General features: G+C 71.5%; 49 protein-coding genes (1 of these 49 only partly in view). 30 read left to right on the forward strand and 19 right to left on the reverse strand.

Going from position 1 to position 56,898, the window contains the following annotated elements; genetic code table 11:
* The coding region (locus ACHBTE_RS23800) for a cbb3-type cytochrome c oxidase subunit I (protein WP_394726082.1) at positions 1-302 on the reverse strand (302 nt) is incomplete at its 3' end.
* The gene (gene coxB / locus ACHBTE_RS23805) at positions 299-1,264 is read right to left on the reverse strand and encodes a cytochrome c oxidase subunit II (RefSeq protein WP_394726083.1); all 966 of its coding nucleotides are present in this window, start codon (positions 1,262-1,264) and stop codon (positions 299-301) included. The genes ACHBTE_RS23800 and coxB, both read right to left, overlap by 4 nt.
* A gap of 288 nt (positions 1,265-1,552) precedes the next feature.
* On the opposite strand from coxB, the gene ACHBTE_RS23810 reads away from it, so the two are divergent.
* Positions 1,553-2,932: a cysteine desulfurase/sulfurtransferase TusA family protein gene (locus tag ACHBTE_RS23810; protein WP_394726084.1), complete on the forward strand. Its 1,380-nt coding sequence runs from the start codon at positions 1,553-1,555 to the stop codon at positions 2,930-2,932.
* Positions 2,933-3,038: 106 nt separating this feature from the next.
* Here the strand turns inward: ACHBTE_RS23810 and ACHBTE_RS23815 are convergent, their stop codons facing one another.
* On the reverse strand, positions 3,039-4,013 hold the full coding sequence (locus ACHBTE_RS23815; protein WP_394726085.1) for a carbohydrate kinase family protein: 975 nt from the start codon (positions 4,011-4,013) through the stop codon (positions 3,039-3,041).
* A 130-nt stretch (positions 4,014-4,143) separates the two neighbouring features.
* On the opposite strand from ACHBTE_RS23815, the gene ACHBTE_RS23820 reads away from it, so the two are divergent.
* Together ACHBTE_RS23820 and ACHBTE_RS23825 are read left to right on the forward strand one after the other, a co-directional pair.
* Positions 4,144-4,353, forward strand: a complete 210-nt coding sequence (locus tag ACHBTE_RS23820; RefSeq protein WP_394726086.1) for a hypothetical protein — start codon at positions 4,144-4,146, stop codon at positions 4,351-4,353.
* A 198-nt stretch (positions 4,354-4,551) separates the two neighbouring features.
* Complete coding sequence (locus ACHBTE_RS23825; RefSeq protein ID WP_394726087.1) at positions 4,552-6,429, forward strand: hypothetical protein; 1,878 nt, start codon at positions 4,552-4,554, stop codon at positions 6,427-6,429.
* A gap of 92 nt (positions 6,430-6,521) precedes the next feature.
* Here ACHBTE_RS23825 and ACHBTE_RS23830 read toward each other — a convergent pair whose 3' ends face one another.
* Complete coding sequence (locus ACHBTE_RS23830; RefSeq protein ID WP_351201280.1) at positions 6,522-6,878, reverse strand: iron-sulfur cluster assembly accessory protein; 357 nt, start codon at positions 6,876-6,878, stop codon at positions 6,522-6,524.
* Between the two features lie 351 nt (positions 6,879-7,229).
* Here ACHBTE_RS23830 and nadA point away from each other — a divergent pair, with 351 nt between their 5' ends.
* Positions 7,230-8,414 carry a quinolinate synthase NadA gene (gene nadA, locus ACHBTE_RS23835; RefSeq protein ID WP_394726088.1) on the forward strand — a complete coding sequence of 395 codons (1,185 nt, stop codon included), beginning with the start codon at positions 7,230-7,232 and terminating at the stop codon, positions 8,412-8,414.
* Between the two features lie 111 nt (positions 8,415-8,525).
* Here the strand turns inward: nadA and ACHBTE_RS23840 are convergent, their stop codons facing one another.
* The 5 genes from ACHBTE_RS23840 to ACHBTE_RS23860 all read right to left on the reverse strand — a co-directional run bounded on the left by ACHBTE_RS23840 (position 8,526) and on the right by ACHBTE_RS23860 (position 15,139).
* Complete coding sequence (locus tag ACHBTE_RS23840) at positions 8,526-11,654, reverse strand: efflux RND transporter permease subunit (protein WP_394726089.1); 3,129 nt, start codon at positions 11,652-11,654, stop codon at positions 8,526-8,528.
* Between the two features lie 166 nt (positions 11,655-11,820).
* Entirely contained in the window at positions 11,821-12,504 is a 684-nt protein-coding gene (locus ACHBTE_RS23845; protein WP_394726090.1) for a response regulator, read from the reverse strand.
* An 82-nt stretch (positions 12,505-12,586) separates the two neighbouring features.
* Positions 12,587-13,759: a sensor histidine kinase gene (locus ACHBTE_RS23850; protein WP_394726091.1), complete on the reverse strand. Its 1,173-nt coding sequence runs from the start codon at positions 13,757-13,759 to the stop codon at positions 12,587-12,589.
* Between the two features lie 253 nt (positions 13,760-14,012).
* The gene (locus ACHBTE_RS23855; RefSeq protein WP_388800485.1) at positions 14,013-14,291 is read right to left on the reverse strand and encodes a hypothetical protein; all 279 of its coding nucleotides are present in this window, start codon (positions 14,289-14,291) and stop codon (positions 14,013-14,015) included.
* A 41-nt stretch (positions 14,292-14,332) separates the two neighbouring features.
* Complete coding sequence (locus ACHBTE_RS23860) at positions 14,333-15,139, reverse strand: PspA/IM30 family protein (protein ID WP_394726208.1); 807 nt, start codon at positions 15,137-15,139, stop codon at positions 14,333-14,335.
* A 249-nt stretch (positions 15,140-15,388) separates the two neighbouring features.
* Between ACHBTE_RS23860 and ACHBTE_RS23865 the strand changes: the two genes are divergently transcribed.
* From ACHBTE_RS23865 to ACHBTE_RS23875, 3 genes are all read left to right on the forward strand, one after another.
* Positions 15,389-16,018 (forward strand): DUF3043 domain-containing protein, encoded by a 630-nt coding sequence (locus tag ACHBTE_RS23865; protein ID WP_394726092.1) that lies wholly within the window; start codon positions 15,389-15,391, stop codon positions 16,016-16,018.
* Between the two features lie 83 nt (positions 16,019-16,101).
* Positions 16,102-16,854, forward strand: a complete 753-nt coding sequence (locus ACHBTE_RS23870; protein ID WP_394726093.1) for a class I SAM-dependent methyltransferase — start codon at positions 16,102-16,104, stop codon at positions 16,852-16,854.
* 56 nt (positions 16,855-16,910) lie between these two features.
* The gene (locus ACHBTE_RS23875) at positions 16,911-17,999 is read left to right on the forward strand and encodes a S1C family serine protease (RefSeq protein WP_394726094.1); all 1,089 of its coding nucleotides are present in this window, start codon (positions 16,911-16,913) and stop codon (positions 17,997-17,999) included.
* A gap of 70 nt (positions 18,000-18,069) precedes the next feature.
* Here the strand turns inward: ACHBTE_RS23875 and ACHBTE_RS23880 are convergent, their stop codons facing one another.
* The gene (locus ACHBTE_RS23880) at positions 18,070-18,282 is read right to left on the reverse strand and encodes a hypothetical protein (RefSeq protein WP_394726095.1); all 213 of its coding nucleotides are present in this window, start codon (positions 18,280-18,282) and stop codon (positions 18,070-18,072) included.
* Positions 18,283-18,494: 212 nt separating this feature from the next.
* Between ACHBTE_RS23880 and ACHBTE_RS23885 the strand changes: the two genes are divergently transcribed.
* Entirely contained in the window at positions 18,495-19,697 is a 1,203-nt protein-coding gene (locus tag ACHBTE_RS23885) for a bifunctional adenosylcobinamide kinase/adenosylcobinamide-phosphate guanylyltransferase (RefSeq protein WP_394726096.1), read from the forward strand.
* Between the two features lie 730 nt (positions 19,698-20,427).
* On the opposite strand, the gene ACHBTE_RS23890 is transcribed toward ACHBTE_RS23885, so the two are convergent.
* Positions 20,428-21,243 carry a class I SAM-dependent methyltransferase gene (locus ACHBTE_RS23890; RefSeq protein WP_394726097.1) on the reverse strand — a complete coding sequence of 272 codons (816 nt, stop codon included), beginning with the start codon at positions 21,241-21,243 and terminating at the stop codon, positions 20,428-20,430.
* Positions 21,244-21,457: 214 nt separating this feature from the next.
* Between ACHBTE_RS23890 and cobT the strand changes: the two genes are divergently transcribed.
* Together cobT and ACHBTE_RS23900 are read left to right on the forward strand one after the other, a co-directional pair.
* A complete protein-coding gene (gene cobT, locus ACHBTE_RS23895; protein ID WP_394726098.1) occupies positions 21,458-22,615 on the forward strand; it encodes a nicotinate-nucleotide--dimethylbenzimidazole phosphoribosyltransferase in 1,158 nt (385 codons plus the stop codon).
* A gap of 105 nt (positions 22,616-22,720) precedes the next feature.
* Positions 22,721-23,425, forward strand: coding sequence for a hypothetical protein (locus ACHBTE_RS23900; RefSeq protein WP_394726099.1), 705 nt, complete (start codon positions 22,721-22,723; stop codon positions 23,423-23,425).
* Here the strand turns inward: ACHBTE_RS23900 and ACHBTE_RS23905 are convergent.
* On the reverse strand, positions 23,365-24,129 hold the full coding sequence (locus ACHBTE_RS23905; RefSeq protein ID WP_394726100.1) for a hypothetical protein: 765 nt from the start codon (positions 24,127-24,129) through the stop codon (positions 23,365-23,367). The genes ACHBTE_RS23900 and ACHBTE_RS23905 overlap by 61 nt on opposite strands.
* A gap of 73 nt (positions 24,130-24,202) precedes the next feature.
* Here ACHBTE_RS23905 and ACHBTE_RS23910 point away from each other — a divergent pair, with 73 nt between their 5' ends.
* A complete protein-coding gene (locus ACHBTE_RS23910) occupies positions 24,203-24,982 on the forward strand; it encodes an adenosylcobinamide-GDP ribazoletransferase (protein WP_394726209.1) in 780 nt (259 codons plus the stop codon).
* Positions 24,983-25,113: 131 nt separating this feature from the next.
* Here ACHBTE_RS23910 and ACHBTE_RS23915 read toward each other — a convergent pair whose 3' ends face one another.
* Positions 25,114-27,156, reverse strand: coding sequence for a hypothetical protein (locus tag ACHBTE_RS23915; RefSeq protein WP_394726101.1), 2,043 nt, complete (start codon positions 27,154-27,156; stop codon positions 25,114-25,116).
* A 361-nt stretch (positions 27,157-27,517) separates the two neighbouring features.
* Here ACHBTE_RS23915 and ACHBTE_RS23920 point away from each other — a divergent pair, with 361 nt between their 5' ends.
* The 5 genes from ACHBTE_RS23920 (at position 27,518) to aceE (ending at position 36,392) form a co-directional block, all read left to right on the forward strand.
* Positions 27,518-29,053 (forward strand): leucyl aminopeptidase, encoded by a 1,536-nt coding sequence (locus ACHBTE_RS23920; RefSeq protein WP_394726102.1) that lies wholly within the window; start codon positions 27,518-27,520, stop codon positions 29,051-29,053.
* A gap of 255 nt (positions 29,054-29,308) precedes the next feature.
* Positions 29,309-30,697 carry a dihydrolipoyl dehydrogenase gene (gene lpdA, locus ACHBTE_RS23925; protein WP_394726103.1) on the forward strand — a complete coding sequence of 463 codons (1,389 nt, stop codon included), beginning with the start codon at positions 29,309-29,311 and terminating at the stop codon, positions 30,695-30,697.
* A 63-nt stretch (positions 30,698-30,760) separates the two neighbouring features.
* Entirely contained in the window at positions 30,761-32,542 is a 1,782-nt protein-coding gene (sucB, locus tag ACHBTE_RS23930) for a 2-oxoglutarate dehydrogenase, E2 component, dihydrolipoamide succinyltransferase (RefSeq protein WP_394726104.1), read from the forward strand.
* A gap of 195 nt (positions 32,543-32,737) precedes the next feature.
* Positions 32,738-33,370 (forward strand): GntR family transcriptional regulator, encoded by a 633-nt coding sequence (locus ACHBTE_RS23935; protein WP_394726105.1) that lies wholly within the window; start codon positions 32,738-32,740, stop codon positions 33,368-33,370.
* 319 nt (positions 33,371-33,689) lie between these two features.
* Positions 33,690-36,392: a pyruvate dehydrogenase (acetyl-transferring), homodimeric type gene (gene aceE / locus ACHBTE_RS23940; protein ID WP_394726106.1), complete on the forward strand. Its 2,703-nt coding sequence runs from the start codon at positions 33,690-33,692 to the stop codon at positions 36,390-36,392.
* Positions 36,393-36,496: 104 nt separating this feature from the next.
* On the opposite strand, the gene ACHBTE_RS23945 is transcribed toward aceE, so the two are convergent.
* Positions 36,497-36,637, reverse strand: coding sequence for a methionine/alanine import family NSS transporter small subunit (locus tag ACHBTE_RS23945; RefSeq protein WP_394726107.1), 141 nt, complete (start codon positions 36,635-36,637; stop codon positions 36,497-36,499).
* On the reverse strand, positions 36,637-38,208 hold the full coding sequence (locus tag ACHBTE_RS23950) for a sodium-dependent transporter (RefSeq protein ID WP_394726108.1): 1,572 nt from the start codon (positions 38,206-38,208) through the stop codon (positions 36,637-36,639). Before ACHBTE_RS23950 ends, ACHBTE_RS23945 begins: the two co-directional genes overlap by 1 nt.
* Before the next feature lie 135 nt (positions 38,209-38,343).
* Here ACHBTE_RS23950 and ACHBTE_RS23955 point away from each other — a divergent pair, with 135 nt between their 5' ends.
* The 3 genes from ACHBTE_RS23955 to ACHBTE_RS23965 all read left to right on the forward strand — a co-directional run bounded on the left by ACHBTE_RS23955 (position 38,344) and on the right by ACHBTE_RS23965 (position 41,145).
* A complete protein-coding gene (locus ACHBTE_RS23955) occupies positions 38,344-39,318 on the forward strand; it encodes a helix-turn-helix transcriptional regulator (RefSeq protein ID WP_394726109.1) in 975 nt (324 codons plus the stop codon).
* A 56-nt stretch (positions 39,319-39,374) separates the two neighbouring features.
* A complete protein-coding gene (locus ACHBTE_RS23960) occupies positions 39,375-39,893 on the forward strand; it encodes a DUF4240 domain-containing protein (protein ID WP_394726210.1) in 519 nt (172 codons plus the stop codon).
* A 124-nt stretch (positions 39,894-40,017) separates the two neighbouring features.
* Positions 40,018-41,145 (forward strand): lipid II:glycine glycyltransferase FemX, encoded by a 1,128-nt coding sequence (locus ACHBTE_RS23965; RefSeq protein WP_394726110.1) that lies wholly within the window; start codon positions 40,018-40,020, stop codon positions 41,143-41,145.
* Between the two features lie 38 nt (positions 41,146-41,183).
* On the opposite strand, the gene ACHBTE_RS23970 is transcribed toward ACHBTE_RS23965, so the two are convergent.
* Complete coding sequence (locus tag ACHBTE_RS23970; protein ID WP_394726111.1) at positions 41,184-41,933, reverse strand: peptidoglycan recognition protein; 750 nt, start codon at positions 41,931-41,933, stop codon at positions 41,184-41,186.
* Between the two features lie 1,451 nt (positions 41,934-43,384).
* Between ACHBTE_RS23970 and ACHBTE_RS23975 the strand changes: the two genes are divergently transcribed.
* Positions 43,385-44,569: a MarP family serine protease gene (locus ACHBTE_RS23975; RefSeq protein ID WP_394726112.1), complete on the forward strand. Its 1,185-nt coding sequence runs from the start codon at positions 43,385-43,387 to the stop codon at positions 44,567-44,569.
* Between the two features lie 78 nt (positions 44,570-44,647).
* On the opposite strand, the gene ACHBTE_RS23980 is transcribed toward ACHBTE_RS23975, so the two are convergent.
* Positions 44,648-45,148 (reverse strand): GNAT family N-acetyltransferase, encoded by a 501-nt coding sequence (locus ACHBTE_RS23980; RefSeq protein ID WP_394726113.1) that lies wholly within the window; start codon positions 45,146-45,148, stop codon positions 44,648-44,650.
* Positions 45,149-45,218: 70 nt separating this feature from the next.
* Here ACHBTE_RS23980 and ACHBTE_RS23985 point away from each other — a divergent pair, with 70 nt between their 5' ends.
* Together ACHBTE_RS23985 and ACHBTE_RS23990 are read left to right on the forward strand one after the other, a co-directional pair.
* A complete protein-coding gene (locus ACHBTE_RS23985; protein WP_394726114.1) occupies positions 45,219-46,115 on the forward strand; it encodes a TIGR01777 family oxidoreductase in 897 nt (298 codons plus the stop codon).
* 224 nt (positions 46,116-46,339) lie between these two features.
* Complete coding sequence (locus tag ACHBTE_RS23990) at positions 46,340-47,722, forward strand: NAD(P)/FAD-dependent oxidoreductase (protein WP_394726115.1); 1,383 nt, start codon at positions 46,340-46,342, stop codon at positions 47,720-47,722.
* A gap of 131 nt (positions 47,723-47,853) precedes the next feature.
* On the opposite strand, the gene ACHBTE_RS23995 is transcribed toward ACHBTE_RS23990, so the two are convergent.
* Entirely contained in the window at positions 47,854-49,329 is a 1,476-nt protein-coding gene (locus tag ACHBTE_RS23995; RefSeq protein ID WP_394726116.1) for a regulator, read from the reverse strand.
* 280 nt (positions 49,330-49,609) lie between these two features.
* Here ACHBTE_RS23995 and lipB point away from each other — a divergent pair, with 280 nt between their 5' ends.
* The 4 genes from lipB to ACHBTE_RS24015 all read left to right on the forward strand — a co-directional run bounded on the left by lipB (position 49,610) and on the right by ACHBTE_RS24015 (position 52,715).
* Entirely contained in the window at positions 49,610-50,410 is an 801-nt protein-coding gene (gene lipB / locus ACHBTE_RS24000; RefSeq protein WP_394726117.1) for a lipoyl(octanoyl) transferase LipB, read from the forward strand.
* Between the two features lie 94 nt (positions 50,411-50,504).
* Positions 50,505-51,491 carry a lipoyl synthase gene (lipA, locus tag ACHBTE_RS24005; protein ID WP_394726118.1) on the forward strand — a complete coding sequence of 329 codons (987 nt, stop codon included), beginning with the start codon at positions 50,505-50,507 and terminating at the stop codon, positions 51,489-51,491.
* Positions 51,492-51,747: 256 nt separating this feature from the next.
* Positions 51,748-51,948, forward strand: a complete 201-nt coding sequence (locus tag ACHBTE_RS24010) for a hypothetical protein (protein ID WP_394726119.1) — start codon at positions 51,748-51,750, stop codon at positions 51,946-51,948.
* Positions 51,949-52,013: 65 nt separating this feature from the next.
* Positions 52,014-52,715 carry a DUF4191 domain-containing protein gene (locus ACHBTE_RS24015; RefSeq protein WP_394726120.1) on the forward strand — a complete coding sequence of 234 codons (702 nt, stop codon included), beginning with the start codon at positions 52,014-52,016 and terminating at the stop codon, positions 52,713-52,715.
* 109 nt (positions 52,716-52,824) lie between these two features.
* Here ACHBTE_RS24015 and ACHBTE_RS24020 read toward each other — a convergent pair whose 3' ends face one another.
* Entirely contained in the window at positions 52,825-53,292 is a 468-nt protein-coding gene (locus ACHBTE_RS24020) for an RDD family protein (RefSeq protein ID WP_394726121.1), read from the reverse strand.
* Between the two features lie 200 nt (positions 53,293-53,492).
* On the opposite strand from ACHBTE_RS24020, the gene glnA reads away from it, so the two are divergent.
* From glnA to ACHBTE_RS24040, 4 genes are all read left to right on the forward strand, one after another.
* Positions 53,493-54,902, forward strand: coding sequence for a type I glutamate--ammonia ligase (glnA, locus tag ACHBTE_RS24025; protein WP_394726122.1), 1,410 nt, complete (start codon positions 53,493-53,495; stop codon positions 54,900-54,902).
* Positions 54,903-55,084: 182 nt separating this feature from the next.
* The gene (locus ACHBTE_RS24030) at positions 55,085-55,354 is read left to right on the forward strand and encodes a hypothetical protein (protein WP_394726123.1); all 270 of its coding nucleotides are present in this window, start codon (positions 55,085-55,087) and stop codon (positions 55,352-55,354) included.
* Positions 55,355-55,458: 104 nt separating this feature from the next.
* On the forward strand, positions 55,459-56,376 hold the full coding sequence (gene htpX / locus ACHBTE_RS24035) for a zinc metalloprotease HtpX (RefSeq protein ID WP_394726124.1): 918 nt from the start codon (positions 55,459-55,461) through the stop codon (positions 56,374-56,376).
* Positions 56,377-56,378: 2 nt separating this feature from the next.
* A protein-coding gene (locus ACHBTE_RS24040; protein ID WP_394726125.1) for a hypothetical protein crosses the window boundary here: on the forward strand, positions 56,379-56,898 show its 5' portion. It continues 65 nt past the right edge of the window; only the first 520 of its 585 coding nucleotides appear in the window; the start codon lies at positions 56,379-56,381; its stop codon lies off the right edge, out of view.

Below are 56,898 nucleotides of genomic sequence, written 5' to 3' on the forward strand. Positions count from 1 at the left end.
GGCGTCGCGAACATCAGCAGCATGATCGTGCCGTGCATCGTGAACGCCTGGTTGAACTGCTCGTTCGACATGATCTGCATGCCGGGACGGGCCAGCTCGGCGCGCATGAGCAGCGCCATCACGCCACCGATCACGAAGAACGCGAACGACGTGACGAGGTACAGCGTTCCGATCGTCTTGTGGTCGGTGGTGGTGAGCCACTTGACCACGACGTTGCCGGGTTGCCGGCGCCTGACCGGCAGCTCGTTCTCGTACGAGTCCTCAGCTGCCGCGGCACCCTGGGGTTCGTTGAGGATGCTCACAGGTTGTTCGTCTCCCGGTTCTTCTCGTGGCTCGTCTGCGCGATGCCGGCGGGAACGTAACCGGTCTGCCCCTTCTTGGCGAGGTCCTTGAGGTGCTGCTCGTAGCGCTCGGGGGAGACGACCTTCACGTTGAACAGCATCCGGGAGTGGTCGACGCCGCACAGCTCGGCGCACTTGCCCATGAAGGTGCCCTCACGGTTGGGGGTCACCTCGAAGGCGTTGGTGTGGCCCGGAATGACGTCCTGCTTCATCAGGAACGGCACCACCCAGAAGGAGTGGATGACGTCCCGCGAGGTGAGGACGAAGCGGACCGTCTTGCCCTTGGGCAGCCACAGGGTGGGGCCCGGGTTGCCCGTCTGCGGGTTCTTGGTGCCGGGGGTGCCGCAGTCGTACACACCGCCGGCGTTCGCCGGGAAGTCCTCCTTGAAGCGGTCCGGGATCGCGTCCAGGTCCTTGGAGGTCTTGGCGTCGCCGGTGGAGCCCTCGACGCTCTCGACCATGTTGAAGCACCAGCTCCACTGGAAGCCGACGACGTTGACGGTGACGTCGGGCTTGTCCTTGAGGCTGAGAAGCTTCGACTCGTCGCGGGCCGTGAAGTAGAACAGGACCGAGACGATGATGAGCGGGACCACCGTGTACAGCGCCTCGATGGGCATGTTGTACCGGGTCTGCGGAGGGACCTCGACCTTGGTGCGGCTGCGCCGGTGGAACATGGCGCTCCACAGGATCAGACCCCACACCAGCACGCCGACGGCGAGCGCAGCCGCCCAGGAACCCTGCCACAGCGAGAGGATCCGCGGAGCCTCTTCTGTGGTCGGGGTGGGCATACCAAGGCGGGGGAAGTCTTCCCAGTTGTACGAGCAACCGGTGGCTGTCGCCAGGACCAGGCCCGCGGTCATTGCCTGCAGCAGCTTCCGCCGCATCGGGCGCCGCGGCGAGCGGTCGGAGCCGTTGGGACTCACGTAGCGCCTTCCCGAGAGTCTCGCCCGCGCGCATCGGCTGCGGCCTGGCCTTCTCGCTGGTCGGTCGCCGCCCTGCGTCGGGCAGGGGTTTGGATGTTTATGCGGACCAAACCCTAGCCGACGCCTTCCAGGGGTTCGCGGGGAGGGGGGCCTAGTGGGGTGGGGTGTTCGCTTGATTGGCGGCTGAGGGCCCGTCGCGGCCTGTCGCGCCCCGCGGCGGAGCCGCTGATGTCGCAGGCCCGCGCCGCTTTGGGGCGCCTCGGTCGAAGGACCATTTAGCGTTGATGTGTGGGCTACTTCGACGCTGCTTCCAGTGCTCCTCTTCACCCTGTTGCCAGGCAGGCTCTTCAGGCTTCCCTCGATGAGGGGTGGGCTGATCCGGCACGCCTCTACCGGGAAGGGCGGCGGGCGCGGTTGCTGCTGGACGCGGCCCGGGAGGCGGCTGCCGAGGCGGTGGGCTGCCGGCCGGACGAGCTGACGTTCACGCCCTCCGGCACCCGGGCCGTCCACACGGGTGTCGCGGGGGTGTTGGCGGGACGCCGGCGGATCGGGCGTCACCTGATCGTGTCCGCCGTCGAACACTCCTCTGTGCTCCATGCGGCTGACGCGCACGAGGCCGATGGGGGGTCGGTCACCCAGGTGGCTGTGGACCGGGGCGGGGCGGTGGGCGCGGGGGCGTATGCGCGGGCCCTTCGGGCGGACACCGCGCTGGCGTGCCTTCAGTCGGCCAACCATGAGGTGGGCACCGAGCAGCCGGTGGCGGAGGTGGCCGCCGCGTGCCAGGAGGCGGGGGTGCCCTTGCTGGTGGACGCGGCGCAGTCGTTGGGGTGGGGACCGGTGGAGGGCGCCTGGTCGGTGCTGGCGGGGAGCGCGCACAAGTGGGGCGGTCCGTCGGGGGTCGGGCTGCTCGTCGTGCGCAAGGGGGTGCGGTTCGCGGCGCAAGGGCCTGCCGACGAGCGGGAGTCGGGGCGGGCGGCCGGGTTCGAGAACATCCCGGCGATCGTCGCCGCGGCGGCCTCACTGCGGGCCGTGCGGGCGGAGGCGGCCCAAGAGGCGGTACGGCTGCGGGAGCTGACGGAGCGGATCCGGGCGCGGGTGCCGGAGCTGGTGCCGGATGTGGAGGTGGTCGGCGATCCGGAGCGACGGCTGCCCGGCATCGTCACCTTCTCCTGTCTCTATGTCGACGGAGAGGCCCTGCTGCACGAACTGGACCGTGCCGGGTTCTCGGTCTCCTCCGGCTCGTCCTGCACCAGCAGCACGCTGACGCCCAGCCATGTGCTGAGGGCGATGGGCGTGCTGAGCGAGGGGAACGTACGGGTGTCCCTGCCGTTCGGGACCGCCGCGGAGGACGTCGAGCGGTTCCTGGAGGTGCTGCCCGTTGCGGTGACCGCGGTGCGGGAGAAGCTGGGGGCGCCGGTGCCGGAGCGGGCCGTACGGGGCGAGGACGTCCTGGTCGTGGACTCCCTCGGCAAGCGCTGCCCGATCCCCGTCATCGAGCTGGCGAAGGTCATCGGGGACGTGCCGGTGGGCGGGCTGGTGCGGGTCCTGTCGGACGACGAGGCGGCCCGCCTGGACATCCCGGCGTGGTGCGAGATGCGGGGGCAGGAGTACGTGGGCGAGGAGCCGGCGGAGAAGGGAACGGTGTATTCGGTCCGCCGGATTGTCTGACCCACCCCGGGTGCGCGGAGGGGGCTGAGCGACCGGCCCAGCCCCCTCGCACCCGCACCCGACAACGAACCCGCCGAGCCAGACGCGTGGTCGCACGCACCCGGCCTCAGCCGAGGTGCTTGCGGACCTCCTCGGCGGCGGTGTCCCCGTACGCCTTGGTGAAGCGGTCCATGAAGTGCGCCCGGCGCAGCTGGTACTCCTGGGTGCCGACGGTCTCGATGACGAGCGTCGCCAGCATGCAGCCGACCTGCGCCGCACGCTCCAGGGACACCCCCCACGCCAGTCCGGACAGGAACCCGGCGCGGAACGCGTCGCCGACGCCCGTGGGGTCGGCCTTGCGCTCCTCCTCGGGGCAGCCGACCTCGATCGGGTCCTGGCCCGCCCGCTCGATGCGCACGCCCCGCGCGCCCAGGGTGGTGACGCGGTGGCCGACCCGGCCGAGGATCTCCTCGTCCGTCCAGCCGGTCTTGGTCTCGATGAGGCCCTTCTCGTACTCGTTCGAGAAGAGGTACGTCGCTCCGTCGAGCAGTATCCGGATCTCGTCGCCGTCCATGCGGGCGATCTGCTGCGAGAAGTCGGCGGCGAAGGGGATCTCGCGGGAGCGGCACTCCTCCGTGTGGCGGAGCATGCCCTCGGGGTCGTCGGCGCCGATGAGGACCAGATCGAGGCCGCCGACGCGGTCCGCGACGGTCTTCAGCTCGATCAGGCGGGCCTCGCTCATGGCACCCGTGTAGAAGGAGCCGATCTGGTTGTGGTCGGCGTCGGTGGTGCAGACGAAGCGGGCGGTGTGCAGGGTCTCGGAGATACGGACCGAGCCGGTGTCGACGCCGTGCCGGTCCAGCCAGGCACGGTATTCGTCGAAATCGGAGCCGGCGGCGCCGACGAGGATCGGCTGTGTGCCCAGCTGGCCCATACCGAAGGCGATGTTCGCGCCTACGCCACCCCGGCGTACGTCCAGATTGTCGACCAGGAAGGAGAGCGAGACCGTGTGCAGCTGGTCCGCGACGAGTTGGTCGGCAAAGCGGCCGGGGAAGGTCATGAGGTGGTCGGTGGCGATGGAGCCGGTGACTGCGATGCGCACGGCGTGGAGTCTCCTGCGGGGAGGTTGGGTTGACAGTCCACGCTACCGTTCGTGACGGGGTCGCTGAAGTGGCCAAAACTACCCGATAGTAGATCTTTCTTCGCAGGCTCTGGCGTGTCTACGGTGCCCTATGACGAAATTCGAGGTCCACGCCCCCGCCCCGGCCGACCCCGAGACCGGCCTGGCGTCACTGCTCGGCGACTGCGCGCGGATGGCACCCCACTGGGCCGCCCCCGACCGCGTCCTTCCCCGCCCGGTCCCCCTGTCACTCATCCATGGGGTCACCGTGCCACCGAGGTCGGCGCGGCTGCTGGACGCCATGTCGGACTACGGCGACTGACCGGGGGCCGATCGAAGCACGGCGGCTCGTCCGGCTCCGGCGGCCGGATCGGCGCCTTTCAGGGAACCGCGCGCTCCCCCGCTGCGTCCCATCGCTGTCCCCCGTAAAGGGGATGCGGGATACGACCCGACGGACCGACCTTTTTGACAGGGTCTGGTCAGGGTCATGGGACATGTGCGCAGCCGAAGGAGCGATGCGGTGAACACCGAGCGACCCGAGAACGACGACACGGGCGCCGACGGCTCCGCCGAGGAGCGGGACGCCCGGCAGGAGAAGGGCGCCGCTGGTACCGAGGCTCTTGGCGCGGCGGCCGAGGGTGAGCGGGACGGCGGGGAGAGCGGGGCCGACGGCGGGGAGACCGGGGCCGAGGCCGAGCGGAGCGGCTCCGCCGCCGCCGACGCAGGTGAGCGGGCGGGTGCCGGCGAGGGGGAAGGCGCCGGCGAAGGGGCCGGTGAGCAGGAAGGCCCCGGCGAGGAGGCCGGTGACGTCGCGCAGGCCCATGACGTCACGCCGGGTGGTGACTACGGAGCGGAGGGAGCCGCTGCTTCCGCTTCCCCTTCCGCCTCCGCCTCCGCCTCCGGCGAGGGTGAACTCGCCCGTTCCGGCCGGCGCCGCTCCCCCGCCGTCATCGCCTCCGTCGCCGCCGCCGTGCTGCTCGTCGGCGGGGGCGGGGCGTATCTCGCCGCGAACGCGTCCGGGGGCTCGGACGGCGGTACGGCCTCCTCCGCGCCCGGCGCCGACACTCCCCCGCCGCTCCGCCTGGACGGCTACACCGGGGGCGACTCCGGAGGCACGGGCGGCATCGCGCCGGGGGAGCCCAACCCCTACGGCGTGACCTACGAGGCCGACGGCGAGCTCCCGGACGGGCCCGGCTCGGCGCCGGTGTACCGAGCGGGGGGCGAGGTCGGCAAGGCCGAGGTGGCGCGGCTGGCCGAGGCGCTCGGGGTGGACGGGACGCCGGTGGCACAGGGGCAGACCTGGCGTGTCGGCACGAAGGACGGGGCCGGTCCCAGTCTCCAGGTGAACAAGCAGGCGCCGGGAACCTGGTCGTTCCACCGCTACGCCCCTGGCGGCGACAACTGCCGGAGCACCACCGTCTGCAACAAGACACCCGGCACGGCCGCCGCCGACCCCGTCGGCGAGGAGGCCGCGCTGAAGGCCGCCGCACCGGTGCTCGAGGCGGTGGGTCAGGGTGACGCGAAGCGCGACGCGAGCCAGCTGATGGGCTCCCAGCGGGTGGTCAACGCCAACCCCGTGATCGACGGTCTGCCCACCTACGGCTGGACGACCGGCGTGACGGTGGGTGCCGACGGGACGGTGGTCGGCGGGAGCGGCCAGTTGAAGGCGCCGGTGAAGGGGAACACGTACCCCGTGCTGGATGCCGAGAAGACGCTCGGGCTGATGAACGCGGCGCCGGGAGCCGGCCACCGCACGGACATCGGGGGCTGCGCCAGCACCGCCCCGCTGAAGGACCGGCCCGAGGCGCCGTGCGGGGCCGAGGCGTCGACCGGCGCGCCGGCGAAGGACACCGTCACGGTCGAGAAGGCGGTGTTCGGGCTGGCCGCGCACCAGGTGGACGCCCGGCAGGCGCTGGTGCCGTCCTGGCTGTTCGAGGTGCGTACGCCGGGCGCGCAGGACAGTTTCACGGTGACGCATCCGGCGATCGACCCGGAGTACCTGACCTCGGCCACGCCGTCGCAGGAGCCGACGGGGCAGCCGACCCCGCGGCCGAGCGGGCCGAAGGACGACCCGACGTCGGAGCCCGTCACCCGGAATGTGACGGTCGACGGCTACACGGTGGACGGCCGCGAGCTGACCGTGACCTTCACGGGCGGGGTCTGCGCCGACTACAAGGTGACGGTCGACGAGAGCGGCGACGAGGTGACGGTCCGGGTGACCGAGACCTCGCAGCCGGAGAAGGTCTGCATCATGATCGCGAAGGTGTTCCACAAGACCGTGCAGCTCGACGAGCCGCTCGGTGACCGCAAGGTCGTGGGCACGGACGGCCAGGCGGTCCCATTGGAGAAGCCGGGGAGCAAGCTGCCGGACGCGCCGCAGACGTCCGGGGCCCGGTAAGGGCTCGCGGACACAGGAAGGCGGCGGCCCCGTCGGAGGGGGTCGCCGCCTTTCCTTGCGTCAGCCGGACTCGGCCGGGCGCTCAGCCGCGCTCAGCTGAAGGAGTCGCCGCAGGCGCAGGAGCCCGTCGCGTTCGGGTTGTCGATCGTGAAGCCCTGCTTCTCGATCGTGTCCACGAAGTCGATGGACGCGCCGCCCAGGTACGGGGCGCTCATACGGTCGGTGACGACCTTGACTCCGTCGAAGTCCTTGACGACGTCGCCGTCGAGCGAGCGCTCGTCGAAGAAGAGCTGGTAGCGCAGGCCGGAGCAGCCGCCGGGCTGAACGGCGACACGCAGCGCGAGGTCTTCGCGGCCTTCCTGGTCGAGCAGGGCCTTGACCTTGGCCGCGGCGGCGTCACTCAGGATGATGCCGTCGGTGGCGGTGCTGGTCTCGTCCGATACGGACATCTACATCTCTCCCGGGTTGTACGGAGACTGCTTGCCGACGAGTGCAACCGGCGGGGCCGCGGATTCATTCCGGGGCCGGGCGCTTGTCTTTCCGTCTTTCTTCATGCTCGCACACGGCGTGCGAAGCGGAAAACGTCGCGTGGCGGAAGGCACCGACGCGGTGTCGGGGAATACGCGGGCCCGTCACCGGGATTCACGTCACATCGACATGATGGCCATCGTCAAACTGACGTGAACCGGTTATGATAGATAGCGTCAAATCGACGAGAAGTCGATGAAGGTGTCCCGCTTGACCCGCCGGGCCCGGTCCTACCGGTCCCGGCGAGCCGCAGAACAGAAAGGGTGCGTGTCGTGACCACCGCCCAGACCCAGGAGCTCGACGTACAGCCGACGCCCCTCGCCCTGCTGCTGCTCGGCCGTGAGGCCGACCCCAGGAGTGAGCGCGGTGTCGAGTGTCCCGGTGACCTGCCGTCGCCGTCCGACCCGGACCTGGTCGAGCGCGCCCGCGCCGCCAAGGAGAAGCTCGGCAACAAGGTCTTCGTGCTCGGCCACCACTACCAGCGCGACGAGGTCATCCAGTTCGCGGATGTCACCGGCGACTCCTTCAAGCTGGCCCGCGACGCCGCCGCCCGCCCGGAGGCCGAGTACATCGTCTTCTGCGGCGTGCACTTCATGGCGGAATCCGCGGACATCCTGACCTCCGAGGACCAGAAGGTCGTCCTGCCCGACCTCGCCGCCGGCTGCTCGATGGCCGACATGGCGACGGCCGAGCAGGTCGCCGAGTGCTGGGACGTGCTGACCGAGGCCGGCATAGCCGAGCAGGTCGTGCCCGTCTCGTACATGAACTCGTCCGCGGACATCAAGGCGTTCACGGGCAAGCACGGCGGCACGATCTGCACCTCCTCGAACGCCGAGCGGGCCCTGGACTGGGCCTTCGAGCAGGGCGAGAAGGTCCTCTTCCTGCCGGATCAGCACCTCGGCCGCAACACCGCCGTCCGCGACATGGGCATGTCGCTGGAGGACTGCGTCGTCTACAACCCGCACAAGCCGAACGGCGGGCTGACGGCCGACGAGCTGCGCGCCGCGAAGATGATCCTGTGGCGCGGCCACTGCTCGGTGCACGGCCGCTTCAGCCTCGACTCGGTCAACGACGTGCGCGAACGCATCCCGGGCGTCAATGTCCTGGTCCACCCCGAGTGCAAGCACGAGGTGGTGGCCGCCGCCGACTACGTCGGTTCGACGGAGTACATCATCAAGGCCCTGGAGGCGGCCCCGGCCGGCTCCAAGTGGGCCATCGGCACCGAGCTGAACCTGGTCCGCCGCCTGGCGAACCGTTTCGCGCCCGAGGGCAAGGAGATCGTCTTCCTCGACAAGACGGTCTGCTTCTGCTCGACCATGAACCGCATCGACCTCCCCCACCTGGTGTGGGCCCTGGAGTCGCTGGCCGAGGGCAATCTCGTCAACCGGATCGAGGTCGACAAGGAGACCGAGGCGTTCGCGAAGCTGGCGCTGGAGCGGATGCTGGCGCTGCCTTAAGCGCCCGCGCGGGGGGCGTGGAGCGCTCGGGACACATCACGGCACAACGGCGGAGGCCGGGTACCGAACCCTCGACGGTTCGGTACCCGGCCTCCTTCGGGATGGGGCCGGTCACACGGACGCGGTCTCCGGCTCGTCCGAAGCCGACGTCGGCTCGGCGGGGGTCCCCGCCTTCTTCGCCCGCTTCGCCGCACGCTTCTTCGCCCGGCGCTCCTTGCGGAGTTCCAGGATCGTGTAGAGCGTCGGGACGAGGAGCAGGGTCAGCATGGTCGACGTGATCAGACCGCCGATCACCACCACCGCCAGCGGCTGGGCGATGAAGCCGCCCTCGCCGGTGACGCCCAGCGCCATCGGCAGCAGGGCGAAGATCGTCGCCAGGGCCGTCATCAGGATGGGGCGCAGGCGGTGGCGACCGCCCTCGATGACCGCCTCGACGACGCCGTAGCCCTGGCTGCGGTACTGGTTGATCAGGTCGATCAGCACGATCGCGTTCGTCACCACGATGCCGATCAGCATCAGCATGCCGATCATCGCGGGGACGCCCATCGGGGTGCCGGTCGCCACCAGGAGGCCGATCGCGCCCGTCGCCGCGAACGGGATGGACACGAGCAGGATCAGGGGCTGGACGAGGGAGCGGAACGTCGCCACGAGGAGCATGAAGACGATCGCGATCGCCGCCAGCATCGCCAGGCCCAGGTTGGCGAACGCCTCGTCCTGGTCCTCGGAGACACCGCCGATCGAGGCCGTCGCGCCCGCCGGGAGCGTCAGGCCGTTGATCTCGGACTGGAGGGCCGCGCTCACCGCGCCCGTGTTGTCGCCGGTCGGCTTGGCCGTGATCGTGGCGGCGCGCTGGCCGTCGATACGGGTCATCGAGACCGGGCCGTCCACCAGCTTCACCTCGGCGATGTCACCCAGCTTCACCGGGCCGAGGCGCAGCGCCTGAAGCTCCTTCAGGGTCTTCGCCGGCTTGGCCGACTTGATGACGATGTCCCGCTCGGTGTCGTCGATCGTCGCCTGGGCGGCCGTGTTGCCGCGCACCGCCTGGGCGACGGCGAGACCGAGGGTCTGCTGGTCGAAGCCCGCGGCAGCCGCCTTGTCGTTGGCCTTCACGGAAACGCGCGGCACGCTCTGCGCCAGGTCGCTGGTCACGTCGGTGACGTCGTCCAGGCCGGCCACCGCCTTGCGGACCTCCTCGGACGCCTTGCGCAGCACCGTCGGGTCGGCCGCCTTGACGACCACGCTGAGGTCCTGGGCGCCGAAGCCGTCACCGGCGGCGATGGTGGTCGTGCCGATGCCGTCGAGCTTCTTCAGACCCGACTCGATGCGGTCCTGCACGTCCTCGTACGACGCCGACTCCTCCAGCATCACCTGGTAGGACGCCTGGTTGGTGTCGGTGCCGCCGCCGAAGGCCGCCATGAAGCCGGACGAGCCGACCGTGACCTGGTAGTCCTTGACGCCCTTGGTGTCGGCGAGCAGCCGCTCGACGCGCCGGGCCTGTTCATCGGTCGCCGCCAGGCTCGTGCCCGGCTTCAACTCCTGCTTGACGGTGAGGACTTCCTGCTCGCCCTGGTCGAAGAAGTTCGTCTTCAGCAGCGGCGCCATGCCGAACGTGCCGACGAGGACGACGATCGCGAGCAGCACGCTGGTGAGCCGGCGGCGGGTCGCGAACCGCAGGACGGGGACGTAGAGACGCTGGAGCCTGCTCTTCGCCTCCTTCTCCTCCGCCACCCGGCGCGCTTCCTCGGCGTCCTCGGGTGTGCCCTTGGGCGGGCGCAGGAACCAGTACGACAGGACGGGTACGACCGTCAGCGAGACCAGCAGCGACGCCAGCAGCGCGGCCGTCACGGTCAGGCTGAACGAGCCGAACAGCTCGCCCACCATGCCGCCGACCAGGCCGATCGGCAGGAAGACGGCGACCGTGGTGAGGGTGGAGGAGGTGACGGCGCCGGCGACCTCACGGACCGCCTTGAGGATGGCCTCCTCGCGCTCCTCGCCGTAGCCGAGGTGCCGCTTGATGTTCTCCAGGACCACGATCGAGTCGTCGACCACCCGGCCGATGGCGATCGTGAGCGCGCCGAGCGTCAGCATGTTCAGGGACAGGTCCCTGGTCCACAGCACGATCAGCGCGAGGACCACCGACAGCGGGATGGAGACGGCCGTCACCAGCGTCGAGCGGATCGACGCGAGGAAGACCAGGATGACGAGGACCGCGAAGAGCAGGCCGAGCGCGCCCTCGGTCGTCAGACCGTCGATGGACTTCGCGACCGCCGGGCCCTGGTCGCTGACCACGGTGAGCGTGGCGTCGGCGCCGAGGTCCTTGCGCAGCTCGGGGAGCTTGTCCTCGACCGCGTCCGAGATGGCGACCGCGCTGCCGTCGCGGTCCATGGTGACCGCGACCGCGAGGGACGGCTTGCCGTCCGTGCGGGTGATGGAGTCGGCCGGGGCCGGCTGCTGCTCGACGGTGGCCACCGCACCGAGGCGGACGGGCTTGTCGGCGTCCTCGCCCTTGACCATCAGGTCCTTGATCTGCTCCAGCGAGGTGAAGCCGCCGCCCACCTGGACGGTGCGATTGCCGCCGTCCTCGTCGAAGGAGCCGGCCGGGACGGTGGCGCCGCCGGCCTTGAGGGCTTCGGCGAGGGCCGCCGAAGTCAGGCCCGCCTTCGCCAGCTTCGCGTCGTCGGGGGTCACGGTGACCTGGAGGTCGCGTACGCCGTCGATGGTGACCTGGCCGACGCCGTCGATGTCCTTCAGGTCGGGCACGAGCGTGCGCTCGATCCGGTCGGCCAGGGCCTGCTGGTCCCGGTCGGAGGTGACGGCGAGGACGACGGTCGGGATGTCGTCCGTGGAACCGGCGATGACCTGCGGGTCCACATCGTCGGGCAGCTGGACGCGGGCCCGGTTGACGGCCTGCTGGACGTCCGCGACGAGCTGCTTGTTGTCGGGGCCGTAATCGAAGGACGCCATGATCACGGCGTTGCCCTCGCTGGCCGTGGCGGTGACGCCGGTGATGCCGTCGACGGCTTCGAGGCTGTCCTCGATGGGCTGGACGACCTGCTTCTCGACCACGTCCGGCGACGCTCCCTGGTAGGGGGCGAGCACGGACACCATGGGCAGTTCGATGGAGGGCAGCAACTGCTGCTTGAGTTGGGGTATCGCGATCGCCCCGAAGGCCAGCGCGATGATCGAGATCAGGCCGACGAGGGCGCGTTGGGCGAGGCTGAACCTGGACAGCCAGGACATGGGTCAGGGTCTCTCTTCTGTGAGCGGCAGAAGTGGCAGGGGCGTCCGTGACACACATGTGAGCGCCCGTCCCTACACCCTGAGCCATCCGGGAGCCCGGTTTCCTAGGCCCCAGGTCCATTTCCTTATGCGGCGCATACTCCGGGTGCAGTACACCGCTTCGGCTTCACTCCACCCTTGGACGGACCAGCCCCGATTCGTACGCGATCACCACCAGCTGCGCCCGGTCGCGGGCGCCGAGCTTGGACATGGCCCGGTTGACGTGCGTCTTCACGGTCAGCGGGCTGACCTCGAGGCGCTCGGCGATCTCGTCGTTGGAGTGCCCGCCGGCCACCTGGACCAGCACCTCGCGCTCCCGCCCGGTGAGGGCGTCGAGCCGCTCGGCGCCCGCGGTGTCGCGCTCACCGTCCGCGGTGTCGCCCTGGGCGAGGAAGCGGGCGATCAGACCCTTGGTGGCGGCCGGGGAGAGCAGGGCCTCGCCGCCTGCCGCGATGCGGATGGCGTTGAGCAGCTCGTCCGGTTCCGAGCCCTTGCCGAGGAAGCCGGAGGCGCCGGCGCGCAGCGACTGCACGACGTAGTCGTCGACCTCGAAGGTGGTCAGGATGACCACGCGGACCTGGGCGAGGGCGGGGTCGGCGCTGATCATGCGGGTGGCGGCGAGGCCGTCGGTGCCGGGCATCCGGATGTCCATCAGAACGACGTCCGCCCGTTGCTCCTTGGCCAGCCGCACCGCCTCCGAGCCGTCGGACGCCTCACCGACGACCTCCATGTCGGGCTCGGAGTCCACGAGCACACGGAAGGCGCTGCGCAGCAGGGCCTGGTCGTCGGCGAGCAGGACGCGGATGGTCATGCGGGATCCTCGGCGGGGCGTGGGGCGGACGGCTTGGCTTCATATGAACTTCCGCGGGGTGCCCGGGAGTTCCGCCGCCCACTCATCCGGTGTCTTCCGTCGTGCCCGCGCGGCCCTTGACCGGCAGGATCGCGTGGACGCGGAAGCCGCCGCCGTAGCGCGGGCCGGTGGTGAGGGTGCCGCCCAGGGCAGTGACGCGTTCGCGCATGCCGAGCAGGCCGTGGCCGCCGCCGGCAGGGGGTTCGTCGTCGCCGGCCCCGTCGTCCAGGACGGTGATCTCGACGTTCGGGCCCACCCGGACGACGCTCACCTCGGCCTTGGCGCCGGGGCCCGCGTGCTTCTGCACATTGGTGAGGGCCTCCTGGATGACCCGGTAGGCGGCCAGATCCACGGCGGCGGGGAGCGTGGTGCCCTGGTCGGCGCGGGCGACCTCGACCTGGAGGCCCGCGCTGCGGAAGGTGCCGGCGAGTTCGTCGAGGCGTTCGAGACCGGGGGCGGGTTCGGTGGGGGCCTCGGGGTCGCCGGACTGTCTCAGCAGGCCGACGGTGGCGCGGAGTTCGTTGAGCGCGGAGCGGCTGGCCTCGCGTACGTGGGCGAGGGCCTCCTTGGCCTGGTCGGGGCGTTTGTCCATGACGTGGGTGGCGACTCCGGCCTGCACATTGACCAGGGCGATGTGGTGGGCGACGACGTCGTGCAGGTCACGGGCGATGCGCAGGCGTTCCTCGGCGACCCGGCGGCGGGCCTCCTCCTCGCGGGTGCGCTCGGCTCGTTCAGCACGTTCGCGGATGGCGGCGACGACGGCACGGCGGCTGCGGACCGCGTCGCCGGCGGTGGCGCCGATGCCGGTCCAGGCGAGGATGGCGAGGTTCTCCTGGGCGTACCAGGGCAGCGGGCCGGCGAGCATGGCGGAGCCGGTCAGCACGGTCATGGTGAGCAGGCCGACGCGCCAGGTGGTGGACCGGTCGGTGGTGGAGGCGACGGTGTAGAGGGCGATGACCGCGGACATGGCCACGGGGGCGCGGGGGTCGCCGGTGACGGACTCGACGAGGGAGACGCCGCCGGTGAGGGCGAGCACCGTGATGGGGGCGCGGCGGCGGAAGACCAGGGCCGCGGAGGCGAGGGTGATCAGTACGAGGCTCAGGGCGTCGGGGGTGCGCAGGCCCCAGCTGACGCCGCTGTCTCCGTGCGGGTCCACGAACGAGCCGGCCACCATGCAGGCCAGTACGGCGACCGCGAGCGCCGCGTCCAGCGCCATGGGGTGCGCCTTGAGGTGACGCCTGGCGCGTTCCCATGCGGGGCTCGGAGCGGGGGCCAACTGGACGTCCTCGTGTCGTGCGCGGCGTAACGGTGGGCGGGCGCCCGGGCCCGGCGCGCCCCCGGACCCTCGCTCCTGCCCTCAAGGGTCTTGTCCGCGAACGCGGGACGGGTCGGACGGGTTGGAGAACCCGCCGGTCCGGACGGGTCGGACGGGTCGGACGGGTTCGCCGGTCCGGACGGGCCGGACGGTCTCACCCCGGGATCAGGCCGTCGTCGCTCAGCAGCTCCCGGACCTCCTCCAGGGTCGCGTCCGGCGACGGCAGGATGAGTTCCGAGGGCTCCAGGGAGTCGTCGGGCAGCGGGTCGCCCAGTTCGCGGACCTTGGCGAGGAGGGCGGCGAGGGTGCGGCGGAAGCCCGGACCGTCGCCGTTCTCCATTTCGCGCAGGAGCTCGTCGTCGAGTTTGTTCAGCTCGGGCAGGTGGCTGTCGGACAGCTTCACCTGCCCCTCACCCATGATCCGGACGATCATGTCGCCCATCGCGCCCTCCTCGGCGTGGGCCCCGCCGTCGGCTACTGCTTGTCGAAGCGCGGGGTGTCCTGCGGCTGCTGCTGGGACTGCGGCTGGGACTGCGCCTGGCCGGTGCCGCCCTCGATCGCCTGCTGCGACGACGAGCCTCCCGCGAGCTCGGCCTTCATGCGCTGGAGTTCCAGCTCTACATCCGTACCACCGGAGAGCCGGTCCAGCTCGGCCTGGAGGTCGTCCTTGTGCATGCCGGACTGGTCGTCCAGGGCGCCCGAGGCCAGCAGCTCGTCGATCGCTCCGGCGCGGGCCTGGAGCTGGGCCGTCTTGTCCTCGGCGCGCTGGATGGCCAGGCCGACGTCGCCCATCTCCTCCGAGATGCCCGAGAATGCCTCGCCGATGCGGGTCTGGGCCTGGGCCGCGGTGTAGGTGGCCTTGATCGTCTCCTTCTTGGTGCGAAAGGCGTCGACCTTCGCCTGAAGGCGCTGCGCCGCGAGGGTGAGCTTCTCCTCCTCGCCCTGGAGCGTGGCGTGCTGGGTCTCCAGGTCCGTCACCTGCTGCTGGAGGGCGGCGCGGCGGGACAGCGCCTCACGGGCCAGGTCCTCACGGCCCAGCGCGAGCGCCTTGCGGCCCTGGTCCTCCAGCTTCGACGACTGCTGCTGGAGTTGGTTGAGCTGGAGTTCCAGGCGCTTGCGGGACGTGGCCACGTCGGCTACGCCACGGCGGACCTTCTGGAGCAGCTCCAGCTGCTTCTGGTACGAATAATCGAGGGTTTCGCGCGGGTCCTCGGCCCGGTCAAGGGCCTTGTTCGCCTTCGCGCGGAAGATCATCCCCATACGCTTCATGACACCGCTCATGGGCTTCGCGCGCCCCCTTCTGACGGACTCCAGCTCCAGCTGCTGCGACAGAACCCACAGTACGGGCCCTGCATCCATTGACGCACTGTTCGGGGACGGATGCGCTCATCCCCAAGGACGACTGCCTGCGCTCCTGCTCCGGCGTGAGGAGTAGGTGACTCCCGGGTGCCGGACGGACCGTCTGCGCCGTCCCTCTGTCCCCCTACGACGACTGGCGTTGCCGGATCGTTCCCCGCCGGGCTGACGTCCATGCCCCGCCACCCCGTACCCTTGGGTTTTGTGTTCCGTAGCCGTGCCAAGGAAGAGAAGGCCCAGGACGCCGACAAGGCGCTGGTGACCGACTCCACTCAGACCCGTCACCCCGAAGCCCCGAAGGGCCGCCCCACGCCCAAGCGCAGTGCGGCCCAGTCGCAGCGTCGCAGCGTGGCCAACACGTCGATGACGCGCAAGGAGGCCGCCAAGCGCCAGCGCGAGGAGCGCCGGGCCGCCCTGGAGAAGCAGCGCCAGGCGCTGGCCGGGGGCGACGAGCGGTATCTGCCGGCCCGTGACAAGGGTCCGGTCCGCAAGTTCGCGCGTGACTTCATCGACTCGCGCTTCAACATCGCGGAGTTCTTCCTGCCGATGGCCGTGGTCATCCTCGTGCTGAGCATGGTCCGGGTGGCGTCGCTCCAGAACATCGCGCTGCTGCTGTGGCTCATCGTGATCGTGCTGATCGTGCTCGACTCGGTCGTCACCGGCGTCCGGATCAAGAAGCAGCTCGCGCAGCGCTTCCCCGACGACAACAAGCGCGGCGCGGTGGCCTACGCGCTGATGCGCTCCCTGCAGATGCGTCGGCTCCGGCTGCCGAAGCCGCAGGTCAAGCGCGGAGAGCGGCCCTGAGCACAACCGCTTTTCCCGGGGGTGCGGCCGATGCCCGGCTGAACGAGCCAGGTGGGCTGCGTGATGTCGTACGACAGGAGCTGGTGGCCCGGCAGCTCGACGAGCAGATAGCCGGACGGTTCCCGGTGGGGCGGCGGCTGCGGGTGCTCGACGTCGGGATGGGCCGGGGCACCCAGGCGCTGCGGCTGGCCAGGGCCGGGCACCAGGTGACCGGTGTCGAGCAGGACGCGCAGCTGATCGCGACGGCCCGGGGGGAGCTCGCGGGCGAGCCGGAGGGGATCCGGGAACGGGTCCGTATCGTCCAGGGGGACGGCCGGGACACCGGTGTGCACTTTTTGCCGGGCAGCTTCGACGTCGTGCTGTGCCATGGCGTGCTGATGTATGTCGAGGAGCCCGATCCGCTGCTGGCCGGCCTGGCCCGGATGCTCGCGCCGGGCGGGCTGCTGTCGCTGCTCGTGCGCAACGGCGACGCGCCGGCCATGCGACCGGGGCTCGGCGGCGACTGGGCCGCGGCGCTGGCCGCCTTCGACACGACCGCGCATCTCCCCCACGCCCGGACGGAGGCGAACGGGGCGACCCACGCCCGGCCGGGGCTGGAGGGGCGGGCCGACCGGCTCGCCGAGCTGACGGCGACGCTCGCCGGGATCGGGGCGCCGCTGCACGCCTGGTACGGGGTGCGGGTGTTCACCGACACCGCGTTCACCGACACCGCGGCCGACGAGGAGCGGGCCCAGGCGGACCTGACGACGCTGCTGGCCGTCGAGGAGCGGGCCGGGAAGACGGATCCGTACCGGAGTGTCGCGGCGTTGCTGCATCTGTGCGGAGTGCGCGGCTGAGCTCGTTCGGGTGAGCAGCACAAGCCGACGCCGGTGCGCGCGGCGAGACTCGGGGCATGGATGCTCGCCGTTCGCCTGCCCGGCGCCAGGTCGTCGCGGTCGCCGCGCTGCTGTGCTGTCTCTGTCCGCTGGCGGGGTGCACGGACGCGTCGTCCGCGCGCTCCCGGGAGGAGGACGCCTCGACCACACGGGCCGCGCAGGCCGCCGCGCCGCGCAGGGCGGCCGACGATCTCGAGAACGGCTACCTGAAGGTGATCAGGGACGTGCTGCCGTCGGTCGTGCAGATCCAGGCCCAGAGCGATCTGGGCTCGGGGGTGGTCTACGACGACCAGGGGCACATCGTCACCAACGCGCATGTCGTCGGCAACGAGACCACGTTCCGGGTGACGACGGCGGGCAGCGAGGACGCGCTCACCGCGCGTCTCGTCTACTCGTACCCGCAGCAGGACCTCGCCGTCATCAAGCTGGACCGGGTGCCGCAGGGGCTGGAGGAGGCGACGTTCGGGGACTCCTCGAAGGTCGAGGTCGGGCAGATCGTGCTGGCCATGGGTTCGCCGCTCGGGCTGTCCTCCAGCGTGACGCAGGGCATCGTCTCGGCGATCGGACGGACCGTCACCGAGGGCGGTGACGACGGCGGTACGGGTGCGACGATCGCCAACATGGTGCAGACGTCCGCCGCCATCAACCCGGGCAACAGCGGCGGTGCCCTGGTGAACCTGGACGGCCGGGTCATCGGCATCCCGACCCTGGCGGCGACCGACCCCGGCGCGGGCGAGGGCGCGGCGCCCGGCATCGGGTTCGCGATCCCGGCGTCGACGGTGCGGAAGATCGCCGATCAGATCGTGCAGGACGGCCGGGTCAGCGACTCGGGCCGGGCGGCGCTCGGCATCACGGGCCGTACGGTCGTCGACGACGAGCTCCAGGCCGCGGGCGTCGCCGTCGTCGACGTGATGGCGGGCGGGGCGGCCGACAAGGCCGGGATCGAGCCCGGGGACGTCATCACCCGGCTCGGGGACACGGACATCACCACCATCACCTCACTCGCCGAGGCCCTGGCCGACGACCAGCCGGGCCAGCGCACGACGGTGACGTACACCCGTAACGGCGATGAGGACACGGTGGATGTGACGCTGGGCGAGCAGTAGGCGGGGGGCGGTGGCGGGGTGAAGGGACACGGCCCTCACCCCGCCATGCCCGTGGTGCTCGGCGAAGCGGCTACGCCACCTCGGCGTGCAGGCTCATCGGCCCGTAGATCTCGGTGGCGTCCTCGAACAGCCGTACCTGGTCCGCGCCGCCCTCCTGAAGGGCCTTCCAGTGCTCCCCGATCCAGGACTCGGCGTCGCCCTGGGTGGTGAACTCCTCGGGCTGCACCGCGGGCTGGACCTCCGCCCCGTCGGCCTTCTCGAACCGCCACGTCCATGCCGCCATGTACGCCTCCCAGGTGTCAGCACGTGCAGACTGAGAGCCGGATCATGGTCCCGGCCCCAGCACTGAGCCTATTCGCTCCGTCGGGTGACTGGTCAAAGGACCACGGGCAGTGGGTGACCCCGCGGGCCCGCGGGGCTTGTTCACCAGGCTTCCGTGCGCCCAGGTGGGCCTCCGTGACGCGCGTCCCCCGGTGACCGGCGAAAATCGGATACGTGGAACTGACTCTCCTCGGCACCGGTGCCCCCACGGGCCTCCCCCGCCCCGACTGTCCCTGCGCGGTCTGCGCGAGCGCGCTCGGCGATGCCGCGCGGGCCGCGACCGCCCTGCTCGTGGACGGGACGCTGTTGCTCGATCTGACGCCCGGGGCGGCGTTCGCGGCGGCGCGGGCGGGCCGTTCGCTGAGCGCCGTACGGCAGGTGCTGCTGTCGCATCCGCACGACGGGCCCGCCGTCGAGGTGCCCGCGGGGCTGCCGCAGCCGGGCCGGGTACCGGACGGCCGGGACCTGACTCTGCTGACGGGACATCGGGTGCGGGCGGTGGCGATGGACTCGCCGGGCACGGGGTACGCGGTGACCGGACCGGGCGGGCAGCGGCTGCTGTATCTGCCGCCGGGGGCCTCGCCGGCCGGGCTGGAGGAGGGGGCCGTCGGGATGTACGACATGGTGGTCGCCGATGTCGTGGGCCGGCCGGACGCCCTGGCCAGGCTGCGGGCGGTGGGCGCGATCGGGCCGACGACCGATGTCGTGGCCGTCCATCTGGACCATGACGTACCGCCGGGCGCCGAGTTGCGGCGGCGGCTGGCCGCGGCGGGGGCACGGGCGGTGCCGGACGGGGAGACGCTGGTGGTGGGGGCGTACGAGGACGTACCGGACGTGCCCCGGCGGACCCTGGTGCTGGGCGGGGCCCGGTCCGGGAAGTCGGTGGAGGCGGAGCGGCGGTTGGAGTCCTTCCCGGACGTGCTGTACGTGGCGACCGGGGGCAGCCGCAACGGGGACACGGAGTGGGCGGCGCGGGTCGCCACCCACCGGGAGCGCCGGCCGGGGTCGTGGCGTACGGCCGAGACCTGCGATCTGGTGCCGCTGCTGGCCGAGGACGGGGCGCCGCTGCTCATCGACTGTCTCTCCCTGTGGCTGACGGACGCGATGGACTCGGCGGGCGCGTGGGACGACGCGGTGTGGGCGGAGAGCGGCGAGCGGGCCCTGCGGGAGCGGGTGCGGGAACTGACGGAAGCGGTACGGGCCACCCGGCGCACCGTGGTCGCGGTCACCAACGAGGTGGGCTCGGGCATCGTCCCGGCGACAGCCTCCGGACGCCGCTACCGCGACGAACTGGGCCGCCTGAACGCGGCGTTCGCCGCGGAGTGCGAGCAGGTACTGCTGGTCGTCGCGGGGCAGGCGCTGGTGCTGCGCGGCTAGGGCCTGTTGTGAAAGTGCTGGTCACAGCCACTCGTTGATGGCTGCGACTAGGGGACGCGTCCGCAGCTTGTGGCGGCCCGGCGCCGGGGAGGGGGACGACGGTCGGGCGGGGCATCGGGCACGCGGGTGCGCCGGGCCGGGCACCCGGGGCACGCGGCGCGCAGGGGCACGGACCGGGCAGGCAGCGGCCGGGGACGCAGGGGCCGATCGCGGGCACACGGGGCGCGGGGGATGCGGGGGCCGATCGCGGACACACGGGGCGCCGGGGATGCGGGGAACCAACCCCGAGAACACGGGGCGCCTGAGATGCATGGGGCTGGGCCGGGCAGGCCCGCGTGTGGGCCAGGCAGGCCGGGCGCGCAGGGGGCCAGGCCCGCACGCACAGGGCCGGGGGCACAGGGGGCCGGGCACGCGGTGAGCCCGGACGGACGACGGACGTGACGATCGCCGGGGATGCGAGCAGGTGCTCGTGGTCGCCGGACAGGGGTTGATGCTGCGCGGCCAAGGCGACGCAGACAACTCCCCCACGCCCTGGCCGCCGCAGAGGGACGCCAGGCACGCGGGCGCGGGACGCGGGGCGACAAGCCCGGGCAACGGAACGGAACACGGCGATCGCCCGGCAGCGCCCAGGCACTGCGAGTCACCGGGCAGGCGCTCGTGCTGCGCGGCCAAGGCGGCGGCCGTCCCTTTTAGTCGTCCAGCGCCGGGCGCGCGGGCCGGTGTTGTGGGTTCAGGGGGTGGGGGGCGGGTTCTTGCGGGCGATGACTCGGTAGGCGTTTGCCAGGGGGGTGAGGCGTAGGGCGGGGGCCAGGAGGAGGTCGAGGAGCCAGGCGGCGGCGATCAGGGGGGTGCCGAGTACGGCGAGGTACGGCGACAGCAGAGCGCTGAGCAGCCGTGAGGTCGTGACCGCGAAGTCGTACGGGGTGTGCGGGGTGCGGTCGACCGAGACGATCGTGCAGCCCTGGGCGCGCAGTTCGTCGCAGAGTGTCTGCGGGGGCAGCAGGTGCAGATGGCCGGGCCTGCTGTGCGGGGTCCACCAGGCGCCGAGCAGCAGGGCGAACGCGCCGTGCGGGTTGGGGAGTTCGACCACCAGGTGGCCGCCCGGACGCAGGACCGTGAGGGCGGCGCGGAGTTCGGCGCGGGGGTCCGGGGTGTGCTCCAGGTGGCGGAACATGCTGACGACGTCGTAGCGGGTGCGCAGCCGGGCCGTGAGGCGGGGGTCCGTCAGCCGGCCGACGTATGCCTCCTCCACCCGCTCGGCCACGCGCGCGTGCAGGACGCGGTCGGTGGGGTCCAGGCCGTCGAACGCCGTGTACGGGAAGACCTCCTTGGCCGCCTGCGGGAAGCGGGCGTCGCCCGTGCCCACGTCCAGCCAGCTCTCCGGTTCGGCGAAGGGGAGCGCCACGCGGGCCGCGGCTCTGAGGCGACGGGCCGGCGCCTGGCGCGCCAGCCACAGATACCGGGGGACGTAGGTGTGGTCCCGGCATCCGGCGAGGGCGAACGCGCAGTCGGCGCGGCGTCGTTCGGAGGGGGCGGTCGCGGTCATGGTGGCTCCCGGGCGCGAGGCGTACGACGGGGGCGTACGGCGGGGCTTACGGCGGGACGGTGCGAGCATGCCCCGACAATCCACTGCAAAACGGAACGTATGGGATGGCGATCTTGGGTGCAACGACGTCACGCCGATGCGGCATCGCCGTGGCGCATCCCGCGCCGGCCATGGGGCGCCGTTCTGTTCGACCGGTGCCGGTACTGTTCGGCGAATGAGCTCGCTTAATCTCGACGACTTCTCCGACCTGATCGAGCGCCCCGACAGCGGGGTGCGCCGTGATGCCGAGGCGCGCCGTGAACGTCAGGTCGTGCCGCCCGGGGCGCTGGGCCGCCTCGACGAACTGGGCGAGTGGCTGGCGGCGGCACAGAACGCCGTTCCGGTGCGGCCGGTCGAACGACCGCGGGTCGTGCTGTTCGCCGGGGACCACGGGGTCGCCGAGCTCGGCGTCTCGGCGCGACCGGCGGGCAGCGCCGGGGAGTTGGCGCGGGAGATCCTCGAAGGCGGCCGGCCGGTCTCCGTGCTCGCGCGGCGGCTCGGGGTTGCGGTGCGGGTCGTCGACATGGGGCTGGACTGCGACGAGGAGGCCCTGCCGGAGACCGTCGTACGGCATCGGGTGCGGCGCGGCAGCGGCCGTATCGACGTCGAGGACGCGCTGACCCTCGAGGAGGCGGAGGCCGCCTTCCGGGCCGGGATGGCGGTGGCCGACGAGGAGGCCGACTCCGGTACGGATCTGGTGGTGCTCGGCGATGTGAGCGTCGGCGGGACGACGGCGGCCGGGGTACTGGTCGCGGCGCTGTGCGGGACCGACGCCTCCGTGGTCACCGGGCGGGGCGGGCTGGCCATCGACGACCTGGCGTGGATGCGCAAGTGCGCGGCGATCCGGGACGCCCTGCGCCGGGCGCGGCCGGTGCTCGGGGACCAGCTGCAGCTGCTCGCGACGGTCGGTGGGGCCGATCTCGCCGCGATCACGGGGTTCCTGTTGCAGAGCGCGGTGCGCAAGATGCCGGTCGTGCTGGACGGTGTCGTGGTCGCCGCCTGTGCGCTGGTGGGGCAGCGGATCGCGTTCCGGGCGCCGGACTGGTGGCTGGCCGCGCACGACGCCGGCGAGCCGGGCCAGGCCAAGGCGCTGGACCGGATGGCCCTGGAGCCGCTGCTCGACCAGGGTGTGCGGGTCGGCGAGGGTGCCGGCGGCCTGCTGGCCCTGCCGATGGTGCAGGCCGCGGCGGCGCTGGCCGCGGAGCTGCCGGAGAAGCCGGAGAGGTCGGCGGAGCCCGAGGGGTCGGAGGAGTCGGAGGGGTCGGAGGGGTCCGATGTGTCGGGGGCGTCCGGCGGATCCGACGGGATCGACCGGTCGGTGGGCGCCGAGTAGGGGGCGGCTGCGGGCGTGCTCGGCTCGGGGCGTCGTTGCGGAACCGCTGTCGGGTGACCTGACAGAGCAGGAATCCCGGCGAATACGGACATATGCTCACCGTTCGTGAGAGCTGACACCCTCGGTCGCTGGGCCCGTGCGGAGTGGGGGGCGTTGTATCTCGCCGTGCGGGGGCCGTTGGTGGAGCGGCGCTGGCGCGCGCTGCCCATGACGCTGGGGGCCGTGTGCCTGACCGGGGTGACGCAGATCGTGCAGAACAGCTCCTGGGGTCATCAGGTCGTGCAGAACCTCGGGGGCGTCCGCGGCGAGGACCCGCTGTGGCTGGCGCTGCTGCGCACGCCGCTGTCGCTGTTCGTGCCCGCCCTCGACCTGCCGGTGTGGGGCGCCCTGGCACAGATCCTGATCGTGTTCGGGATCGCCGAGATCTGTCTGGGCCGGTGGCGGACCCTCGTCATCGCCTACGTCGCGACCCTCGCCGGAACCCTGTACGCGCGCGTGGGCATCGCGCTCGGCCCGGACCACCCGATCGGGCTGCCCGCCTCGGACGCCCACGTCGTGGACACCGGGCCGTCGGCCGCCGTGGTGGGCCTCGCCGTGTTCCTGGGCTGGCGCTACGGCGCCTACGTCACCGCCGGGGCGGTGATCGTGGCGATGGCGGTCGAGGTCGCGCTGATGGAGAACCTCGCCGGGAAGGAGCACCTGGCGGCGATCGCGGCGGTGCTGGTGCTGTGCGCGGTGGCGGCGGTGCGTCAGCGGCGTTCCAGGGCCCGGGCGGGGTCCGCGTCGGGCGCGCCGCCGATCCAGTCCTGAAGCCTGCGGCTGAGGCCCGACCAGCGGCGATCGTGGTGGTACTCCCGCACCTGGGCCTTGGCACGGGCGCGCGGGCGGCGCCGGTAGAAGCGCTTCGCCCAGGGGGACGTGGGGCGGGCCAGGCGGATGGCGCCGATCAGGGCGATGAAGGGGATGATCACCCCGAAGATCGCGATACGGGCCTTGCCCTTGGAGAGGGCGATCAGGGCGAGGAGGAAGTTCCCGGCGATGGTGCCGAGCACCGTGCCGCGGTTCTGCATCTCGTTGTCGTCGAGGTCGTTGACGCCGAACGGTGCGAAGCCGAGCAGGAGCAGGCCGCCCAGCGCGGCGGTGAGCACGACGACCTCGACGCTCTTGCGGCCGGCCTCGGTCCAGTAGACGTCGTCCAGGTGCAGGATCAGCGCGAACTCGTCCATGACCAGGCCGGCCCCGACCCCGAAGACCACCGCGGCGGCGGCCGAGCCGAAGCCGCGCTGGCCGCCGGCCACCGCGCAGAAACCGCCGATGACCGTGAGGAGGACCCCGGGGACGACGTGGTGGATGTGGACGTCGCCGGTCTCGATGTTACGGAAGGGGCCCTTGCCCGCACGGATCATGCGGGTGATGAGGCGCGTGACCAGGAACGTGACCACGAAGGCGGTCAGGGCCAGGAGAAGGGGCAGTTTCCCCGGTTCGATGATGTTGCGCTGCCACCAGTCACCCATGTCCTCAGTGTCTCCGTGCCGGGGGTGGGCTGCCTGGTGAGGAGGACGTCCGGGCTACTCTGCCGCCGTGTCCATGACCCGCCCGCCCCTGCACGGCCTCCGTTTCGCCTTCGGCACGCTCAGCGTGCTGCCCGTCCGGGTGAGCCGGTGGGACCGGGAGGCCGCGCGCGCCGGCATGCTGTGCGCCCCGCTCGTCGGGGTGGCCCTCGGCTGCGGTGCGGCCCTGGTCGCGCTGGCGCTGCTGTTCCTCGGCGCCGCTCCCCTGCTCGCCGCCGTGGCCGGCGCCGCCCTCCCCGCCGCCCTCACCCGCGGCCTGCATCTCGATGGGCTGGCCGACACCGCCGACGGGCTGGGCAGCGGCAAGCCCGCCGAGGACGCGCTGCGGATCATGAAGCAGTCGGACATCGGCCCGTTCGGCGTCCTCACGCTGCTGTTCGTGCTGCTGGCGCAGGTGGCGGCACTCGCCCAGCTGTACGGCGACTCCTGGGCCCGCGGCGCCCTCGCCACCGTCGTCTCCGCCGTCACCGCCCGCCTCGCGCTCACCCTGGCCGCCCGGACCGGCGTGCCCGCCGCCCGCCCGGAGGGGCTGGGGGCCGCGGTGGCCGGCGTCGTGCCGGTCCGGGGCGCGGTGGCCGTCGCCCTGGCCGTGACCGGCGTCGCCGCGGCGGCGGGGGCACTGCTCGGGGTGGCCGATCTCGCCCGCACCGCCGTCGCGGTCCTGGTCGCGCTCGCCGCCGCCGAGCTGCTGCTGCGGCACTGCACGCGCCGCTTCGGCGGTGTCACCGGCGATGTCTTCGGCGGGCTCGCGGAGACGGCGGCGACGACCGCGCTGGTCGTGCTCTGCCTGGGCTGACCCTCAGTGGCGCCGGAGCGTGCGGCGACGTCCCCACGGCGGACGGTGTACGCCTGCCAGTTGCCCTCCGAGCCGTATGCGCATACGGCTCCGCGTCCCCCTTCCTGTGGTCGCCGGAGATTCGGCGTGCTCTACGGCAGCTTCAGCTTGAGCGCGCTCTGGAGCAGTCCGGGCGTGGTCCAGCCCGAGCGTCCCCCGGCGTACGGTGTGCCGAACGCGCCGGTGCCGAGGAGGAGTTGCTTGACGGTGCCGTCCGGTGCGGTCACCGGGATCTGGATCCCGGACGGGGCGTTGACGGTGACGGCCTTGCCGATGCGGTAGGCGGTGACGGAGCCGTTCGTGACGGCGGTCTGCCAGGCGGCGCGGCGCTGGAGTTCGGTGCCGAGCGTTTTCTGCGAGACGTTCTGCACGGGGGTGTTGTCGGCGAAGAGGGCCTCGTAGTCGGCGAGCACCTTGTCCAGGACCGGGTACAGGATCCGGTCCTCGGCCAGGTTGGACTGGTGGGCGTAGTGCGGGCGCGGGTCGCCCGAGACGACATGCCCGAGGGCGATGCGGGCCTCCTGCGGGACGATGTACTCGTCGTAGCCGGTGGCGGTGTCCAGCGGCTCGTCCAGGCAGGTGGAGGCGGGGTTGGACGCGCAGATGCCGCTGCCGCCGTCGGCCGCCGAGGTGTAGATCCAGTTGTACTCGTCGGCCATCTCCTGCTCGGTGCCCGTGTTGTAGTACACGTTCATCGGGTGCCGGGGCACGGTGAGCGCGGTGCCGATCGGACGCTGGGCGGGCTCACGGGAGTTGTCGGAGGCGATCCACTTGACGCCGTTGTCGGCGAGGGCGCCGGCCAGGTCGGGGTTGTCGGCGGGCTGCTGCGGCAGGGTCTTCAGGCCCGAGTGCTCGCCGGTCACCAGTTCCGAGCGGTCGAGCGGGAGGCCCTTGGAGACGCCCCAGTTGTGGTTGTTCCTGATCTGGGCGGAGATCTCGGAGCGGCTCATGTACCGCGTCGAGCCGTCGGCGTTCTTGGCGCAGCTCCACGGCACGGTCGAGGTGTCCTGGACGCAGCCGAGGAACGGGTGCGTGTAGGTGTGGTTGATCCAGCGGTACTGCGCCCGGTCGGCGAGGAGCCGGTCGGTGAGGGCGTCGGTGTCGCCGTGCTCGCTCTTCCACTCCTCGCCGGAGCCGGCGTTGTAGACCATGTCGAGCGTGAAGCCGCGCTCGCGCTGCCACCGCGCGGCGTACGAGGCGTCCTCGGCGGTCATGCGGATCGGCGGGGCCTCCTCGCCGCCACCGCCCACGCAGTCGATGTCGCCGGGCGTGCAGTTGCGCTCGGTGTCCCAGCGGGCGTCGGGGGCGAACACGTCGTCGACGTGCACGGCGAAGTAGTTGCGGGTCTGGCCGAGGTGCACGCCCTGCGTCAGCCAGTCGACGATGCCTCGGGCGAGCACCCGGAACTGCTGCTGGTGCTGGTTGTAGGCGAAGGTCACCACCAGTTCGCGGCGCCCGTCGTGCTGGTACTCGCCGACCAGGCTGCCCCGCCCGGAGCCGGCGGGCACGGGAAGGTCGACGTAGCTGGTGAAGCCCTCGCGGGGCCGGGCGACGTAGCCGTAGCTCTCCAGTACGGACGGGTCGTTGTCCTCGAAGGTGAGGGCGCCGTCGAGATAGTCGAACCAGCCCGCCCTGCCCGCCGCGGTGACCGATGCCTCGCGTCCGTCGAGGGCGCCGGTCCAGCCGCCCTCGCTGGTGTACTCGAGGCCGACGCCCGGGTGGGCCCAGGTGTAGGCGTCGACCTGCGGGATGCCGTAGGCGCGCTCGTAGTTCTCCAGCGCGGTCTGCTCGGCGGAGCCCGCGCCGAAGGGCGCCTCGTCGGGCAGGACGACGCCCTGGTACTTGGCGCGGGGCTTGCCGTTCACCGTGTCGGCGAGGAACGCGGAGGTGATGGTCGGGCGGTTCGTGTCGTTCAGGTCGACGGTGGTGTACGGGATGCCGGTGCTCTTCAGCTGGGCGGTGATGGCCCGCACCGGGCTGTCGCCGTTGTCCACCACCAGCACCTTGAGGTCGATGCGAGGTTCCTCGGCGGCGGTGGCGTTCGGGGCACCGAGCCCCAGGGCCAGCAGGCCGGCGGCCGTCACAACCGCGACGGATTCCCTCCGGTTCGTCCGTCTGTGCGCGCTGTGCGCCATGGAATGTCCTTCCCCCCAGAAGATCCCCTCGCGGCCCGTGGGGCGGATCGGCGGGGGATCTGTGGAAATCATGCAAAGCGGCAAGCACATCGCTCACCGGAACCACATGAGTGTGACTCAGCTCACTGGGGCCGGGGATCAGGAAGCGGCGGGGACGCCACCGACAGGTGAACGCCCGTAGGAATGAGCGAACGCTCACACGAGCGTAGGCTCATCCCGAGTGTCGCCGTACCGGGGAAGGCCCCGCTGAGATCGGACCCGTAGGTCGGAACTAGGGTCGGTCGGCAATCTCCCGTCGGGCTCGGTCGACCCACTTCATTTCGGCCATGCAACTTCACATCGGAAGCGAGATTTCACCACCGTGACTGCTCTCACTCTCAGCACCGCCGCGGCGCCCGGCCTGCGGGCCGACGCGATCGTGATCGGTGTCGCCAAGGGCGCCAAGGGACCGGTCGTGGCGCCGGGCGCCGAGTCCGTGGACAAGGCCTACGACGGCAAGCTCACCGGCGTCCTGGAGACCCTCGGTGCCTCCGGCGCCGAGGGCGAGGTGACGAAGCTCCCCGCACCCTCCGGCTTCAAGGCCCCGCTCGTGGTGGCGGTGGGCCTCGGCGCGGAGCCCGACAAGGACGCCGACTACGACGGCGAGGCGCTGCGCAAGGCCGCCGGCGTCGCCGCCCGTGCCCTCGCCGGCTCCAAGAAGGCGGCCTTCGCCCTGCCCGTCACGAACGCCGCCGACGCCGGCGCGATCGCGGAGGGCGCCCTGCTCGGGGCGTACTCCTTCGACGTCTACAAGGACTCAAAGGGCACCGGCGGCAACGCCAGGGGCAAGAACGGCAAGGCGCCCCTCGCCGAGGTCGCCCTGCTCGGCGCGAAGCCCCGCGACAAGGCGCACAAGGCGGCGGTCGAGCGCGCGACCGCCGTCTGTGAGGAGCTCAACCGCGCCCGTGACCTGATCAACATGCCGCCGAACGACCTCAACCCGGCGTCGTTCGCCGCCGAGTGCCAGCAGGCGGCCAAGGAGCACGGCATCAAGGTGCAGGTGCTCGACGACAAGGCCCTGACCAAGGGCGGCTACGGCGGCATCCTCGGCGTCGGCGGCGGTTCCACCGCGACCCCGCGGCTGGTGAAGCTGTCGTACACGCACTCCAAGGCGGACAAGCACCTCGCCTTCGTCGGCAAGGGCATCACCTACGACTCGGGCGGCATCTCGCTGAAGCCGGCCGGGCACAACGAGACGATGAAGTGCGACATGAGCGGCGCGGCCGCCGTGTTCGCCGCCGTGGTCGCCGCCGCCCGGCTCGGGCTCCGGGTGAACGTCACCGGCTGGCTGGCGCTGGCCGAGAACATGCCGTCGGGCTCCGCCGTGCGCCCAGGTGACGTGCTGCGCATGTACAGCGGCAAGACCGTCGAGGTGCTCAACACCGACGCCGAGGGCCGCCTGGTGCTCGCCGACGCGCTGTGGGCGGCCTCGCAGGAGAAGCCGGACGCGATCGTCGACGTCGCGACGCTGACCGGGGCCATGATGCTGGCGCTCGGCAACCGGACGTTCGGTGTGATGGGCAACGACGACGCGTTCCGCTCCGCGATCGTGGAGGCGGCCGAGGAGGTCGGGGAGTCGTCCTGGCCGATGCCGCTGCCCGAGCACCTGCGCAAGGGCATGGACTCCTCGACCGCCGACATCGCCAACATGGGTGAGCGCATGGGCGGCGGGCTGGTCGCCGGCCTCTTCCTGCGCGAGTTCGTCGGCGAGGGCATCACGTGGGCGCACCTGGACATCGCGGGGCCCGCGTTCAACGAGGGCGGCCCCTTCGGATACACACCCAAGGGCGGTACGGGGTCCGCGGTGCGGACGCTGGTGCGGCTGGCGGAGCTGACGGCCGCGGGCGACCTGGGCTGACGTCGTCGTCGGTGAGGGGGCTCCGCGCGCGGGTAGGGCGGAGCCCCCTCTGCCATGTGCGCGTGCCCGGGGCGCTCAGCTGAACGTGGGACGTCTCACACACCGGCCCGGCGTCTCTTTCGGTGTGGACAAGTGCGAAGATGGGGCTCGGCAGGACAGGGCCCCACCCCAGGGCCGAAGAAAGAGCGGCCGGACACCAGCCGCCTGTCGGTCATCGACGACCGGCGCACGGCGCACATGCATGGAGGACGTGACGTGGCGAACGACGCCAGCACCGTTTTCGACCTAGTGATCCTCGGCGGTGGTAGTGGCGGTTACGCCGCGGCCCTGCGCGGGGCGCAGCTGGGCCTGGACGTCGCCCTGATCGAGAAGGACAAGGTCGGCGGCACCTGCCTGCACCGGGGTTGCATCCCCACCAAGGCTCTGCTGCACGCGGGCGAGATCGCCGACCAGGCCCGCGAGAGCGAGCAGTTCGGCGTGAAGGCCACCTTCGAGGGCATCGACATCGCCGGGGTCCACAAGTACAAGGACGGCGTGGTCGCCGGCCTGTACAAGGGCCTCCAGGGTCTGGTCGCCTCCCGCAAGGTGACGTACATCGAGGGTGAGGGCCGCCTGTCGTCCCCGACCTCCGTCGACGTCGACGGGCAGCGCGTCCAGGGCCGCCATGTGCTCCTCGCGACCGGCTCCGTGCCGAAGTCGCTGCCCGGCCTGGAGATCGACGGCAACCGCATCATCTCCTCGGACCACGCCCTCGTCCTGGACCGCGTGCCCAAGTCCGCGATCATCCTCGGCGGCGGTGTCATCGGCGTCGAGTTCGCCTCCGCGTGGAAGTCCTTCGGTGCGGAGGTCACCGTCATCGAGGGCCTGAAGCACCTCGTCCCGGTCGAGGACGAGAACTCCTCGAAGCTGCTCGAGCGCGCGTTCCGCAAGCGCGGCATCAAGTTCAACCTGGGCACCTTCTTCGAGAAGGCCGAGTACACCCAGGACGGCGTCAAGGTCACCCTCGCCGACGGCAAGGAGTTCGAGGCCGAGGTGCTGCTGGTGGCCGTCGGCCGCGGCCCGGTCTCCGCCGGTCTCGGCTACGAGGAGCAGGGCGTCGCGATGGACCGCGGCTATGTCCTCGTCGACGAGTACATGCGCACCAACGTCCCGACGATCTCCGCGGTCGGCGACCTGGTCCCGACCCTCCAGCTCGCGCACGTCGGCTTCGCCGAGGGCATCCTGGTGGCGGAGCGTCTGGCCGGTCTGAAGACCGTTCCGATCGACTACGACGGTGTCCCCCGCGTGACCTACTGCCACCCGGAGGTCGCCTCCGTCGGCATCACCGAGGCCAAGGCCAAGGAGATCTACGGCGCGGACAAGGTCGTCGCCCTGAAGTACAACCTGGCCGGAAACGGCAAGAGCAAGATCCTGAACACCGCGGGCGAGATCAAGCTCGTCCAGGTGAAGGACGGTGCTGTCGTCGGCGTCCACATGGTCGGCGACCGGATGGGCGAGCAGGTCGGCGAGGCCCAGCTGATCTACAACTGGGAGGCGCTGCCGGCCGAGGTCGCCCAGCTCATCCACGCCCACCCGACGCAGAACGAGGCGCTCGGCGAGGCCCACCTGGCCCTGGCCGGCAAGCCGCTCCACGCGCACGACTGATCCCTCGGTCGACGAACGCGACGACACAGACTTCCGCACTTTCCGTAAGGAGCAACCGAAACCATGGCGGTTTCCGTAACCCTTCCGGCGCTCGGCGAGAGCGTCACCGAGGGCACTGTCACCCGCTGGCTGAAGGCCGAGGGCGAGCGCGTCGAGGCCGACGAGCCGCTGCTCGAGGTCTCCACCGACAAGGTCGACACCGAGATCCCCTCCCCTGCCGCCGGCGTGCTGTCCTCCATCAAGGTCGCCGAGGACGAGACGGTCGAGGTCGGCGCCGAGCTGGCCCTGATCGACGACGGCAGCGGCGCGCCCGCCGCCGCCCCGGCCCCGCAGGCCGAGCAGGCCGCCGAGCCCGCTCCGGAGCCGGCCGCCGCAGCGCCGTCCACCGAGCAGGCCGCCCCGGCCCCCGCCCCCACCGCCGACGCCGCTGCCGGCGGCGGCTCCGCCGAGGGCACGGACGTGGTCCTGCCCGCGCTCGGCGAGTCCGTCACCGAGGGCACCGTCACCCGCTGGCTGAAGTCGGTCGGCGACAGCGTCGAGGCCGACGAGCCGCTGCTGGAGGTGTCGACGGACAAGGTCGACACCGAGATCCCCGCCCCCACCTCCGGCACGCTGCTGGAGATCGTGGTCGGCGAGGACGAGACGGCCGAGGTCGGCGCCAAGCTGGCCGTCATCGGCGTCGCGGGTGCCGCTCCGGCCGCCCCGGCCCAGGAGGCCCCGGCCGCTCCGGCTCAGCCCGAGCCCGCCCAGGCCCCGGCGCCGCAGCAGGCCGCCCCGGCCCCGCAGGCTCCGTCGGCCCCTGCCCCGCAGCAGCAGACCACCCCGGCTCCGGAGCCGGCCCCCGCCGCTCCGGCGCCCGCCCCGGCTCCGGCTCCGGCCCCGGCCGCGCCGGCCGCCGCCAAGGCGACCGACGAGGGTGCCTACGTCACCCCGCTGGTGCGCAAGCTCGCCGCCGAGAACGGCGTCGACCTGGCCTCGGTCAAGGGCACCGGCGTCGGTGGTCGTATCCGCAAGCAGGACGTCGTCGCCGCCGCCGAGGCCGCGAAGGCCGCCGCCGCTGCCCCGGCCCCCGCTGCCGCCGCCGCTCCGGCCGCCAAGAAGGCGCCGTCGCTGGAGGCCTCGCCCCTGCGTGGCCAGACCGTCAAGATGCCGCGCATCCGCAAGGTCATCGGCGACAACATGGTCAAGGCGCTGCACGAGCAGGCGCAGCTGTCGTCGGTCGTCGAGGTCGACGTCACGCGCCTGATGAAGCTGCGTGGCAAGGCGAAGGACTCCTTCGCGGCGCGCGAGGGCGTCAAGCTCTCCCCGATGCCGTTCTTCGTGAAGGCGGCGGCCCAGGCGCTGAAGGCCCACCCGGTCATCAACGCCAAGATCAACGAGGCCGAGGGCACGATCACCTACTTCGACTCCGAGAACGTCGGAATCGCGGTGGACTCGGAGAAGGGCCTGATGACCCCGGTCATCAAGGGCGCCGGCAACCTCAACATCGCCGGTATCGCCAAGGCCACGGCCGACCTGGCCGGCAAGGTCCGCGCCAACAAGATCACCCCGGACGAGCTGTCCGGGGCGACCTTCACCATCTCCAACACCGGTTCGCGCGGTGCCCTGTTCGACACGATCATCGTGCCGCCGGGCCAGGTCGCGATCCTCGGCATCGGTGCCACGGTGAAGCGCCCGGCCGTCATCGAGACGGAGGAGGGCACGGTCATCGGCGTCCGCGACATGACGTACCTGACCCTGTCCTACGACCACCGTCTGGTGGACGGCGCCGACGCGGCCCGTTACCTGACGGCGGTCAAGGCCATCCTCGAGGCGGGCGAGTTCGAGGTCGAGCTCGGTCTGTAACGCCCTTCGCGGGTACGGCCATAGGTGCCCCCGTCCGGAACCTCCCGGGCGGGGGCACTGCCATGGGTGCGTGTAAGTCTCGTCTCACCTGCGTGAAAGCGCCCCCGTGCGCCCTTCCCGCGCGGCGTCGCGGCCGTATTGTCTAAACGTCAAAACGCCCCCGGGGGCCTGTGGGCCCCTCTGTAAGGAGCCCTCATGACCGCGCCCGTCATCCACTCGCTGCGCGAACAGATCCGCGAGCACATCCTCGAAGGGATCATCAGCGGGCGCTGGCAGCCGGGCGAGCGGATCGTGGAGCGGCGGATCGCGACCGAGCTGGAGGTCAGCCAGACGCCGGTGCGGGAGGCACTGCGGGAGCTGGAGTCGCTGCGGCTGATCGAGTCGGCGCCCAACAAGGGCGTCCGGGTACGGAGTCTGACCGCGGCCGACCTGGAGGAGAGCTACCCCGTCCGGGCCGGTCTGGAGGCCATCGCCGCGGAGCTTGCGGCCGAGCGTCTCGCGCAGGACTGCTCGGCCCTGGAGCCGCACGTCAGCGCCCTGTACGAGGCCGACCGCAACTCCGACGGCACGGCTCAGGTGCGGCACACGGTCGCCTTCCACCGCGAGATGGTGCGGGCGGCGGGCAACTCGGTGCTGCTGCACACCTGGGAGGGGCTGGGCATCGAGGTGTTCACGGCCCTGTCCATCCGGTGGCTGGGCACGGTGCAGCAGTCGTACGCGGAGGAGCACGAGGAGCTGGTGGCCGCGTTCCAGCGCCGGGATCCGCGTATCGCGGAGCTCGTGAAGGCACATGTGCTCGGGTGCGCGCCCCGGCACGAGGAGGAGTAGCGCGAGCGCGGGGAGCGCGCCCGAACACCGGAGCGCACCCCCGCTCAGACGCGCTCTCACCTGCGAGAACCGACACCGGAACGGTCACCCGGTGCCACCGTCGGAGGCACCGGGTGCCGACTTTCTCGTGATCAAGAGGTTTTCGCCCTCTTCCCTTTGATCGATCATCGATCAGGGGGTTATTGTCGCCGACGGACCACGCGGCGGTAGCCGCAAGGTGTCACAGCACCGAGGTCTCCGCCCTGTCCTGCCAAAGACAAAGGGCACCCCCGAACCCTTACCGATGAGGGAACCCCCTTCGACTGAGGAAGGCGGCGACATGACCGACCCCAACGCCATCCAGCCGAGCGCGCTCGACCAGCTCCCCGACCGCGATCCGGAGGAGACCGCCGAATGGCAGGCCTCGCTGGACGCGGTCGCCAAGGCGGCCGGGCCGCACCGTGCCGCGTACCTGATGCGCCGCACGCTGGAGCGGGCCGAGGGCACCGGCATCGCGCTGCCCAAGCTTCTCGAGACCGACTACGTCAACACCATCCCGACCGGCGCCGAGCCGTCCGTGCCCGGTGACGAGGAGATGGAACGCCGGATCACCGCGTGGAACCGCTGGAACGCGGCCGCGATGGTGACCCGCGGCTCCAAGTACGGCGTCGGCGGCCACATCGCCACCTTCGCCTCGGCCGCGTGGCTGTACGAGACCGGCTTCAACCACTTCTTCAAGGGCAAGGAGGCCGACGGCTCCGGCGACCAGCTCTACATCCAGGGCCACGCCTCCCCCGGCATCTACGCCCGTGCCTTCCTCGACGGCCGGCTGAACGAGCAGCACCTGGACAACTTCCGCCAGGAGTCCGCCGGCAACGGCCTGCCGTCGTACCCGCACCCCCGCCGCCTGCCCTGGCTGTGGGAGTTCCCGACGGTGTCCATGGGCCTCGGCCCGCTCTCGGCCATCTACCAGGCCCGCTTCAACCGCTACCTCACCAACCGCGGCATCAAGGACGTCTCCGCGTCCCACGTGTGGGCGTTCCTCGGTGACGGCGAGATGGACGAGCCCGAGTCCACGGCGGCACTCGCCCTGGCCTCCCGCGAGGGCCTGGACAACCTGACCTTCGTCATCAACTGCAACCTGCAGCGCCTCGACGGCCCGGTCCGCGCCAACTTCAAGATCGTGCAGGAGCTGGAGGCCCAGTTCCGCGGCGCCGGCTGGAACGTCGTCAAGACCCTGTGGGGCACGGCGTGGGACGAGCTGTTCCAGCTCGACACGACCGGCGCGCTCGTACGCCGACTGCGCGAGGTACCCGACGCCCAGGTGCAGACGTACCAGACCCGCGACGCGGCCTACATCCGCCAGGACTTCTTCGGCAAGGACCCGGAGCTCGCCGAGATGGCGAAGCTGCTGAGCGACGACAAGATCCTGGAGTGCTTCCACCTCTCCCGCGGTGGTCACGAAGCGCGCAAGGTGTACGCCGCCTACAAGGCCGCCGTCGAGTTCAAGGGCGCGCCGACCGTCATCCTGGCCCAGACGGTCAAGGGCCACACCCTCGGCGAGGGCTTCGCGTCGAAGAACGCCAACCACCAGATGAAGAAGCTCTCGGTGGACGAGTTCAAGGCGATGCGTGACCTGCTGGAGCTGCCGATCTCCGACGCGCAGTTCGTCGACGGGGTCGTCCCCTACGGCCACCCCGGCGCCGACTCCCCCGAGGTCCGCTACCTCCAGGAGCGCCGCGCGGCCCTCGGCGGCCCGGCCCCGGCCCGCCGCGTCCACCCGGTGGCGCCGCTGCCCGCGCCCGCCGAGAAGGCGTTCGCCTCCTTCGACAAGGGCTCCGGCTCCCAGAACGTGGCCACCACCATGGCCTTCGTGCGCCTGGTCAAGGACCTGGTCCGCGACAAGGAGTCCGGCAAGCGCTGGGTGCCGATCGTCCCCGACGAGGCGCGCACCTTCGGTATGGAGAGCCTCTTCCCGTCCCTGGGCATCTACTCCCCCAAGGGCCAGACCTACGAGCCGGTCGACCGCGACCAGCTGATGTACTACAAGGAGGCCAAGAACGGCCAGATCCTCAACGAGGGGATCACCGAGGCCGGTTCGATGGCCGACTTCATCGCCGCGTCGACCGCGTACTCCACGCACGGCGAGACGATGATCCCGTTCTACATCTTCTACTCGATGTTCGGCTGGCAGCGCACGGCCGACCAGATGTGGCAGCTCGGCGACCAGCTCGGCCGCGGCTTCCTCGTCGGCGCCACGGCCGGCCGTACGACGCTGACGGGCGAGGGCCTCCAGCACGCCGACGGCCACTCCCCGGTGATCGCGGCGACGAACCCGGCCGCGCTGACCTACGACCCGGCCTTCGCCTACGAGGTCGCGGCGATCGTCAAGGACGGTCTGCGCCGGATGTACGGCGAGGCGGCGCCGGGTGAGGACCAGGACGTCTTCTACTACCTCACCGTCTACAACGAGCCGATGCCGCAGCCCGCGAAGCCCGCGGTGGACGGGGTCGACCAGGGCATCGTCAAGGGCCTGTACCGCTTCAACACGGCGGAGTCGGCGGGCCTGTCCCCGGCCGCGAACGCCCCGCGCATCCAGCTCCTGGGCTCCGGCACGGCGATCCACTGGGCCCTGAAGGCGCAGCAGCTGCTCGCCGAGGAGTGGGGCGTGGCCGCCGACGTCTGGTCGGCGACGTCCTGGACGGAGCTGCGCCGGGACGCGCTGGAGGCCGACGCGGCGCTGCTGCGCGGCGAGGAGCGGGTGCCGTACGTCCGTCAGGCGCTCCAGGGCGCCGAGGGCCCGGTGCTGGCGGTGTCCGACTACATGCGCCAGGTGCCGGACCAGATCGCGCAGTGGGTCGAGCAGGACTGGTCCTCGCTGGGCGCGGACGGCTTCGGCCTCTCCGACACCCGCGAGGCCGCCCGCCGCCACTTCGGCGTCGACGCCGAGTCGATCGTCGTCGCGGCCCTGGCCCAGCTCGCCAAGCGCGGCGAGGTCAAGGCGGCGGCCGTGAAGGAAGCGCGGGAGAAGTACGGCCTGTAGGAAGGCTGAGTACCACTTCGGTGAAGTTCGGCACCGCCGGGCCGCACACGCGGTCCGGCGGTGCCGCATTCTGTCTCGGCTCCCTCGGCGGAGGGCCGCCCGGTCTACTCCGCGGTCGGGATGCCCTTCTCGTCCGGCTCCGGTCCCGGGTCGGGAAGCCGGCGGAGCCGGACGATGGCCAGGATCAGACCGCCCCAGACGATGACCATGGCGATGATCATCATCACGACTGCGCTCGTGGACATCAGTGGTCCTCCTCTCCGTGCCGGTCCTGCTTTCGCCGCCGGGCCTCGGCCTCGTCCGCGGTCTTCAAGTCCAGGTCGGTCAGCCCGCCTTCGGCCGTCTTCCACGGGATCAGCGAGAGCAGCACACCGACCACCAGCGCCCCGATCGCCACGCTCCAGCCCGCTCCCAGCAGGAAGCCGGTGGAGTAGCCCTCGTAGTTCTCCTCGAACTCCTTGCGCAGACTGTCGACCATCATCCAGCCCAGGACGACCGGGGTGATGAGGCCGAGGCAGATCCGCCACCAGTGGCCGAGGCTCACGGCGGAGGTGGCGTCGGCGTCCCGTTGGAGTTCGGGCAGCTTCCGCATCAGCCAGGCCACCGCGATCACACCGACGAGCGCGGCGAGCGCGATGCCGTACTGGTTGATGAAGTGGTCGGAGGCGTCGAGCAGGTAGACGCCCTCGTTGGTCGGGAACAGCAGGATGGACGCGACGGCCACGGCTCCGCCGAAGATGAACACGGCGGGGAGTCGGTGCATGCCGGTGCGGTCCTGCACGGCGGAGACGACCACCTGCACGATGGAGATCAGCGAGGTGAGTCCGGCGATCACCAGCGACAGGAAGAACAGGACGCCGAACAGTCCGCCCAGCCACATCTCGGAGATGATCGTCGGGAATGCCACGAAGGCCAGGCCCAGCCCCGCGGTCGCCACGTCGCCGACCGGTACACCCGCGTTCTGCGCCATGAAGCCCAGTGCGGCGAACACCCCGATACCGGCGAGGATCTCGAAGGAGCTGTTGGCGAATCCGGCGACCATGGCGGAGCCGGTGAGGTCGGAGCGGCGCCGCAGATACGAGGCGTACGTGATCATGATGCCGAAGCCGATCGACAGCGAGAAGAAGATCTGGCCGTAGGCGGCCACCCACACGCTGCCGTCGTCGAGCTCGGACCAGTCCGGCGTGAAGAAGGCGTCCAGGCCCTCGGCGGCCCCGTCCAGCGTGATCGACCGCACCACCAGGGCACCGAAGAAGATCACCAGCAGCGGGATGAAGATCTTGTTCGCCGTCTCGATGCCCCGCCGGACACCGAACGCCAGGATGCCCAGCACCACCACCCAGACGGCGATGAGCGGCCACAGGACCCCGGAGACATACCCGGAGACGAAGCCGGGTTCGTCGGCGGCCTTGAGGAAGGTGCCGAAGAGGAAGCCCTCCGGATCGTCACCCCAGGCCTGGTCGGCGGCGAACCCGACGTAGCGGACCGCCCAGGCGATGATGACCGCGTAATAGGTGGCGATCACGAAGGAGATCGCCACCTGCCACCAGCCGAGCACCTGCGCGGGACGGGCCATCTGCCGCAGCGCCGCCGGGGGTGAGGTCCGGTACTTCCGGCCGATCGCGTACTCCATGATGAGCAGGGGGATGCCCGCCGTGAGCAGGGCGATGAGATACGGCAGCAGGAAGGCGCCGCCGCCGTTGTCGTAGGCGACGGCCGGAAAGCGCCAGATGTTGCCGAGCCCGACGGCCGAGCCGATCGCCGCCAGCAGGAATCCCGTTCGTGTGGCCCATTGCTCACGGGGCTGTTTCGCCATGTGTCTGCCTCCGTCGACGGACTCCCTGGGGGGCACTGAATCTGTGATCACGACCTGGCTCGACGCTAGCCCGGTGCCTTGCCGGCCACCGGATGGGTACGCCCGGAAAGGTGACGGCCGGGCAGAATGGAGGCCATGCGTGCCGCTCGGCTGATCAAGATGGTGCTGCTGCTCCAGTCCCGGCCGTCCATGACGGCCGCGGAACTGGCCCGGGAGCTCGAGGTGTCGGAGCGGACCGTCACGCGGGACGCGCAGGCGCTGTCGGAGGCCGGCGTGCCGGTGTACGCGGACCGGGGACGGGCCGGCGGATACCGGCTGATCGGCGGTTACCGGACGCGGCTGACGGGACTGCAGCGCAGCGAGGCGGAGGCCCTGTTCCTGAGCGGGGTTCCGGGGGCGCTCAGGGAGATGGGACTGGAGGACGCCGCTTCGGCGGCGCGGCTGAAGGTGTCCGCGGCGCTGCTTCCCTCCGTGCGCGACGCCTCCCGGACCGCGGGGCAGCGGTTCCATCTGGACGCGCCGAACTGGTTCAAGGAGCCCAGCACGCCGGCGTTGCTGCCCGCGGTCGCGGACGCGGTGTGGGACGACCGGCGGATCGTCGCGCTGTACCGGAGGGGCGAAGGCGAGGTCGAGCGGGAGCTGGAGCCGTACGGGCTCGTGCTGAAGGCGGGTGTCTGGTACCTGTGCGCGCGGGTCGTCGGGCACGGCTCCTTCCGGGTCTACCGGATCGACAGGTTCACGGCGGTGGACGCCGACTCGGAGCGGTTCGCGCGGGACGAGGAGTTCGATCTGCCCGCCTTCTGGCAGGAGCGGGCGGAGCAGTTCGCACGGTCCGTCCTGCGGGCGGAGGTCGTGGTGCGGCTCTCCGCGGAGGGGACGCGGCGCCTGCGGTACGCCGTGGATCCGCAGTCGGCCCAGGAGGCTCTGGCAACGGCCGGCGAAGCCGGCGAGGACGGCAGGGTGACGGTGACCCTGCCGGTGGAGTCCGAGGAGGTCGCCCACACACAGCTGGCCATGCTGGGGCCGGAGGTCGAGGTGCTGGCGCCACGAACCCTCCGGGAGAGGTTCGCCGAGGATGCCCGGCGGCTGGCCGCGCTGTACGGGACATAACAATCCGCCGCACTCCACGTGCGTCCCCCTCCCCCAGGGCCGATGCTGGACCCGTGATGGACGAGACGGAGTTCTGGGAGCTGATCGACGGGACCCGCGAGGCCGCCGAGGGCGACCCCGAGGAACAGGCCGACCTGCTTCTGGACCGTCTCCTGGGGCTGGATCCGGACATGGTCCTGGACTTCGCCCGTCACTTCGAGGCCCGCTACAACCGCGCGTACACCTGGGACCTCTGGGCCGCCGCCTGGGTCCTGCTGGACGGGGCGAGCGACGACGCGTTCGACTTCTTCCGGTGCTGGCTGATCGGCCAGGGCCGCGAGCTGTACGAGGGCGCGGTGCACGAGCCCGACTCGCTGGCCGACCTGCTGGACGACTTCGACGAGGAGTTCGACGGCGACGGCGAGGAGCTCGGCTACGCCGCCGACGAGGCGTACGAACAGCTCACCGGCACCGTCGCCCCCGACCTCGGCATCGCGCCCGCACCCGCGGAACCCGCGGGTAGGCCGGTGGACTTCGAGAACGAACGGGCGCTGGCGGAGCGGCTGCCCAAGCTGTGGGACCGGTTCAAGGACTGAGCGGGGCGTGGGGCTGAGGGGGGAGCTGTTCGGCCGCGCGTCGGCGGGTGTTCGCCCATGAGCTCTTGACCGGCGCGGTGATCCCCGGCTTACGGTGGCCGCCCCGACCAGGAGTGCCCTGCCCATGACCAGCCTGTTCGTGCGGGAGATACCGCGCGCGGAACATCTCGCCCGGCTGCGGCGGCACCCTGACACGAGCCATCTCCAGATCCCCGAGTGGGGCGATGTGAAGGCCGGCTGGCTGCCGGAGAGCGTCGGCTGGTTCGAGGGCGGGGAACTGGTCGCGACGGCACTGGTCCTGTACCGGCCGCTACCGGGAACCCGGCGCTATCTGGCCTATCTCCCCGACGGGCCCGCGATCGACTGGCGCGCCCCACGCCTGGACCACTGGCTGGATCCACTCGTCGCCCACCTGAGGAAGATCGGGGCGTTCTCGGTCCGGATCGGCCCGCCCCTCGTCGTACGTCACTGGGACGCGGCCACCGTGGCGGCGGGCATCGCCGACCCGGACGTACGGCATCTGCACGATCTGCCCGGGGCGGGTGTCGACGGATACGCGCTGGACGTCGCGGAGCGGCTGGCGCGGCTCGGCTGGCGGCGGTGCGAGGAGGACCGGGGCAGCGGGTTCGGGCCGGGGCAGCCGCGCTACGGCTGGGAGATCCCGTTGGCCGGGCGCTCGGCCGAGGAACTGCGCGGCGCCCTGGCACCGCACTGGGAGCAGGCCCTGCGCACGGCCCAGGAGGCGGGCGTCCGGGTCGCCTGGGGGTCGGCCGCGGACCTGCCCGAGTTCTACCGCCTGTATGCCGCGACCGCCGCCCACGACGGCTTCAAGGCCCGCCCGCCGGAGTACTTCCAGCGCATGTGGCAGGCGCTGAACGCCGAGGACGACGACCGGCTGCGCCTGTATCTCGCCGAGCACGACGGCGAGGTGCTCTCCGCGGCCCTCATGATCAATGTCGGTTCGCGGGTCTGGCACTCGTACGCCTCGTCCGGCCGTCGCGGACGGCAACTGCGGCCCAGCAGCGCGCTGTTGTGGCGGATGCTGACCGACGCGCGGGCGGCGGGTGCGCAGACGTACGACCTGCGGTCCATCACGCCGAACCTCAGCGAGGACCGGCTGCTCGGGCGGCTGCGGTTCAAGGCGGGCACGGGCGGCCGGGCGGTGGAGTACCTCGGGGAGTGGGAACTGCCGGTGGGCAGCCAGGGCAGGGTGCTCCAGCGGGCGCTGGGGGTGTATCTGGGGCGCAGATGACGCCGGGGACCCGGCGGGCGGCGGGACGGCTCCGCTCGCTACGGGGTCCTGCCCTGGAGGCGGGCCGCCAGCTCCCTGATCCCGGGCAGCTGTGCGGTGAGGGCGGCGCCGGGGCAGCTGGTCATGTAGCCCTCGTTGTGGCCGGCGAGGGCGGGGAACGCCGCGGCGGTGCCGGCGGCGTAGCGGCTCTGGCTGTTGCTGGAGGTCAGGCGGACCCGGGTGCGCGGGTCGGTGTCGGTGAGGCCCAGTTTCCAGGCGGCCAGCGCGGCGATCGAGTCGGTCATCGCCTTCGGGACGGGCACACCGGCGGTGAAGGTGCCGAGGGCGGCGATGCCGCTGGTGCGGTGGTTGAAGCCCTGGGTGTGGGCGCCGGTGACGGGGCGGTCGATGCCGCCCGCACGGCCCTCGTAGATGGTGCCGCAGCGGTCGACGAGGAAGTTGTAGCCGATGTCGTCCCAGTCCCGGGAGCCGGTCTGGCCGGTGTACAGGTAGCGGATGATGCGGGGTACGTCGGCGCAGTCGTAGCCGTTGGGCGAGTCGGTGTGATGCACGAAGACGGCGACGACCTGGTCGTCGTAGCGCGGGGGCGGCTGGGCGCGCCGGGTGTCGTCGTCCATCCAGGCCGACCGCGGCACGATGTGCGGCCGGGGCGCCCGATGCTCGGCGGCGGGCCGCACCGCCTCCGCCCGCACGGCCGTCCCGACCACGTCCTCGACCCCACGGGCACACAGCACCAGCGCGAGCGCGGCGGCCAGACCGGGCACACACCCGAGCAACACGACCAACACACCGGGCAGCCCCCATGCGGGAGGCGCCCCGCCCCCACGCCGCAGCTGGAACCTACGGCCCCGCCGCCCGGCCCCGACCACGACGGCGGGCGGCCCTTGGACGCCGGGCTCCCCCCGCACCGCTGCGGTCTCGCCACGGAAGGAGGGCGACTCGCCCCGGGCAGACGGCGGCTCGCCTCGAAGAGACGACGACCCGCCCCGGGCAGACAGCCACTCACCCCGCGCAGACGACGGCTCACCCCGGGCAGTCGGTGACTCAGCCGGGGCAGCCAGCGGCTCACCTCGGGACGACGGCTCGCCCCAGGCAGACGGCCGCTCACCCCGGGCAGCCAGCGACTCACCCCGCGCAGTCCGCGACTCAGCCGACGCAGATGGCCGCTCGCCCCGGAGAGACGACGACCCACCCCGGGCAGACAGCCACTCACCCCGGGCAGCCAGCGACTCACCCCGCGCAGTCCGCGACTCAGCCAACGCAGACGGCTCCTCGCCCCGAGGAGACGACGACCCGCCCCCGGCAGACAGCCACTCACCCCGGACAGACGCCCGCTCGCCCTGCGCAGCCGGCGACTCACCCGACGCAGACGGCTCCTCACCTCGGGGCGACGACTCGCCCCGGGCTGACCGCCGCTCGCCCTGCGCAGTCGGCGACTCACCCGACGCAGACGGCTCCTCACCTCGGGGGGACGACTCATCCCGCGGAGACAGCCGCTCACCCCGGGCAGCCAGCGACTCACCCCGCGCAGACGACGGCTCACCCCGGTCCGACGGGCGGCCCCGGGCAGATGACTCGCCCCGCGCGAACGACAGCTCACCCCTGGCAGACGGCTGATCGCCTCGGGAAGACGACAGCTCACCCCCGGCAGACGGCTGATCGCCTCGGGAAGACGACGGCTCACCCCGGTCATCCGACGGCTCGCCTCGTGCAGTCGGCGGCTCACCCCGGGCATCCGACGACTTATCACGGGCGGAAGGCTGCCCGCCCCGCCCAAGCCGTTCCTCCGGGCCCTCCTGCGGCGTCCGTGCGTCGCCAGGTGTGCCGGGGCCCTGCGGTGGCCCTCCGGTGGCCGCGGCGACCGCGGGCGCGCCACGCCCCGCCTCCCGCGCCCGGCCGCTCCCGGCGCCCGGGGCGCTTTCGGTGCCCCCGTCGGCCGCGTCCGTCGTCCCCGGTGTTCGCGCAGCCCACGGTATTCGTACGGCACGTGGTCTTCGTCTCCCCCGTGTTCGTCGGAAGACCCTTCGGGTGGCCCGTCGGAAGACACGCATGGTCCTACTGTCCGACGGATCCCGTCCGCCCGCGATGTGTGTCGTGACACTCCGTGGAACCATCGTCCCGGTCCGGGGCGTTTCTCCTGGTGCACGCAGCGTGGCCGGTTCCCGCCGCGCGCGTGCGCGGACTGATCGACGAACGCCGCATGTGCGTACTAGGGGATCCGAGAGAAAGGCGGACCGGCGTGGACCTGCTCGACATCCTGCTGTTGCTGGTGATCCTGGCCTACGCGGCATCCGGCTACCGGCGGGGACTGGTGGCCGGCTGTGTCTCCCTGGCCGGTTTCGTCGGCGGCGCGGTGATCGGCGTCTGGATCCTGCCGTGGATGATGGACCTGGTCACCCCGGGCACCACCCGGGCGACCGTGACCGCGGTGCTCACGGTGCTGGTCCCGGCGGTGCTGGCGCACGAACTGGCCGGCCGGCTGGCCCTGCGGCTGCGCCGGGAGCTGGACCGCGGTCCGCTCAGGGTCGCGGACGGGGTCGGCGGGGCCGTGGCGAACTCAGTGGCCGTGTTGATCGTGGCCTGGGTCGCGGCCAGCGTTCTCGCCGCGTCCTCCTCACCGCTGCTGACCTCGGCCATCCGCGACTCCCGGCTGCTCGGCACCGTGCAGGACGCGATGCCGGACACCACTCCGGCCTGGTTCTCGCGGGCGACCTCCGCGCTCACCGAGGCCGGCTTCCCGCAGGTCTTCAACCCGTTCGAGAACGAGTCGACGGCCGAGGTCGCCAAGCCCACCGGCGACAGCGTCACCGCGGCGGCGACGAACGCCGCCAAGCTCAGCACCGTCAAGATCGAGGGCGTCTCGGGCACCCAGGGCCGCGAGGGCAGCGGCTTCGTCTACGCCCCCCGGCATGTGATGACCAACGCCCATGTGGTGGCCGGCATCGACGAGCCCGGCGTACGCGTCGGCGGGGTCGGGCGGTCGTACGAGTCACGGGTGGTGCTCTTCGACCCGCAGCGGGACGTGGCCGTGCTGTACGTCCCCGATCTGCGCGCGCCGGTCCTGGAGTTCGACGACGAGGCCACCCGGGGCGACGTGGCCGTGGTGGCGGGCTATCCGCAGGACGGCGCCCTGGACCTCCAGGCGGCGACGGTCGCGAACCGCGTGCGGGCGACGGGGCAGAACATCTACAGCGACGAGACCGTCACCCGCGAGATCTACTCGATCCGTTCCACCGTCCGCCCCGGCAACTCCGGCGGCCCGCTGCTGACCACCGACGGCAAGGTGTTCGGCGTCGTCTTCGCCCGCTCCACCTCCGACGCCGAGACCGGCTATGTCCTGACGGCGGCCGAGGTCGCCTCGGACGCCAAGCGGGCGGCGACCGCGACGGCAGCGGTGGACACGGGGGATCTCGTCACGTCGTGAGACGAGGGTGGGCCGCCTTCAGTGCTCGGCCTTCAGATGCTCGGCCTTCAGATGCTCGACCGTCAGCTGCTCCGCCCCTCAGACGCTCCGCCCCATGAGCACGTCGTCCACATAGGCCCCGTCCAGGAAGAACTCCTCGGGCAGTACGCCCTCCACCACGAAGCCCTCGGCCTCGTACAGCTTGCGGGCCGGGGTGTTGTGCCCGAGCACGCGCAGGGTGAGCCGGCGGGCGCCCCTGCGGCGGGCCTCCTCGACGGCCGCGCGGATCAGGGCGCGCCCCACGCCCCGCCCGCGCGCCTCGTCGCAGACGGCGAGGCCCTGGATCTGCCGGACATGTGCGTTGCAGGCGAGCGGGGTGGCGAGGGCGAGCCGGATGTAGCCCACGATGCGCCGGTCGAGCTCGGCGACCAGATAGTCGTCGGGGACGTGACGCTCGTCGAAGAAGGGCCCGTACGGCGGCTGCGGCTCGGGCATCACCGCGTGCAGCGGCGACCAGGTGGCCCGGTCGAGGTGGGACAGCTCCTCCTCGTCGTCCGGCAGGGCGGTACGTATGCGCGGCGGCTGGTGCGGTACTGACATGGGCGTCACCCTATGACCGAGGTACGGGAATCCAGCCTGGATTTTCGCCCGGCGGAGGCAGGATGAGGGCATGCAACCTTCGAGGATCGCGGTGGCCGGCGCATCCGGTCTCATCGGCGGCGCACTGGTCCGCTCCCTGGTCGCCGACGGGCACGAGGTGGTGCGCCTGGTGCGCCGGGAGCCCCGGTCCGGCGACGAGGTGCGCTGGGACCCGGAGGGGTCGTACGTGGACGCGGCGGGGCTCGAGGGGTGCGACGCCGTGGTCAATCTGGCCGGGGCGAACGTGGGCTCGCGGCGCTGGACCGAGGCGTACAAGGCGAAGCTGAGGAAGGGCCGGGTGCTGGGCACGGCGGCGCTCGCGGAGGCGATGGCCGCCCTCGACAAGCCGCCGCGGGTCTTTGTGAACGGCAGCGCGATCGGCTTCTACGGCGACACCGGGGAGCGTGCCGTCGACGAGAGCGCCCCGCCCGGTGAGGGCTTCCTGCCCTCGCTGGTGGTGGAGTGGGAGGGTGCCGCGGCGCCCGCTCGGGAGGCCGGCGTCCGGACGGTGTTCCCGCGCACGGGGCTGGTGGTGGCCCGCCACGGGGGCGCCTGGGGGCGGCTGTTCCCGCTGTTCCGGGCGGGGCTCGGCGGGCGGCTGGGGGACGGTCGGCAGTACTGGTCGTTCGTCTCGCTGCACGACGAGGTGGCCGCGATCCGGCATCTCATCGAGCGGGACGATCTGTCGGGCCCGTTCAATGTGACCGCCCCCACACCGCTGACGAACCATGAGATCACCGAGGCGATGGGGCGGGTGCTGCGCCGGCCGACGCTCTTCGCGGTTCCGGCGCCCGTGCTGCGGTCCGTGCTCGGCGAGCTGGCCGGTGACGTGCTGGGCAGCCAACGCGTCCTGCCCGCACGGCTGTTGGAGTCCGGGTTCACCTTCGCCTTCCCGGAGATCGAGAGCGCGATCCGGGCGGCCCAGTGAGTGCCCGTACAGGCAGACCAGCGAGTGCCCGTATGGGCAGACCGGTGAGTGCCCGTATGGGCGGCCGGTGAGTGCCCGTATGCGACCGCTGTGCGACCGTGCTCTGTCCATGCGCGACTGTTCCTGACCGATCACGGCCCTAACCTCGACCCGAACTCGGGTATCCCCGGAGCCAGTTGGGGGCATGACGTCTCCACCGGCCGCGCAACCTCGAGGAGGGGCACGTGCTTGAGCCCACGTACCAGGCGGACGTCGTCATCGTGGGAGCCGGGGTCGCCGGACTCTCCGCGGCGCATCGGCTGACCAGCGCAGGAGTAACGACCGCGGTCCTGGAGGCCGCCCCGTACGCGGGCGGCCGGATGTCGACCGAGAAGATCGACGGGTTCCGGCTCGACCGGATCGGCCAGCTCCTGTCGACCTCGTATCCGGAACTACGTCCGACAGCCGGGCTCGACGCGTTCGCGCTGCGCCCCTTCGCGCCGGGCGTACTGCTGCACAGCGACGGCCGCCGGCATCGCGCGGGCGCATTCGCCCCTCCGGGGAGCGCACGGCGCGCAAGGGGCGCACTCCATGCGGTGCGCGCCCTGGCGAGCGCCCCTCGGGGCTCGTCGGTGCGCGGCTCTCAGGGGCCGACGTCCCTGCCCCGGGTGCGCCCGAGCGCCCCGCTCGGTACCGCCGTCGATCAGGCCCGGCTCGGCGCCGCCCTCGCCCGCCTCGGCTCCGCGCCCGTCGAACGGCTGCTGGCCCGCCCCGAGTTGCCGGCCGCGCAGGCCCTGGCGGCGCGGGGCATCCCGGCGCGCACGATCGACGGCTTCCTGCGACCGCTGCTCGCCGCCCTGCTGTGCGACCCGGAGCTGACGACGTCCAGCCGATGTGCGGATCTCGCCCTGCGGGCCTTCGTGAGCGGCCGGCTGTGTGTGCCCGAGGGAGGCGCCGAGGCGCTCCCCGAGCAGCTGGCACGCGCGCTGCCGCCGGGCACCGTGCGCACCGGGGTGCGGGTCACGTCGGTCGCGACGACATCGGTGACCACCGCGGAGCACGGTGAGATCCGCTGCCGGGCGGTGCTGCTGGCGACCGACGCCCGCACCGCGGCCGAACTGCTGCCGGGCCTGCGCGTGCCGGACTTCCACCCGGTGACGGTCGTCCACCACACCACCGACGAACCGCCGTCCACCGGCGCCTCGCTGCTGCTCGAGGCCGACCGGGGCGGTCCGGTCTCCCATACGGCGGTGCTCAGCGAGGTCGACCCGAGCCGGGCGCCGGCGGGCCGGACGCTGGTGTCGTCGACGGTGCTGGGAACACCGCCGCCCGACATCGACACGGCCGTCCGGATGCACCTGGCCCGCCTCTACGGCACGTCCACGGCCCGCTGGGAGACCCTCGCCGTGCACCACACGCCGCAGGCCGTCCCCGCGATGCGCCCGCCGCACGACCTGCGCCGCCCGGTGCGGCTGATGGCGGGCCTGTACGTGTGCGGCGACCACCGCGACACCAGCACGGTCCAGGGCGCCCTCCACTCGGCCCACCGGGCCGCCGCGGCGATCCTGACGGACCTGGGCGCGGCGGGCTCACTGCACCGCGCGGAGCCCCTGCGGGCGGCAGCCTGAGACGGACGCCCCGCGGGCCGCGGGTTCAGCCACGCGCCCGCGGGCCGCGGTACAACCACGTCGGCGACGCCACGAACCGAGCGCGAAGGGGCGGGCAACCCACCGCAGCCACGGCGCCACGCCCCCTCGCACTACCCCAGCGCCGCCACCTTGTCGCGATACCCCCGCACCGGAGCCGCGTCCCGGTACGGCTCCAGCCGCCGCTCGAAGTCCTTGACGTACTCGATCGCCCGTACGGACCGCATCTCCGAGGCCTGTCCGGCGGCCTCCGCACCGAGTGCGCATGCCTGGTCCAGCTCGCCGAGGCCGAGGCGGGCGGAGGCGAGGACGACCCGGCAGAAGAGGCGGCTGCGGGCGTACGCGGGGGCGCGCAGTTGCAGAGAGCGCTCGGCGTGCTGGGCCGCCGCGCGGAACTGCTGGAGGTCGCGGTGGCAGTGGCCGAACTCGTCGGCGAGCTGCGCCTCGTCGAAGAAGCGCGCCCAGTACGGGACGTCGTCGCCGGGCCGGGCGGCTTCGAGGGCGCGTTCGGCCCGCACGAGGGAGGCCGTACAGGCGCGTACCTCGCCCAGTACGCCGTGCCCGCGCGCCTCGCACGCGTGCAGCAGGGCCTGCACGACCGGCGGGGCGCTGGTGCCCACCCCCTGCTGGGCCACCCGCGCCAGCTGGACGGCCTCGCGGCCGTGCGCCAGATAGACGGCCTGGCGGCTCATCGTGACCAGGACGTAGGAGCCGTACGGCCGGTCCCCGGCCGCCTGCGCCAGGCGCAGCGCCTGTACGAAGTACCGCTGGGCGAGCCCGTGGGCTGCGATGTCGTACGAGGTCCAGCCCGCGAGCCTGGTCAGGTCGGCGGCTGCGGCGAACAGCTTGCGGCCGGTCTGCTCGCCGTAGGTGCCGCGCAGCATCGGCTCGCACTCGTGCTCCAGGTAGCGCACGAGGGCCTGGCGGGCGTGGCCGCCGCCGTACATGTCGTCGAGGGAGCGGAACAGCTCGCCGACGGAGCGCAGCGCCGCGATGTCCCCGCCGGTGACCTTCTGGCCGGGCCCGCGCTCGGCCTGGCCGCGTCGGCGGTCCACGGCGGCCACCTGTTCGAGCACGGACGGGAACTTGCCGGGCGCGGACCGGCCCTGGGCCGGGATGCGGGCGACCGGCTCACCCCGGGCGACCTTCTCGTCGGCCCGGCCGATCAGCCAGTCCCGGCTGGGCACGACGAGTCCGGCCGGGGTGAAGGCGATCTTGCGCAGCTCGGCATGGCTGCCGGAGTCCTTGCGCCACAGGCCGCTGACGATGTCGACGGCCTCCTCCGGGGTCGCGGCGAACTCCAGCCCGGCGTACACCGGCGCGCAGGCGTCGAGGCCGAGGTCCTGGGCGGTGAGCCGGCGGCCGAGCCGGCGCGTGAAGACCTCGGCGATCAGGGCCGGGGTGGTGCCGCGCGGCTGCTGTCCGCGCAGCCAGCGGGTGACCGATGTCTTGTCGTATCTCAGATCAAGCCCGTGTTCGAGGCCGAGCTGGTCCACCCGGCGGGCGAGACCCGCGTTGGAGAATCCCGCTTCTGCGATGAGCGCGGCGAGCTGGCGGTTGGGAGTGCGCTGCGCGGGTCGTTCCGTCATCTGCGGTGCGGTCTCCTGCCTTTCGGGCCTCGCGGGGCCGTTGTGGCCGCTGAGTGCCCGGATTGCCGTTGAGCAGCCCTTTTGGCCTCTCGAACGGCGCGAATGTAGCGGAGAGTAAGCAGCCGATCGCACATTACGCCGCCCATTCATCCGATCGTGTGAGGATTGCCCTACTGGGCTGACGCGAGGCCGGAAGGCGTCACCCGAACGAGGCGGTCGTACAGTGGCGTGGGCACGCTTCGTGCCTTACGACCTTCTAGGGCTTCCAGGGAGGCTTGCCGTGGGTGAGTTGCGGTTCGTGCGCATGGGATTCGGCGGGGACGCCGTCGAGTACCAGGAGGCGTGGGACGAGCAGCGCCGGGTGCACGCGGCACGGTTCGCGGACGAGATCCCCGACACGGTCCTGCTGCTCGAACACCCCCCGGTCTACACGGCGGGCCGGCGCACGGCGGACAGCGAGCGGCCTCTGGACGGCACGCCGGTCGTGGACGTGGACCGCGGCGGCAAGATCACCTGGCACGGCCCGGGTCAGCTGGTCGGCTACCCGATCCAGAAGCTGCCGCGCCCCGTGGACGTCGTGGCCCATGTACGGCGACTGGAGGACGCCCTGATCCGCACCTGCGCGGAGTTCGGCCTGGAGACCACCCGGGTCGAGGGCCGCAGCGGCGTATGGGTCCTCGGCGACCCCGTGGAGCGGCGTCCGGCGCCCGGCGGTCTCTCGCTGGACTTCGACCCCCGCCTCCAGGACGAGGAGTTCGACCCGCGTCTGAACGGCCCCGAGTACGCCCCCTCCAACGCCGGCCAGCGGCGCGAGGACCGCAAGATCGCGGCGATCGGGATCCGGGTCGCCAAGGGCGTGACGATGCATGGCTTCGCCCTGAACGTGAACCCCGACAACAAGTGGTTCGACAAGATCATCCCGTGCGGCATCCGGGACGCGGGCGTCGCCTCGCTCGCGGCCGAGCTCGGTCGTGACGTCACGATCGAGGAGGTGCTGCCGGTCGTCGAGCGGCACCTGCGGGACGTACTTCAGAACGCGGACCTCAGGCCACGGGAGATCGAGAAGCAGCCGGCGGCATAAACGGGCCCATGGAGGGGCTGACACCCACGCAGGCATTCAAATCCACGGGCGTACCCTTGAGGGCGCCGAAGAATCAATCGCTAGGGAGCCGGTCGTGTCCGCAGTCTCACCCGACGGACGCAAGATGCTGCGCCTGGAGGTCCGCAACAGCCAGACCCCCATCGAGCGCAAGCCCGAGTGGATCAAGACCCGGGCGAAAATGGGTCCCGAGTACACCAAGATGCAGAACCTCGTGAAGAGCGAGGGCCTGCACACGGTCTGCCAGGAAGCCGGCTGCCCGAACATCTATGAGTGCTGGGAGGACCGCGAGGCGACCTTCCTCATCGGCGGCGACCAGTGCACCCGGCGCTGCGACTTCTGCCAGATCGACACCGGCAAGCCCGAGGCGCTCGACCGCGACGAGCCGCGCCGGGTCGGCGAGTCCGTGGTCACCATGGACCTGAACTACGCCACCATCACCGGCGTCGCCCGCGACGACCTGCCCGACGGCGGCGCCTGGCTGTACGCCGAGACCGTGCGTCAGATCCACCAGCAGACCGCCGAGCGCGAGGCCGGCCGCACCAAGGTCGAGCTCCTGGCCCCCGACTTCAACGCCGTCCCGGAGCTGCTCCAGGAGGTCTTCGCCTCCCGCCCCGAGGTCTTCGCGCACAACGTCGAGACGGTGCCCCGGATCTTCAAGCGCATCCGCCCCGGCTTCCGCTACGAGCGCTCCCTGAAGGTCATCACCGAGGCCCGCGACTACGGCCTGGTCACCAAGTCCAACCTGATCCTCGGCATGGGCGAGACCCGCGAGGAGATCAGCGAGGCGCTCCGGCAGCTGCACGACGCCGGCTGCGAGCTCATCACCATCACGCAGTACCTGCGCCCGAGCGTGCGCCACCACCCCGTGGAGCGCTGGGTCAAGCCGCAGGAGTTCGTGGAGCTCAAGGACGAGGCCGAGCAGATCGGCTTCTCCGGTGTGATGTCCGGCCCGCTGGTGCGGTCCTCCTACCGTGCCGGGCGGCTCTACCAGATGGCCGTGGAGCAGCGTCAGGTCGCCGCGCCGCAGCAGCTCGGCTACGTGGCCTCGCAGGCCGTCTGATGGCACGCAGTGCCACCATGACCATGTGAACCTGCGCACAAGCGACTTCTCCTCGGCAGTCGTCGATCGACGCGGTCCTGGACGTCCCCGCAGATAGGGGGGCCGTCAGGGCCGCGTCAAGCATTTCGGGCCGGGCGTCAAGGTTTCATCGGTGTTTGACCGGTCGGTCACGCCCTGGTAACACCAATCAGTGACCCTGGTTGTACACCCCGTGCACAACCCACCCGAGCCATCATCCCGAGGGGGGACCTCCACCATGCAGGCCGCGCCCGTTCGCGCCACCGCCATCCCGTCGTTCGCCACTGCACTGCGTGCCGTCGAGTCGCTGCTGATGAGCAGCGGCCATCGCACCGCCCGCCGCAACGCCTGGACGTCCGTGCTGGAGGACCGCCGTCGCGCCAAGGACCGGGTCGAGGCACAGCGCGTCCTGGACCAGGCGACCTCGGTCCACCCCTGACCTCTCGCCGCCTTCCCACGGCACTGCCGTCGTCGGCACTTGTGGGGCCACGTAGACTTCGTGGCATGGCGAGGAAGGAAACCGCAGCGGACGCTGCGAACCCCGGGCGACTGAAGCAGATCGCTCTGACCTACAAGATGACCCGCAAGGCCGACAAGAAGATCGGTCTTGTACTCGCGGCAGTCGGAATCGTCACCTTCGGTGTCTTCCTCGCGATCGGTTTCTTGATCGGTCACCCCATCTATCTCGGCATCCTGGGCCTCCTGCTCGCCTTCCTCGCGACGGCGATCGTGTTCGGGCGCCGGGCCGAGCGGGCCGCCTTCGGGCAGATGGAGGGCCAGCCGGGCGCCGCCGCGGCCGTGCTGGACAACATCGGCAGGGGCTGGAACACGACCCCCGCGGTGGCGATGAACCGCAGCCAGGACGTGGTCCACCGGGCCGTCGGCAAGGCCGGCATCGTGCTGGTCGCCGAGGGCAACCCGAACCGGGTGAAGACGCTGCTGGCCGCCGAGAAGAAGAAGATGAACCGCATCGTCGCGGACGTGCCGGTGCACGATCTGATCGTCGGTGTCGGTGAGGGTCAGGTCGAGCTGAAGAAGCTGCGGACCACCATGCTGAAGCTGCCCCGCGTGCTGACCGGCCCCCAGGTGACCGCCACCAACGACCGGCTGAAGGCCATGGGCGACCTGATGAGCAACATGCCGCTGCCCAAGGGCCCGATGCCCAAGGGCATGAAGCTGCCGAAGGGCGGGCCCAGGGCCCGCTGAGTCTCCTCGGTGCGCGAAAGTCTCCTCGTACGAGAAAGGGGGCGCCCGGTTCACACCGAGCGCCCCCTTCGTCGTACGACAGACCCTGGAGGCGGACGTACGGCAGACCCTAGAGGCGGACTTCCACGGTGCCCGCGAGGCGGTCGTGCAGGCCGCGGCCGTCGCGGTCCCAGATCAGCGCCGGGACGGCGAGGCACAGCAGGGCCGTGCGCAGCAGGGCGCGCAGCGGGTTGACGGTGCCGGTCGCCAGGGTGACCACGCGGAGGCCGAAGAGGCGCTTACCGGGAGTGAAGCCGACGGTGCCGACGGTCAGGGCGCTCATCAGGAAGAAGACGAGCAGGGCCCAGTTGCCGGTCGTCTGGGTGTAGTCGTCGGTGATGAGACCGTATGCGATCAACATGCACAGACCCCAGTCCACGGCGATCGCACCGAGCCGCCGTCCCGGGCGGGCGATGGAGCCCGGCCCCTCCTCCGGCAGGCCGAGCTGCCGGCCCCTGTATCCGAAGTCGACACCTGCGTCCTCGGCCGCCGCGCGGGGGCCGGAGAGCCAGGATCCGATTGCTTGCCTCTTGTCCACGCGACCACGGTACTGTGCCCGTTTTGCGATGTGGACACGTGGGGTGAGGTACGGGATGTCCGGTTAACGTGTGCGAAACAAATGGGTCACGCCCGAGAAATCACCCGTCCCTAGGGTCGAGTGCAGCGTGTGCCACCGCACTGGCCGCACGAACGAACTACCACCCCGGGCGAGGACGGTCCGGGAGTAGGAGGAGCTGGATGTTCCAGAACGCCGACGAGGCCAAGAAGTTCATCGCGGACGAGGACGTCAAGTTCGTCGACGTCCGGTTCTGCGACCTGCCGGGCGTCATGCAGCACTTCACGGTGCCCGTCGAGGCGTTCGACGCGGACGAGGAGCTCGCCTTCGACGGATCGTCGATCCGTGGTTTCCAGGCCATCCACGAGTCCGACATGGCGCTGCGCGCGGACCTGTCGACCGCCCGGGTCGACCCGTTCCGCCGTGACAAGACGCTCAACATCAACTTCTTCATCCACGACCCGATCACCGGCGAGCAGTACAGCCGTGACCCGCGCAACGTGGCGAAGAAGGCCGAGGCCTACCTTGCCTCCACGGGTATCGCGGACACCGCGTTCTTCGGTCCGGAGGCCGAGTTCTACGTCTTCGACAGCGTGCGCTTCAAGACGTCCGAGAACGAGTCCTTCTACCACATCGACTCCGAGGCGGGCGCCTGGAACACCGGTGCCCTCGAGGACAACCGTGGTTACAAGGTCCGCTACAAGGGCGGTTACTTCCCGACCCCGCCGGTCGACCACTTCGCCGACCTGCGTGCCGAGATCTCCCTGGAGCTGGACCGCGCCGGCCTGAAGGTCGAGCGCCAGCACCACGAGGTGGGCACCGCCGGCCAGGCCGAGATCAACTACAAGTTCAACACGCTGCTCGCCGCCGCCGACGACCTCCAGCTCTTCAAGTACATCGTGAAGAACGTCGCCTGGCGCAACGGCAAGACCGCGACCTTCATGCCGAAGCCGATCTTCGGTGACAACGGCTCGGGCATGCACGTCCACCAGTCGCTGTGGAGCAACGGCTCCCCGCTGTTCTACGACGAGGCCGGTTACGCGGGCCTGTCGGACATGGCCCGCTACTACATCGGCGGCATCCTCAAGCACGCCCCGTCGCTGCTGGCCTTCACCAACCCGACGGTGAACTCCTACCACCGTCTGGTGCCGGGCTTCGAGGCGCCGATCAACCTGGTGTACTCGCAGCGCAACCGCTCCGCCGCGATGCGTATCCCGATCACCGGTTCCAACCCGAAGGCCAAGCGCGTCGAGTTCCGCGCGCCGGACTCCTCGGGCAACCCGTACCTGGCCTTCTCCGCGCTGCTGCTCGCGGGCCTGGACGGCATCAAGAACAAGATCGAGCCGGCCGAGCCGATCGACAAGGACCTCTACGAGCTGGCTCCCGAGGAGCACGCCGGCGTCGCGCAGGTCCCGACCTCCCTCGGCGCCGTCCTCGACCGTCTCGAGGCCGACCACGAGTTCCTGCTCCAGGGCGACGTCTTCACCCCGGACCTGATCGAGACGTGGATCGACTACAAGCGCTCGAACGAGATCGCTCCGCTCCAGCTGCGTCCGCACCCGCACGAGTTTGAGCTGTACTTCGACGTGTGAGCCGAAGCTCGCTCTGACGAAACCGAGGCCCTCGGCCACGCCGCGCGCGTGGCCGAGGGCCTTTGTCACCCCGACCGAGTACCGGAGCCGGTTCCACCGCTGACGCCGGACGGCCCGCGCAGGGGGCACGAGCACGGGCGTATGTTCTATTCTGCTGGTGGGACGACACGGGGGTGGACGGGATGCCGGAGCGCGAACACGACGATCAGGAACGCGAGTTCGACCTCAGATGGGCGGACAGCGCCGAGCACAAGGAGCCCTCGGCCCGGGCCCGTATGCTCGCCGCGCGCTGGAAGGACAACCCGCCCGGTCCGGTTCCGTTCCGCGGTGAACCCGACCATGTCGCGCGCCGGCACCGCCGCTCCGGCTGGGTGTCCACCGTCGTCGTGTTCGGCTGCGTCGCCGGGGTGATCCTGCTGCTGGGCTGGATCAACTTCCGCGCGGCCCACTAGGCGGGGCTCCGCGGCGGGCGTCGCCGGGCGGGCGGGAACGGTCGGACATCCCGGGTGCACACTGGGCAGTGGGACGAGTGCCTGAGTGCCCGGGGTGGTGTGAGATGCAGAGCCGCTTCCGCAGTGATCGCCGGTTGACCGCCCGTATGGCGGTCACGCTGTTCCTGCTCGGGTTGTTGTACGTGGGCTTCGTGGCCGCGCTGATCGTGCTGCTGAAGTCCTGGATCCTGGTCGTGGTGATCGCCGCCGCGCTGCTGGGCGCCCAGTACTGGTTCTCCGACCGGGTCGCGCTGTTCGCGATGCGCGGGCGGGTGGTGGAGCGGGCGGAGTATCGCGAGCTGCACGGCGTGGTCGACCGGCTGTGCGCCCTCGCCGACATGCCGAAGCCCGTGGTCGCCGTGTCGGACATGGAGATGCCGAACGCGTTCGCCACCGGCCGCAATGCCGATCACGCCGTGGTCTGTGTGACCACGGGACTGCTGCGCCGGCTGGAGCCGGACGAGCTGGAGGGCGTCCTCGCGCACGAGCTGTCGCATGTGGCGCACAAGGACGTCGCCGTGATCACGGTCGCCTCGTTCCTTGGGGTGATCGCGGGGCTGATCGTGCGGTTCGCCTTCTACTCGCAGCTGTTCGGCGGCGGGCGCCGGGACCAGAACACCGCGGTCGCCCTTGCCGTGGTGATGGGTGTGTCGGCCGCCGTGTACGCGATCAGCTTCCTGCTGATCAGGGCCCTGTCGCGGTACCGGGAACTGGCCGCCGACCGGGCCGCGGCGCTGCTCACCGGACGGCCCTCGGTGCTGGCCTCCGCGCTCACCAAGGTCTCCGGCGACATCGCCCGGATCCCCACCAAGGACCTGCGCACGGCACAGGCCTTCAACGCCTTCTACTTCACCCCCGCCCTCGGCCGGACGCCGGGCATCTCGCGGCTGTTGTCGACCCACCCGAGCCTGGAACAGCGGCTCGACCAGCTGGGGCGGATCTCCACCGAGCTGGGCGAGGCGGCGGCGCCGGGAGGGGCGTGAGCATGGGACTGCTGGACATCCTGCTCGGCCGTACGAAACCGGCCGCACCCGATCTCGACCAGCTGTTCGGACTGCCCTCGGCGGCGATCACCCTGGAAGCGGCGGCAGGGTTCCGGCCGACCGGGAGCGGGGCGGTGTGCTTCGCGGCGGTCGAGGGCGCGGCCTTCGAGCAGACGCACCACGAGGTGCAGGCGCTGCTGGACGCGGACGCCGGGCGCGACGGCCGGCCGGTGGAGCCTGCCCGGGACGGCTACGGCTACTCCTGGCTGGTCTCCCGGCGCGGCCCCGCGCAGCTCCCGGAGCTGGTCAACGATCTGCACGCGGTGAACACCGCGATGGAGGCCAACGGCTTCGGACCGCAGCTGCTGTGCTCGCTCGCCGGGTTCGAGGACGACGAGGGCAGCCGGCTCGCCCTCGTCTACCTCTACAAGCGCGGCACCTTCTACCCGTTCGCCCCGCTGACCGGCACCGCGGAGCAGCGGGACAACGCGCTGGAGCTGAGGGTGAAGGCGGCCCTCGCGA

Origin of the sequence: Streptomyces sp. M41 (genome assembly GCF_043673425.1) — a bacterium.
Taxonomy (GTDB): domain Bacteria; phylum Actinomycetota; class Actinomycetes; order Streptomycetales; family Streptomycetaceae; genus Streptomyces.

What these genes read in the sequence shown, in the direction of transcription:
- ACHBTE_RS23875 (WP_394726094.1), top strand. Translation starts at nt 16,911, where the DNA reads ATGGATGCTCGCCGTTCGCCTGCCCGGCGCCAGGTCGTCGCGGTCGCC.
- ACHBTE_RS23910 (WP_394726209.1), top strand. Translation starts at nt 24,203, where the DNA reads ATGACCCGCCCGCCCCTGCACGGCCTCCGTTTCGCCTTCGGCACGCTC.
- ACHBTE_RS23860 (WP_394726208.1), bottom strand. Translation starts at nt 15,139, where the DNA reads ATGAGCGGTGTCATGAAGCGTATGGGGATGATCTTCCGCGCGAAGGCG.
- ACHBTE_RS23890 (WP_394726097.1), bottom strand. Translation starts at nt 21,243, where the DNA reads ATGACCGCGACCGCCCCCTCCGAACGACGCCGCGCCGACTGCGCGTTC.
- ACHBTE_RS23950 (WP_394726108.1), bottom strand. Translation starts at nt 38,208, where the DNA reads ATGGCGAAACAGCCCCGTGAGCAATGGGCCACACGAACGGGATTCCTG.
- ACHBTE_RS23935 (WP_394726105.1), top strand. Translation starts at nt 32,738, where the DNA reads ATGACCGCGCCCGTCATCCACTCGCTGCGCGAACAGATCCGCGAGCAC.
- ACHBTE_RS23850 (WP_394726091.1), bottom strand. Translation starts at nt 13,759, where the DNA reads ATGGCGCTGGACGCGGCGCTCGCGGTCGCCGTACTGGCCTGCATGGTG.
- ACHBTE_RS23915 (WP_394726101.1), bottom strand. Translation starts at nt 27,156, where the DNA reads ATGGCGCACAGCGCGCACAGACGGACGAACCGGAGGGAATCCGTCGCG.
- ACHBTE_RS24010 (WP_394726119.1), top strand. Translation starts at nt 51,748, where the DNA reads ATGCAGGCCGCGCCCGTTCGCGCCACCGCCATCCCGTCGTTCGCCACT.
- ACHBTE_RS23905 (WP_394726100.1), bottom strand. Translation starts at nt 24,129, where the DNA reads ATGGGTGACTGGTGGCAGCGCAACATCATCGAACCGGGGAAACTGCCC.
- ACHBTE_RS23965 (WP_394726110.1), top strand. Translation starts at nt 40,018, where the DNA reads ATGACCAGCCTGTTCGTGCGGGAGATACCGCGCGCGGAACATCTCGCC.
- ACHBTE_RS23995 (WP_394726116.1), bottom strand. Translation starts at nt 49,329, where the DNA reads ATGACGGAACGACCCGCGCAGCGCACTCCCAACCGCCAGCTCGCCGCG.
- ACHBTE_RS23880 (WP_394726095.1), bottom strand. Translation starts at nt 18,282, where the DNA reads ATGGCGGCATGGACGTGGCGGTTCGAGAAGGCCGACGGGGCGGAGGTC.
- ACHBTE_RS23855 (WP_388800485.1), bottom strand. Translation starts at nt 14,291, where the DNA reads ATGATCGTCCGGATCATGGGTGAGGGGCAGGTGAAGCTGTCCGACAGC.
- ACHBTE_RS23845 (WP_394726090.1), bottom strand. Translation starts at nt 12,504, where the DNA reads ATGACCATCCGCGTCCTGCTCGCCGACGACCAGGCCCTGCTGCGCAGC.
- ACHBTE_RS23820 (WP_394726086.1), top strand. Translation starts at nt 4,144, where the DNA reads ATGACGAAATTCGAGGTCCACGCCCCCGCCCCGGCCGACCCCGAGACC.
- ACHBTE_RS23945 (WP_394726107.1), bottom strand. Translation starts at nt 36,637, where the DNA reads ATGTCCACGAGCGCAGTCGTGATGATGATCATCGCCATGGTCATCGTC.
- ACHBTE_RS23985 (WP_394726114.1), top strand. Translation starts at nt 45,219, where the DNA reads ATGCAACCTTCGAGGATCGCGGTGGCCGGCGCATCCGGTCTCATCGGC.
- aceE (WP_394726106.1), top strand. Translation starts at nt 33,690, where the DNA reads ATGACCGACCCCAACGCCATCCAGCCGAGCGCGCTCGACCAGCTCCCC.
- ACHBTE_RS23980 (WP_394726113.1), bottom strand. Translation starts at nt 45,148, where the DNA reads ATGTCAGTACCGCACCAGCCGCCGCGCATACGTACCGCCCTGCCGGAC.
- cobT (WP_394726098.1), top strand. Translation starts at nt 21,458, where the DNA reads ATGAGCTCGCTTAATCTCGACGACTTCTCCGACCTGATCGAGCGCCCC.
- glnA (WP_394726122.1), top strand. Translation starts at nt 53,493, where the DNA reads ATGTTCCAGAACGCCGACGAGGCCAAGAAGTTCATCGCGGACGAGGAC.
- ACHBTE_RS23830 (WP_351201280.1), bottom strand. Translation starts at nt 6,878, where the DNA reads ATGTCCGTATCGGACGAGACCAGCACCGCCACCGACGGCATCATCCTG.
- sucB (WP_394726104.1), top strand. Translation starts at nt 30,761, where the DNA reads ATGGCGGTTTCCGTAACCCTTCCGGCGCTCGGCGAGAGCGTCACCGAG.
- ACHBTE_RS23840 (WP_394726089.1), bottom strand. Translation starts at nt 11,654, where the DNA reads ATGTCCTGGCTGTCCAGGTTCAGCCTCGCCCAACGCGCCCTCGTCGGC.
- htpX (WP_394726124.1), top strand. Translation starts at nt 55,459, where the DNA reads ATGCAGAGCCGCTTCCGCAGTGATCGCCGGTTGACCGCCCGTATGGCG.
- ACHBTE_RS23955 (WP_394726109.1), top strand. Translation starts at nt 38,344, where the DNA reads ATGCGTGCCGCTCGGCTGATCAAGATGGTGCTGCTGCTCCAGTCCCGG.
- ACHBTE_RS24030 (WP_394726123.1), top strand. Translation starts at nt 55,085, where the DNA reads ATGCCGGAGCGCGAACACGACGATCAGGAACGCGAGTTCGACCTCAGA.
- ACHBTE_RS24015 (WP_394726120.1), top strand. Translation starts at nt 52,014, where the DNA reads ATGGCGAGGAAGGAAACCGCAGCGGACGCTGCGAACCCCGGGCGACTG.
- ACHBTE_RS23960 (WP_394726210.1), top strand. Translation starts at nt 39,375, where the DNA reads ATGGACGAGACGGAGTTCTGGGAGCTGATCGACGGGACCCGCGAGGCC.
- ACHBTE_RS23865 (WP_394726092.1), top strand. Translation starts at nt 15,389, where the DNA reads ATGCCCCGCCACCCCGTACCCTTGGGTTTTGTGTTCCGTAGCCGTGCC.